This window comes from Segatella copri DSM 18205, from assembly GCF_025151535.1.
Classification (GTDB): Bacteria; Bacteroidota; Bacteroidia; order Bacteroidales; family Bacteroidaceae; genus Prevotella; species Prevotella copri.
On record NZ_CP102288.1, the window covers coordinates 3,245,677 to 3,303,347 of the forward strand.

At 45.2% G+C, this 57,671-nt stretch carries 39 protein-coding genes and 1 pseudogene (2 of these 40 only partly in view); 24 read left to right on the forward strand and 16 right to left on the reverse strand.

The features are described 5' to 3' along the window. Both NQ544_RS13665 and NQ544_RS13670 read right to left on the reverse strand, forming a co-directional pair. Nucleotides 1-85 carry the beginning of a hypothetical protein gene (locus tag NQ544_RS13665; RefSeq protein WP_006848807.1) on the reverse strand. Its footprint begins 122 nt before the window's first position, so 85 of the gene's 207 nt are visible here — the first part of the coding sequence; its start codon is at nt 83-85; its stop codon lies beyond the left edge, outside the window. Nucleotides 86-148: 63 nt separating this feature from the next. Next, nucleotides 149-202: pseudogene (locus NQ544_RS13670) on the reverse strand (hypothetical protein); the annotation flags it as partial. 161 nt (nt 203-363) lie between these two features. On the opposite strand from NQ544_RS13670, the gene NQ544_RS13675 reads away from it, so the two are divergent. The 4 genes from NQ544_RS13675 to NQ544_RS13690 all read left to right on the forward strand — a co-directional run bounded on the left by NQ544_RS13675 (nt 364) and on the right by NQ544_RS13690 (nt 7,123). Beyond that, complete coding sequence (locus NQ544_RS13675; RefSeq protein WP_040553600.1) at nt 364-3,405, forward strand: PEP/pyruvate-binding domain-containing protein; 3,042 nt, start codon at nt 364-366, stop codon at nt 3,403-3,405. A 279-nt stretch (nt 3,406-3,684) separates the two neighbouring features. Beyond that, on the forward strand, nt 3,685-4,911 hold the full coding sequence (locus tag NQ544_RS13680) for a sugar MFS transporter (RefSeq protein WP_006848805.1): 1,227 nt from the start codon (nt 3,685-3,687) through the stop codon (nt 4,909-4,911). A gap of 260 nt (nt 4,912-5,171) precedes the next feature. Then, nucleotides 5,172-6,185 (forward strand): class II fructose-bisphosphate aldolase, encoded by a 1,014-nt coding sequence (locus tag NQ544_RS13685; RefSeq protein WP_040553598.1) that lies wholly within the window; start codon nt 5,172-5,174, stop codon nt 6,183-6,185. Nucleotides 6,186-6,640: 455 nt separating this feature from the next. Then, entirely contained in the window at nt 6,641-7,123 is a 483-nt protein-coding gene (locus NQ544_RS13690; protein ID WP_006848803.1) for a hypothetical protein, read from the forward strand. 166 nt (nt 7,124-7,289) lie between these two features. On the opposite strand, the gene NQ544_RS13695 is transcribed toward NQ544_RS13690, so the two are convergent. The 8 genes from NQ544_RS13695 to NQ544_RS13730 form a co-directional block, all read right to left on the reverse strand. After that, entirely contained in the window at nt 7,290-8,096 is an 807-nt protein-coding gene (locus NQ544_RS13695) for a DUF5106 domain-containing protein (RefSeq protein ID WP_167529947.1), read from the reverse strand. A gap of 726 nt (nt 8,097-8,822) precedes the next feature. Beyond that, nucleotides 8,823-10,703, reverse strand: a complete 1,881-nt coding sequence (locus NQ544_RS13700) for a FimE-like fimbrial tip protein (RefSeq protein ID WP_006848800.1) — start codon at nt 10,701-10,703, stop codon at nt 8,823-8,825. Nucleotides 10,704-10,717: 14 nt separating this feature from the next. After that, complete coding sequence (fimD, locus tag NQ544_RS13705; RefSeq protein ID WP_006848799.1) at nt 10,718-12,610, reverse strand: fimbrial tip adhesin FimD; 1,893 nt, start codon at nt 12,608-12,610, stop codon at nt 10,718-10,720. A gap of 24 nt (nt 12,611-12,634) precedes the next feature. Continuing rightward, complete coding sequence (locus NQ544_RS13710; RefSeq protein ID WP_153134058.1) at nt 12,635-14,380, reverse strand: hypothetical protein; 1,746 nt, start codon at nt 14,378-14,380, stop codon at nt 12,635-12,637. Nucleotides 14,381-14,413: 33 nt separating this feature from the next. Beyond that, nucleotides 14,414-15,529, reverse strand: coding sequence for a FimB/Mfa2 family fimbrial subunit (locus NQ544_RS13715; protein ID WP_040553596.1), 1,116 nt, complete (start codon nt 15,527-15,529; stop codon nt 14,414-14,416). A 340-nt stretch (nt 15,530-15,869) separates the two neighbouring features. Continuing rightward, nucleotides 15,870-17,330 carry an Mfa1 family fimbria major subunit gene (locus NQ544_RS13720; protein ID WP_006848796.1) on the reverse strand — a complete coding sequence of 487 codons (1,461 nt, stop codon included), beginning with the start codon at nt 17,328-17,330 and terminating at the stop codon, nt 15,870-15,872. Between the two features lie 160 nt (nt 17,331-17,490). Further along, entirely contained in the window at nt 17,491-18,918 is a 1,428-nt protein-coding gene (locus NQ544_RS13725) for a DUF3868 domain-containing protein (protein ID WP_006848795.1), read from the reverse strand. A gap of 12 nt (nt 18,919-18,930) precedes the next feature. After that, nucleotides 18,931-19,515 carry a DUF3575 domain-containing protein gene (locus tag NQ544_RS13730; RefSeq protein ID WP_006848794.1) on the reverse strand — a complete coding sequence of 195 codons (585 nt, stop codon included), beginning with the start codon at nt 19,513-19,515 and terminating at the stop codon, nt 18,931-18,933. A 488-nt stretch (nt 19,516-20,003) separates the two neighbouring features. Here NQ544_RS13730 and NQ544_RS13735 point away from each other — a divergent pair, with 488 nt between their 5' ends. After that, a complete protein-coding gene (locus NQ544_RS13735) occupies nt 20,004-21,011 on the forward strand; it encodes a transcriptional regulator (RefSeq protein ID WP_006848793.1) in 1,008 nt (335 codons plus the stop codon). A gap of 199 nt (nt 21,012-21,210) precedes the next feature. Here the strand turns inward: NQ544_RS13735 and NQ544_RS13740 are convergent, their stop codons facing one another. Next, the gene (locus NQ544_RS13740; RefSeq protein WP_006848792.1) at nt 21,211-22,725 is read right to left on the reverse strand and encodes a bifunctional ADP-dependent NAD(P)H-hydrate dehydratase/NAD(P)H-hydrate epimerase; all 1,515 of its coding nucleotides are present in this window, start codon (nt 22,723-22,725) and stop codon (nt 21,211-21,213) included. A 166-nt stretch (nt 22,726-22,891) separates the two neighbouring features. On the opposite strand from NQ544_RS13740, the gene hpt reads away from it, so the two are divergent. From hpt to NQ544_RS13770, 6 genes are all read left to right on the forward strand, one after another. Next, nucleotides 22,892-23,431, forward strand: a complete 540-nt coding sequence (gene hpt, locus NQ544_RS13745; RefSeq protein WP_006848790.1) for a hypoxanthine phosphoribosyltransferase — start codon at nt 22,892-22,894, stop codon at nt 23,429-23,431. A gap of 10 nt (nt 23,432-23,441) precedes the next feature. Beyond that, nucleotides 23,442-23,684, forward strand: a complete 243-nt coding sequence (locus tag NQ544_RS13750) for a DUF6722 family protein (protein WP_006848789.1) — start codon at nt 23,442-23,444, stop codon at nt 23,682-23,684. Nucleotides 23,685-23,832: 148 nt separating this feature from the next. Further along, entirely contained in the window at nt 23,833-24,405 is a 573-nt protein-coding gene (locus tag NQ544_RS13755; RefSeq protein ID WP_006848788.1) for an adenylate kinase, read from the forward strand. A gap of 150 nt (nt 24,406-24,555) precedes the next feature. After that, nucleotides 24,556-25,716: a GTPase ObgE gene (gene obgE, locus NQ544_RS13760; protein WP_006848787.1), complete on the forward strand. Its 1,161-nt coding sequence runs from the start codon at nt 24,556-24,558 to the stop codon at nt 25,714-25,716. Between the two features lie 5 nt (nt 25,717-25,721). After that, nucleotides 25,722-26,561, forward strand: coding sequence for a peptidoglycan editing factor PgeF (gene pgeF / locus NQ544_RS13765; RefSeq protein ID WP_006848786.1), 840 nt, complete (start codon nt 25,722-25,724; stop codon nt 26,559-26,561). Between the two features lie 38 nt (nt 26,562-26,599). Beyond that, nucleotides 26,600-27,793 (forward strand): M23 family metallopeptidase, encoded by a 1,194-nt coding sequence (locus NQ544_RS13770; protein WP_040553592.1) that lies wholly within the window; start codon nt 26,600-26,602, stop codon nt 27,791-27,793. A 176-nt stretch (nt 27,794-27,969) separates the two neighbouring features. On the opposite strand, the gene NQ544_RS13775 is transcribed toward NQ544_RS13770, so the two are convergent. Both NQ544_RS13775 and NQ544_RS13780 read right to left on the reverse strand, forming a co-directional pair. Continuing rightward, on the reverse strand, nt 27,970-28,170 hold the full coding sequence (locus NQ544_RS13775) for a hypothetical protein (protein ID WP_006848784.1): 201 nt from the start codon (nt 28,168-28,170) through the stop codon (nt 27,970-27,972). A gap of 21 nt (nt 28,171-28,191) precedes the next feature. Further along, nucleotides 28,192-29,376 carry a phosphoribosylaminoimidazolecarboxamide formyltransferase gene (locus tag NQ544_RS13780; protein WP_006848783.1) on the reverse strand — a complete coding sequence of 395 codons (1,185 nt, stop codon included), beginning with the start codon at nt 29,374-29,376 and terminating at the stop codon, nt 28,192-28,194. A gap of 212 nt (nt 29,377-29,588) precedes the next feature. Here NQ544_RS13780 and NQ544_RS13785 point away from each other — a divergent pair, with 212 nt between their 5' ends. Beyond that, nucleotides 29,589-29,813, forward strand: coding sequence for a hypothetical protein (locus tag NQ544_RS13785; protein ID WP_006848782.1), 225 nt, complete (start codon nt 29,589-29,591; stop codon nt 29,811-29,813). Between the two features lie 152 nt (nt 29,814-29,965). Here NQ544_RS13785 and rplS read toward each other — a convergent pair whose 3' ends face one another. Next, complete coding sequence (rplS, locus tag NQ544_RS13790) at nt 29,966-30,331, reverse strand: 50S ribosomal protein L19 (RefSeq protein ID WP_006848781.1); 366 nt, start codon at nt 30,329-30,331, stop codon at nt 29,966-29,968. Between the two features lie 268 nt (nt 30,332-30,599). On the opposite strand from rplS, the gene NQ544_RS13795 reads away from it, so the two are divergent. Further along, complete coding sequence (locus tag NQ544_RS13795) at nt 30,600-31,376, forward strand: 5'-nucleotidase C-terminal domain-containing protein (protein ID WP_040553590.1); 777 nt, start codon at nt 30,600-30,602, stop codon at nt 31,374-31,376. A 78-nt stretch (nt 31,377-31,454) separates the two neighbouring features. Beyond that, nucleotides 31,455-32,288, forward strand: a complete 834-nt coding sequence (locus NQ544_RS13800) for a bifunctional metallophosphatase/5'-nucleotidase (protein WP_228023749.1) — start codon at nt 31,455-31,457, stop codon at nt 32,286-32,288. Between the two features lie 88 nt (nt 32,289-32,376). Here NQ544_RS13800 and NQ544_RS13805 read toward each other — a convergent pair whose 3' ends face one another. Both NQ544_RS13805 and NQ544_RS13810 read right to left on the reverse strand, forming a co-directional pair. Continuing rightward, a complete protein-coding gene (locus NQ544_RS13805) occupies nt 32,377-34,047 on the reverse strand; it encodes a glycoside hydrolase family 43 protein (protein WP_006848777.1) in 1,671 nt (556 codons plus the stop codon). Nucleotides 34,048-34,254: 207 nt separating this feature from the next. Then, a complete protein-coding gene (locus tag NQ544_RS13810; RefSeq protein ID WP_050758652.1) occupies nt 34,255-38,361 on the reverse strand; it encodes a hybrid sensor histidine kinase/response regulator transcription factor in 4,107 nt (1,368 codons plus the stop codon). Between the two features lie 492 nt (nt 38,362-38,853). On the opposite strand from NQ544_RS13810, the gene NQ544_RS13815 reads away from it, so the two are divergent. From NQ544_RS13815 to NQ544_RS13860, 10 genes are all read left to right on the forward strand, one after another. Beyond that, on the forward strand, nt 38,854-40,233 hold the full coding sequence (locus NQ544_RS13815) for a cellulase family glycosylhydrolase (protein WP_167529946.1): 1,380 nt from the start codon (nt 38,854-38,856) through the stop codon (nt 40,231-40,233). A 141-nt stretch (nt 40,234-40,374) separates the two neighbouring features. Then, entirely contained in the window at nt 40,375-43,500 is a 3,126-nt protein-coding gene (locus NQ544_RS13820; protein WP_050758650.1) for a SusC/RagA family TonB-linked outer membrane protein, read from the forward strand. A 19-nt stretch (nt 43,501-43,519) separates the two neighbouring features. Further along, entirely contained in the window at nt 43,520-45,484 is a 1,965-nt protein-coding gene (locus tag NQ544_RS13825; RefSeq protein ID WP_040553587.1) for a RagB/SusD family nutrient uptake outer membrane protein, read from the forward strand. A 39-nt stretch (nt 45,485-45,523) separates the two neighbouring features. Next, on the forward strand, nt 45,524-48,391 hold the full coding sequence (locus NQ544_RS13830) for a SusC/RagA family TonB-linked outer membrane protein (protein WP_040553585.1): 2,868 nt from the start codon (nt 45,524-45,526) through the stop codon (nt 48,389-48,391). Between the two features lie 22 nt (nt 48,392-48,413). Further along, nucleotides 48,414-50,219 carry a RagB/SusD family nutrient uptake outer membrane protein gene (locus NQ544_RS13835; protein ID WP_040553621.1) on the forward strand — a complete coding sequence of 602 codons (1,806 nt, stop codon included), beginning with the start codon at nt 48,414-48,416 and terminating at the stop codon, nt 50,217-50,219. Between the two features lie 21 nt (nt 50,220-50,240). Beyond that, nucleotides 50,241-51,314, forward strand: a complete 1,074-nt coding sequence (locus NQ544_RS13840) for a DUF5627 domain-containing protein (protein ID WP_040553619.1) — start codon at nt 50,241-50,243, stop codon at nt 51,312-51,314. A gap of 48 nt (nt 51,315-51,362) precedes the next feature. Then, the gene (locus NQ544_RS13845) at nt 51,363-53,570 is read left to right on the forward strand and encodes an endo-1,4-beta-xylanase (protein WP_006848767.1); all 2,208 of its coding nucleotides are present in this window, start codon (nt 51,363-51,365) and stop codon (nt 53,568-53,570) included. A gap of 213 nt (nt 53,571-53,783) precedes the next feature. Next, nucleotides 53,784-55,244 carry a TolB family protein gene (locus NQ544_RS13850; protein WP_006848766.1) on the forward strand — a complete coding sequence of 487 codons (1,461 nt, stop codon included), beginning with the start codon at nt 53,784-53,786 and terminating at the stop codon, nt 55,242-55,244. Between the two features lie 27 nt (nt 55,245-55,271). Then, entirely contained in the window at nt 55,272-56,531 is a 1,260-nt protein-coding gene (locus tag NQ544_RS13855; protein ID WP_006848765.1) for a DUF6057 family protein, read from the forward strand. A gap of 352 nt (nt 56,532-56,883) precedes the next feature. After that, nucleotides 56,884-57,671 carry the 5' portion of a hypothetical protein gene (locus NQ544_RS13860; protein WP_006848764.1) on the forward strand. It continues 151 nt past the right edge of the window, so 788 of the gene's 939 nt are visible here — the first part of the coding sequence; it begins with the start codon at nt 56,884-56,886; its stop codon lies beyond the right edge, outside the window.

The following is a 57,671-nucleotide window of genomic DNA, read 5'->3' on the forward strand; positions in this document are numbered from 1 at the left end:
ATTCATATTCGGTTTCAGCCACTTCGAAATCAATCTTAGGCCATTTTGTGTCCTCAGGCTTGTAAGGAATCGGGTTTTCCACCATTTCAACTTTTACAGACGCTACGCCTTGTGCAATCCTACCAATTTCTTTTGCTGCCTTCCATGATAGGTCGATGATTCTACCTCTTCCAAACGGCCCTCTGTCGATGACTTTTACGATAGTACTCTTGTCATTGCTAAGGTTTGTAACCCTGAGGTGCGTTCCGAAGGTATAAAACCGATCATATCTTCATATTTTATGGCACAAATATAAAAAAAATGTTGAAAGATGCAAGTAAATCTCAGAAAATCAGTATCTTTGCACAAACTTTAACTTCATTTATGGAAAATAATATACCTCAGGAGTGGAATAAATTCTACTTGAAAGACGTATCGTTTGTGAATCTGATGATGCGCCGTATCTACAATGTACTGATTGTAGCCAATCCTTACGATGCGTTCATGCTTGAAGATGATGGACGTATCGAAGAGAAGATATATAATGAATATATGGAGCTGGGTCTCCGCTATCCGCCAACCTTTACTCAAGTTTCTACTACCGAAGAGGCTGCTGCTGTGCTGCGTTCTACCGTCATTGATCTGGTGATTTGCATGCCTGGCAATGCTGATAATGATGCCTTCGACGTAGCGCGCGACATCAAGGGTAAGTTTCCCAATATCCATTGTGTTGTTCTTACGCCTTTCTCTCATGGTATTACCAAGCGTATGCAGAATGAAGACTTGAGTATCTTCGATTATGTCTTCTGCTGGCTTGGCAACACCAATCTTATTCTTTCTATCATCAAGCTGATAGAGGATAAGATGAATCTTGAACATGACATACAGGAAGCAGGCGTGCAGATGATTCTCCTGGTAGAAGATTCTATCCGTTTCTATAGTTCTATATTGCCTAATCTCTATAATTATATATTGGAGCAGAGCAAGAACTTTTCTCAGGAGGCTCTGAACCGGCATGCGGCTACCATGCGTATGCGTGGCCGTCCTAAGGTGGTCTTGGCTCGTACTTACGAGGAAGCCCAGAAACTATATGATAAGTATTCTGATAACACGTTGGGTGTAATCAGCGATGCACGTTTCCCGTTAAAGAGTGCTGCCAAAGCTTTTGGTAATGAGGTGATGCCTGAAGTAAAGCCTAAGCATCGTACGGATACTTTCGGTCGCGAGAAATGTCCTGATGCAGGTTTGCAACTCTTCCGTTATATTAGGAAGAACGATCCTTTCGTTCCGCTTATCATAGAAAGTTCTGAAAGTGAGAACCGTGCGAAGGCAGAGGCAGAAGGTTTCCGCTTTGTTGACAAGAACTCGAAGAAGATGAGCGTAGATCTTCGCCGTCTGATGGAAGAGCATATGGGCTTTGGCGATTTCATATTCCGTGATCCAGAGACTCATGAGGAGATTATGCGCATTCATAGTTTGAAGGAATTGCAGGATAACATCTTCAATATTCCTAACGATTCCATGCTCTATCATATCAGCCGCAACCATATGAGCCGTTGGCTTTGTGCTCGTGCCATCTTCCCTGTATCAGCTTTCCTGAAGCATGTTACCTGGGAGAAATTACAGGATGTAGATGCTCACCGACAGATTATCTTCGATGCCATCGTGCAGTATCGTCACATGAAAAACATCGGTGTAGTGGCTGTTTTCGACCGCATGAAGTTTGATAAGTATGCCCACTTTGCCCGTATCGGAGAAGGCTCCCTGGGCGGAAAGGGTAGAGGTCTTGCATTCCTGGACAACATCATCAAGCGCCATCCTGAGTTCAACCAGTATGAGAATGCCACCGTGCAGATTCCGAAGACCGTGGTGCTCTGTACCGATATCTTCGACGAGTTTATGATGAGCAACAATCTCTATCCGATAGCTTTGAGTGATGCTAGCGACGATGAGATTCTGAAGCACTTCCTGCATGCCCAGCTGCCCGATTCGCTGATAGCCGACTTCTTCACCTTCTTTGAGGCAACCAGGAGTCCTATCGCAATCCGTTCAAGTTCGCTGCTCGAAGATGCCCACTATCAGCCGTTTGCCGGTATTTATTCTACCTATATGATTCCGTATCTGGAAGATAAGTATCAGATGCTGCAGATGCTGGCCTGTGCCATCAAGGGTGTCTATGCTTCTGTGTTCTATCGCGACTCGAAGGCTTACATGACCGCAACGAGCAATGTCATCGATCAGGAAAAGATGGCTGTTATCTTGCAGCAGGTTGTGGGCAAAGACTATGGTACAAGGTTTTATCCTACCATGAGTGGTGTGCTCCGTTCGCTCAATTATTATCCGATAGGTGATGAAGAGGCTGAAGAGGGTATAGCCAGTCTTGCCTTGGGCTTGGGTAAATATATCGTAGATGGAGGTCAGACCCTTCGTGTTTGTCCTTACCATCCGAATCAGGTGCTCCAGACATCGGAAACCGAACTGGCTCTGCGCGACACCCAGACCCAGTTCTATGCGCTGGATATGAAGCATGTGGGCAATGATTTCAAGGTAGACGATGGCTTTAATATTCTTAAACTTCGGGTGAAGGATGCCGTAGAAGACCAGAGCCTTACCTATATCGCATCTACTTTCGATCCATACGATCAGGTCATCAATGATGGAGTCTATGAGAATGGCCGTAAACTGATAACCTTCTCAAGTGTGCTCCAGCATGGAGTGATGCCTTTGCCAGAGATTCTGCAGATGTCGATGAAGTATGGAGCAGGGGCTATGCGCAGACCAGTGGAGATAGAGTTTGCCTGCAATATCAATAATGACAGGACTTGCGAATTCTATCTTCTTCAGATTCGTCCTATCGTTGATGCCAAGGAGATGCTTGATGAAGATGTGAAGGCTATCCCTGATTCCGACTGCCTGTTGCGTTCGCACAATTCGCTGGGTCATGGCATCAGCGAAGATGTGGTTGATGTGGTTTATGTGAAGTATGATGACCACTTCTCTGCGATGAATAATTTTTATGTAGCCGATGATATAGAACGAATCAACCGTAAGTTCCTTGCTGACGGCAAGAACTATGTGCTGATAGGTCCTGGCCGTTGGGGCTCCAGCGACCATTATCTGGGTGTACCTGTAAAGTGGCCGCATATCAGCGCTGCCCGGGTTATCGTAGAGGTGGCTCTGAAGAATTACAATATCGATCCTAGTCAGGGTACTCACTTCTTCCAGAACCTCACCTCTTTTGGCGTGGGATATTTTACAGTAGATACAAATACCGGTGAAGGCGGCTTTGTAAATAAGGAAATCCTGGATGCTATGCCGGCTGTAGAGGAGACGCAATATGTCCGTCATGTACGCTTTGAGCACCCGATGAGAATTCTGATGGATGGAAAGAAGCAGGAGGGAGCCGTCTTGATTCCGAAGGAATGACGGGAAGAGTTGTCTCTGAATAGACATCAGAAACATTCTATTTCTAGTTAAAGATGTATTTACAGTAGAATAAAATCTTCGTTCATCGACGTTGAATGTCCGTTCAGCGACGTTGAACCGCCGTTCAAAGACGTTGAACCGCCGTTCAACGTCGATGAACGGAGATTTCACCTGACTGTAAAGACAATTTTATTTGATATAAACAACAAATAATCCTGGGAAAGTTTGGAATTTCCATCGAAAAGCCTTACCTTTGTTCCCAGCTAAAATGAATGCCTTATGAATATGTTAACAGAACAACAGACAGATACAAATCAGACAACCGACAGGAAATATCTTGTCCCGTTCATTCTCATTACGTCGCTCTTCTTTTTGTGGGGCTTCGCTCGTGCCATTCTGGATGTGCTCAACAAGCACTTCCAGAATGCTCTGCACATCAGTATTACTCATTCCGCCCTTATTCAGGTTACCACCTATCTGGGTTATTTCCTGATGGCAATACCTGCTGGCTTTTTTATCAACCGGTATGGTTATCGCCGTGGAGTAGTCTTCGGTCTGCTCCTCTTTGGTATTGGCGCTTTGCTCTTTATCCCGGGTGCTACGGTGGGCAGTTTCTCAGCATTCCTGGTCTGCCTTTTCATTATCGGGTGCGGTTTGGTGTTTCTGGAAACAGCCGCCAATCCCTATGTTACCGAACTGGGTGCCAAGGAAACAGCTACCAGCCGACTGAACTTATCGCAGTCGTTTAATGGATTGGGTGGCATTTTCGCCACACTTTGCATCGGTCAGTTCCTTTTCAACCAGACCGAAGAGGGCGGCAATGTGGTGGTGCCTTATACCATTCTGGGTATTCTGGTTTTGGTGATAGCTCTGGTCTTCTCACGTGTAGATTTACCGGAAATCAGACATGTGGCTACAGCAGAAGATGAGGCAGCCGGTTCTAATATCAGCAAACTCTTTTCCCATCACAAGATGTTTGTGTTTGGACTTCTGGCTTTGCTGAGCTATGAAGTGGCAGAGATTTCAATCAATTCCTACTTCATCAATTTCGTTACGGGCATGAAATGGATGGACGACCGCACAGCTTCCGTAGCCCTGACTTGTGCGCTGGCATTCTTTATGGTAGGCAGATTTCTCGGCTCCTGGATTATGCGCCGAATCAAGGCAACAACGATGTTGCTGATCTGCGCTGTGGGGTGTGTTGTCTGTATACTTTTAGTCCTGTCAAATCTGGGTAAGCTATCGCTGGTAGCCCTGCTTTGCAACTATATGTTCGAGGCCATCATGTTCCCTACCATCTTCAGTATCGCCCTTACGGGTTTGGGCAACCTTACCAAGACAGCCTCTTCGCTTCTGATGATGACGCCAATCGGAGGTTGCGGTTTCCTGTTGATGGGGCTCATCGCTGACCGTACTCATTTCACGCTTCCTTTCCTGGTACCGCTCGTAGGATTTGTCATCGTTCTGGCTTATGCGACTCGTGAATATAAACTTGCCAAGAAGTAACTGGCGGTTGGGTAGAAAGATGTAAATATAAAGATGTTAAATTGCTAACTGCGTTTAGCAAAAGCTTTGTGTTTTGTAGGGTATTGGTGCGGAATTAACTTTTTTAACTCGATTGCAACACGAAAAATCGAATTATCATTTTGTTGTCTCAAAAGAAAAAGGTAAATTTGCACTCGGTAAGGAAAGAGCCTCATAAGTTCTACACCTTATTATATATAAGAAAAAAGAATGTTTCATTAAACAATAAATTAAGTAAAATTATGGCAGTAGATTACAAGAAAATCGGTCTTGTGAACACTAAGGACATGTTCGCAAGAGCTATCAAGGGCGGTTGGGCCGTTCCTGCTTTCAACTTCAATAACTTGGAGCAGCTCCAGGCTATCATCCAGGCTTCTTCAAACTTGAAGTCACCAGTTATCCTTCAGGTATCTAAGGGTGCTCGTAAGTATGCTAACCCTACATTGCTCCGCTACATGGCAGAGGGTGCTGTAGAGTATGCAAAGGAGTTGGGTTGCAACCATCCTGAGATCGTTCTTCACCTCGATCACGGTGATAGCTTCGAGACATGTAAAGACTGTGTAGATTTCGGTTTCTCTTCTGTAATGATCGATGGTTCTGCACTTCCATACGAGGAGAACATTGCCTTGACAAAGAAGGTTGTTGATTACGCTCATCAGTTCGGTGTAACTGTAGAGGGTGAGCTCGGTGTCCTCGCTGGTGTTGAGGATGACGTAGTAGCTGAGGAGTCTCACTATACAAAGCCTGAGGAGGTTGTAGATTTCGCTACACGTACAGGTGTTGATTCATTGGCTATCTCTATCGGTACTTCTCACGGTGCTTACAAGTTCAAGCCAGAGCAGTGCACACGTGACCCTAAGACTGGTCACCTCGTTCCTCCTCCATTGGCATTCGACGTATTGGCAGCAGTTGAGGAGCAGCTTCCTGGTTTCCCTATCGTTCTCCACGGTTCTTCTTCAGTTCCTCAGGAGTATGTTGAGATCATCAACAAGTTCGGTGGTAAGTTGCCAGACGCAGTTGGTATCCCAGAGGAGCAGTTGACTAAGGCTTCTGAGAGCGCTGTTTGCAAGATCAACATCGACTCTGACTCTCGTCTTGCTTTCACAGCAGGTGTTCGTGAGACATTGGCTCTTCACCCAGAGTACTTCGACCCACGTCAGTACTGCGGTAAGGCTCGTGAGTACATGGTTGACCTCTATAGCCACAAGATCAAGGATGTTCTTCATTCTGATAACAAGTTGGCTAACCTCGACTAATCTTCGAGATTTTACAACACAAGATATGAGCGGGAATCCGAAAGGGTTCCCGCTTTTGTTTTATCCCCTTTTTTCTCGCAATCATACAATCTGTCAGCATGTAATACATATTGTGCACGATAACAAGAAAATCTTTACATGATTTAACTAAGAAAACTTGCATCCTATTGCCTTTTTTCCTATATTTGCAATGTTCAAACGAAAGAACAGGACATGTAAGAGGGGTATAAGCCCTATAGTAAATGATAACCAATAGTAAATGATAAGCAATAGTAATTGATAACCAATAGTAAATGATATCACTCCTCCCAACATATCATTTGTGTAATTGTAAAAGATGATTTAAACCGAAAGGTGTTTGTTTTTAAAAGCATCGGATGGTAATGGCCGAAAGGCTGGAATCTGAAGATGACAGGGTTAAATGATAATGAAAACAATTAGTAAATGGTATAACTATGAAGAAGTATTTTATGATGGTCATCGCTATGACTATGATGACAATAGGATTTGTAAGTTGCAGTGCATCTGACGATGAAATGGGTGAAACAGTTAGTCGCGTTACCACCGATGAGTCAGGTTTCTCTTTGCTCAGCTATTCCATGACTGCGGGCTCTGCCGTAAGCGAGGAGTCTAACAGTAAGGCTGAGAATGATGAGAAGTTGGTTTGCAAGGTTCTTCCGGGTGGTCAGCTGATGCTGACTCATAAGAATGTAATCTTCGACCAAGGTACAAATATCAAGTTTGCAACTCAGTTGGTTGGCAAGAAGTTGATCATTACCGAAACAGGTGATTATGGAAAGTCTGGTCAGTATGGTTATTATACGCTTGTTGCCAAGGTAGGAACAGTTAAGGATGGTGACTATGTGATTGTTGTAATGCGCAATGATCACGCCCGTGAGGAGTTCAAGTTGAAGTATGACTCTTCCCGAGCTAATTAAGATACATATAAATAGTAAAATTCAATTCAGATATATAATAAATGATATGAAGTTACAATTATAATGAATGGTATGTTGATGTATAATATACGAAGTTAAGACAAATGATAGTAAATGATATGTTTATTTAATAAAAGATGTCGCTTCTTTCGACCAGTCTAGTTTTTTACTTTCTGTTTTCATTTCCCCGTAATGCTTCCATGAGCTGTTCTGGTGTACAGTCTTTTAATATCACCTTATTCTCTTTATCCAACAGGTAAATGGTTGGCATGGCTTTGAGCCCGTAAATCGTGCTCAAGCGGTTATCTGCTACGATGCGGAGCAGACTGAAGCCGGCTGGTATTGTCTGTTTGTTGAGCCATGCAGATATCTTGTGGCAGTTCTCGCAGTCAGGATCGTAGAAATATAAGATAACCTTCTTTTCCCGGTAATCGCTCAACTGATGAGTCTTGCCGTCTTCCAGCATAAAACTGATGTTGGTAGCCTGTGTGCCAGGCAAGTTCTTTCTTGCCTGTTTCAGTTTAAATTCTATTCTTTCTTTCTCGGTTACATCGAAGTATGGCGATTTAGCCATGTCTTCCAGAAATAGGGCATATACCCTGTCGTTGCGCATGGGCGACTCAGGGTTCTCATAATAATGCTCGATGAGGCTTTCAAACTTCTCTTTAGATGGCTTCTGCTGGTAAGCTTTGGCTGTAAAGGCAGCAATACCCTTCTGGGCTATTTCCTGGTCGAAACGTGCCAGAATATCGATGAAGTTGACAAAGCCCTGTTCTGCCATCTCCTTGTTTGCCAGTTCCAGGGTATCGGAAAAGTTGAAGTTGTCCCAATAGTGCTCACTCAGGTATGTTGCGCGTTGCTCTACGCTGCGCAGACTGTCTGGCAGAGCAGGGTATGGGAAACTGTTCTGAGCCTTGGTTGGGGCTAAGGCTCCAACCAGCATGAAGCAACTGAGGAATATGAATCTTGCCATCATCTTTATATTGGAATTAATGATATTATTTAAGTTTCGCAAGTTCAGGAGTTAAAGAAGTTAAAGGAGTTATCGCTCCCTACGGTCGCTGAGGAGTTAAGACAATAGCCTTTTTGGCGTAGTTCTTAAGCTGCAAGACATACGTCTTAACTCCTTAACTTCCTTAACTCCTTTAACTTCCTGATATGCGAAAGTTCAGTGATATTACTAACGGGTGCAAAATTACAAAATAAAATTGAAAGTGGCAAGGTTTTTATATAAAAAAAAGCCGCGGAACTATAGAAGGTGAGATCACCTCGGCAACTACAGTTCCAACGACCAGTCTAGTTTTATTTATTGGTTCCCGCATACTATTTGTATAGTAAATGATAATTATTTTATTACCTATTTCATTGATATTTGGGGGCATTTAAATTTTGAAACGATATGCGCCCCGATACAGATATATGAACTAAACTTTTCTTAAACTTATTACTGACTCAAGTTTCGCATGTAAGCTCCATACGCCCTGAAAGGGCAGAAGCCCCTAGCCCAGGGCATCGCCCTGGGTTATTACGGACGCAAACCTGTCGCCCTGTAAGGGAAAAAGCTTTAAAACTCCAGACAAAACATAAGGCTTTTGCCCTTACAGGGCGTCTTGCTGATTGCTATTATACCCAGGGCGATGCCCTGGGCTAGGAGCTTTTGGGCCTTCAGCCCGTTCTTGAACCACATGCGAAAGTTCAGTTACTGATAGGTGAATTCAAACTTCTTGGCCTTTCCTTGGTTGAAGTTATCAGCCTTCAGCCAGAAGCATACCTTTTTGGCATTGCTGCGCACATTCCTCAACTTAAAGGTATATGTATACTTTCTTTCTTCAGCCTTATAGGTAAACCAGCTGCCTGTTTTGCATTTGCCTTCCGTTTCGGCTTGAGTATCACCTATTTCTACCTTCCAGTCTTCTGGGTAGATATCGTTGGATGCGATTTTGAAATTCACAGGCACCAGTTCGTCAGGATAATCCTTAGGAATGGTGATGGTGAAATCTCCTTCGCTGTTCAATTGGAAGTCATAACTAGCCTCACTCACACTATAGAGATGGATGTTTCTATTGAGTCCATGCACTTTGTCGATGAGGTGTATGATGCCCTCTCGCCAGGTCTTGTCTACCGTGTCCAATTTGTACTTAATGGTACCGGTACCGGTCTTTGATGCTTCGTTATAATCATAGCTGGTAACCACTGGCGCAGCTGCAGTTCCGAATGACAGGTTCTCAGTCCATAAAGCCACGAAATCCGTAGGCTTCTTGTCGGCTGCATCATCGCCCTTATAGGTGAATTCGATGAATTGTTCAGAACCGGAAGCTGCATTGGTGGTCTGATAGGTGCCCTCGTTGATGGCGAGTTCATAATTACCATCCTTCACTCCCGGAATGTATTGTTCCACTCTAATCCAAGGGTTATTGACCGGTGCACCTTTTATCGCTTCCTCAGAACTTCCTTTGCCATAGCTTTCGTCCAGTTTGTCTATGATGATTCTGTATTCATAGTTACGCTTGATGGCGTATGGCTTGTTGTTTTTATCCTGAAGGTATATGAAATAGAATTTACCATTATACCTTATAGTAACCTTAGCAGGGTCAGTTGGCAAGTTACTTTCTTCAAAGGCTGCTGTCGGATTGTACATTTGCCCATTGCTACCTTTCAGTCTCTTAGTGCTTACGGATGGTGTTATATATGTAGCATTCCATGTCCAATCTTTGCCTCCTGTAGTATCATCGAACTTCAGACTGTCTCGATTGAATGGTGCTATAGTTCCGTATTGTACACCATTGAAAACAGATATTCCGAAATCGCTGCTTTTAAGGTTCGGGTTTGCTTTTTTAGCCGCGTCGCTCCAAACGGCAGAAATCTTCGCTCTGTCTCTTATAAGATGGATGATGTAGTCTTTTTGTTTGTCGGTATTGGTAAGATACTCCTTCAGTTGATTAGGGGTGTCTCTTTTGATATATCCCCAATAGCGAGTCATCACATGTTGCAGTTCTGTATGATTTGTCTCGAAAGTTGTCATAAGCATGTTTTCATGCATTCCTACCCATTTCCATTGAACGTTATGCCCGTCTTCATCTATATCGTTAAGGGAATTATATTGTTCAGTAGCGTTAGCTACTAAGTGGATACGAGAAGTCTTGTTTGGGATTTCTGCCTTGAAATCTCTAAGTACTGAACTTCCGTCCCCATTTATGTCACCTCCTGATACAGCGGTACTGTCTTGCTCAGCTTTTTTCTCACTTGTGATCCAGTAATTACCATCATTGTCTCTATAAAACCCTTTGATGGGGTTGAACTGATCTTTAATATTTCCAAAACCAACAAATTGGCCTTCGTTGTCGAAGCAGAATAGTTTTAAATCATCTTTACTTCTAATACCTTCGTTCATGTAAACAGTACTTCTTGTAGCTGTTTGCTTCTCGAAGCTAGGTATGGCTATATTGAAGTGAGCGGTATAGTAACCATCTTCAGCCTCGTTGCTTGAAGTCTCGTTGTCTACTATACAATCGGTGCAGGCTGTCAACATAAATGTTAACAGCACTGCTATCATACCAATATGTAATCTTATTTGTTTCATATCATTAACCTTCTTTATTCTATACCTTGATCCTCTATTTTCTCGATTTCATCTGGTGTCAAGTCATGTACGCAACGAACATAGGCTCCCTTGTAATTAGCGTTACTTTGTTCTTCAGACTTATCGCCATCGAATGTCCAGTAGGATTCACCTTGTAACAGATCATCAGGAATAGCGTTATTGCCTGATTGTAAACTAATAATTTTTTTAACCTCTTCTTTTGTAGGCAAACGCCAACCGCTTAGATCAAGGTCCTCGCCTTTCCTTGTCTTAGCCTTTTCTTTGTACTGTTCACAGTATTTCTTGGCTTCGTCGTTGCTGCCTATTGATTGCAACCTACTATTGATGGTTGAGGCAATGATGAAAGCAGGTGATACCGTATTGTCATTTTTATCTGATGGCTTTGCCACGCTATAGGTGTTACTACTCTTTGTCACTGAGTGTTGAATCGTGTATAGGCGTTTATTTTGCCATTGATTCAAAGTACCCGTACTTTCTACATTGAGTGAATAGATGGCAGGGTACTTCCTTACATTCACTTTCTGAGATTTGGAGCCGTCGTTAGTCTTTACGAGGAAGTTGATGTAGCTGATGGTATATTCTGGTTTGTTACCATGAATATCTATCTTTCCTCGGTTATCGTCACCAACGCTTTTGTCAGACTGGCTGTTGATCTGACCAGCCAGGTTGTTATCCACTATCTTTTTACCATATTTATCAAAGTAATATCCTTCCTTTTCTGGTTGCTGAAAGATAGGGCAGGATGCAAACCAGTCGATGCACCAGTTATCTGTTCCCCAATCCATCGGTTCCTTGAGGTCCAGTTGGGTAGGATATACCACGAGGAAACTGGCTTTATCTCCCTTCACATAAGTTTCTTCTCCTTGCGTCCATTTCGTAATTTGCCACTTGAGATAACCAAGGTCGTCATCGTAATCAATATCTGTTTTGGTATCCAGATACTTGATGACGGCATTGACGGTATAGATATAGTTGCGGTCTAACTCCTTGTCACCCTGAGGGTCACGAACCGGTATCTTCAATTCCTTCGGAATATCAGGTTTAGAGTTGTCCTTATATTTAAAGTTGACCTTTGCTACAATCTGTGGCATTGTTTCCTGAGTTTCCCATTTGGTGGAATAACTGTAGGTGGTTACCGTGAAGACCTTATTCCCCTTCTCATCTTCTGCAGATGCTGCCGGGCTCCAGGTATTGTTGTCTGATATGATAGTTGGAGTTGCGGTTTGATCACCAGCAAAGATGGTAGTATTGGTATTGTAGTTGATGAGTTTCCACTGAACGTCAGAAATATGGTAATCCTTCACCGTAGAAGAGATGTTCAGCTTGATTTTGGCAGCCGCTCTTACCAGTTCTACCGGGATATTCTGTTCTGCCTTTTCTGTAATCTTGTATGAACCATGACTGCTCATCAGAAACAGCTTCTTGCTGTTGTCTGTAGAGTAAGGCATCCAAATATCATCATCCTTCTGGGTAGCTTTCTGAAGTTCATCCAGGCTTTTGCCTTGCAGGCTCTGACTGGCGTTGGCTGCTGCATAGAATGCATAACTTTGACCTGATTGGAGGTTCAGGCTCTCCTTCCAGTTGCCCGAACCCAGTTCCTCTGCTTTGTTCTCTGCAGGGGCGTCGAACAGACTGTCTATTCTGCGTTCGCTGGATGACGGTCCGAACATCTTAAAGTCAAGAGAAGACAGAGTTTTTTCATGAAGATTCTCTTCTTCCTTCACTCTTGTGGTCTGCAGGTCGTTGATCATGGGAGTCATGCTCAACTGTTGTGTAGCCGAACCGTTTCCCAGTTCGTCTTCAGCTGAGCATCCTGCCATGAGCCATCCTGCCGTAAGAGCCAAGATGCATTTTGCGAATCTTATGTCTATATATAACTTCTTCATGATGAATGTTATTTTCTGTTGTCTTTATAATACTTGTTCAAAGTGAATATCCTTACCGGCGAATTTGCCCTTCTTACATCCTTTATATTTGGAACCTGGATTCAGGATAAACTTATCGTTTGGATATGTCGTCAGGAATACCTGCGCCTTTACATTGTGTGGCTTTGCCAGATCCAGTCTGTTCTTTGGCACGACATAGAAGTAGAGCGTCTTCTTCTCACCACTTTTATTGATGATGAAATCATCTATATGATAAGTATATCCAATAACATTGTCTCCATCGTTTTTGTCTGAAATGTTTGGATCGTAAACCGGATCTTTATGATCATCATAGTTGCCATCCTTATTGCATTCTACGAATCCGAACATCGGGTTGTCTGTCTGGAGAATCCAAGGCTTACCTTTGGTATCGATATCCTGGAGCGTAATCATCGGTCCGCGTTTTGGGAAACCGTAATATACCTTGTAGCCCCAGTCTGTCTTTCCGCTGTCAGGGATTTCAACATTCGTAGAGGCATCGATGAAATCGAATGTTCCTCCATCCTTCCATTCCTGAATGGTAGGAGTAACGGTGAGCTTGCCCATCTGTCCGTTGAGGAAGTAACCATAAACTACCAGTTCTCTGTTTCTGATGGCATTTCCTTTAGAAGGAATATTGAAGGTCTCGTGCTTCTCGGTTGCTCCGCCATCTAATGAATAGTAGATGGTGCCTTGGATGGCTTTGTTGGTTTCACGGAGATAACAGAGATCATGAGATTTGATTCCTTCCTTATTAAGAGCATCCAGATATTCCTGGGCAGACTGATTCTTTTTGATGAAACTCTCAGGATTATCCACTTCCTTGATATCCGTGTTCTCTACACCTGCCAGTTTCAGAGTGTCTGATACGTAGGTTGTAGCCGAATTGTATTTCTGACTTGTAACGTCCTGGTTGTAACCATTCTCGTTATATGTCGCTTCGTCTGGGAAAACATAGCTGGCAGTAGGAATGGTATTGCCTTCTACCTCTATTCTTATTACCTTTACCTGACTGGTGTTGGCATCAGTACCCTTTTTGCGGGCAAAGTAAAAATGGAGTTTCGAAACTGCGCGAACCAAAGGAATCTTGATGCCTTTGTCTTTGGCTCCTTCTTCTGTATCAGCCACATGGCTGTCTACAGAGATTTGAGTGATGGCACGGGAGATAGGGAGTCCCTTTTCCTTTGAAACCTCTTTTGTTTCTGCAGTACCATCGCCATTGATACCGAAAGGTGAGGTAAAGCTGACTTCTTTCAGATCTTTGCGGGTAACAGAACTGAGGTCTTTGCCTTTCATCTGGTCCGGCATGTTGATGCTCTCAGAGTTTGCCAGGATGTAAAGGTCGATATTCTTTACTTCTTCGCCGCCAATCTTTCTCAGGAATCGGAGGTTCAGGGTATAGTTACCGTTCTTCACTTCGCTCAGCGTCTCTGCTTTATAAGAGATAGGAGTGGCTTCATCGCCGGTATTTGATTTGAACACCCACACCTTGATGTTATGGATGTCGCTCTCCTGAGTAGGATTCGCATCAGTCTCATTGTCGGCAAGAGCCTTTCCGCTAGTTTCTCCGGCTCTGGTACTGTTTCCGGTGCCGGTAGAGAAACTGAGGCTCAGATAGGCATTGTCGCTTTGAGCTGTTTCTGTATTTTCGTTCTCTGAACAGGATGCCATTGCGCCTACCATGAGCAAAGCAGCGAGTGCCATACACACTGGGCGTGTCATCTTGGTCAGAGTAGATTGATAGCGTTTCATGTTTTCTTTCTTTTACTTATACTTCTTTCTTTTTTATTTTCCCAGGTCGGCATTCTGAAGATTCAGAACCCAGTTGTTTACCTTGATTCTTGCATCCATGCTGTAGGTAGAACTTGGAGCTGGCACGTAGAATACCAGGGTGTAATGGTCCTGACGGTCCAGATACTGCTGGTCGCTCCAGTCTTTGCCGTAGCGGTCGCTGGCACAGAGTGAGAGGAACCAAGGCAGGGAGTGGTTGAAGATGACTTTGTTGATGCGCTTGTCTGTGATGACGATGCGCTTGTCATCATATTGGCTGGATCCGTCGGCAGCGCGACTCTTGTTGTCATCTTTGGTTTCGAACATACGTGATGATGACAGGTCGTAAACCAGCGCCTTTTCTACGTCTTCGCCTTCTACCTCGGTCTTGCCGCTGTGGTTTTCTACCAGTTTCTTCTCATAAGGAAGATAGGTGATTGCCTTTGGCTTTACCTTGTCGCCCTTATAGTCGAGTAGGGCAGCGGAACCTTTGATTTCTACATCGAAGTTTTCGGCTGTGAATCCTTCCTGGTCGGGTTCGAATGGAAGCATCACCACGCGGTATGTCTTGGTACACTTCATCAGACTCAATTTTCCCTGCACATCGTTTTCTCCATCAAAGTTGAGGGAGTCTTGTGCGGTATAGAGGGCGGTGAAGTGCTTGTCGTTAACGGATTCTTCTTCGTTTTTTTTGCCCATTTCCTCTTGCAGGTCGTTGATGGTAGAGATACCTGGGGTAAGTTTAGTAAAGCTAAACTCGGTCTCATCATCATCTTCGGCTCTTGTTCCCATTGCGGCAGGCTGCTTGTCACGAGCCAGGCAGACGAAGGTATACTTGCCTGCTTGCAGGTCTGTGATTTCCATCTTATGACCTGTTTCAAACTTGTCAGCCGACTCGGTATAGTTATCTACGAACTTACCGTTCTTGTCGAATACATAAACGTTGAGGTTCTTCACCTCAGCAGAGAAAGCATCTGCCTCTTTCACATTATAAGTATAGTCGAATTTGAGCGACAACTTAGCTGTAGGGCAGCTCGTGATATCATCTTTCATGCATGATGAAAGAGAAGTGAGTGCGATGGCTGAGATGCAAACCAGCTTGCAACATTTGTTGTTGAGGAAATGTGCCATATTCTTTATCTTTTATAATCTTTTACTTTTACTTATTTTATATAGAGAGTGCCGTAGGTAGCGAATATCTTTGCTTCATCAGCTCTCTGTTTCGTTGCCTTCGGCATCGTTATTATCTAAGGATGAAAAGTGCCAGTCTTTCGGGTTGGGGGTATGACGGCACGTCTTTGTATCTCCCGCCTTTTATACATGGGCGGCAATGTTAGTTATCTTTTAAGAATGTTTTCGTTCTTTTCAGAACGAACGTTTGATTGGTAAACTCTCGGAGGAGGATAGCTCCCCCGAGAGTATTGGTATATATATAAGTATTTATATTTTATCTGTCTGGTTTGACGGAATATTACTTCAAGCTAACTGACTGCTCGCTTACTACCCACTGATTAACAGTAACAGTGCACTGCAGGTAGTAGTTTGGCTTCTTGTCGTCTGGTGTAGGACCGTTTGGAACGTCTCTACCGAGGTCGTAAACGTTATCTACTTTCAATTTGTAGATGCTGTTACGGAGGATAGAGTAATAAAGGTTAGTTGATGAGAACTTGTAAGATTGGTCATCCAAAGCTACGCGGTAATACATCAAACCCTGCTCATAAACGTCGATGTTGTACTTCTCGCGGAATGTAGCCAATATATTTTCGTCTTTCAGTTTGCCATTCTCGTCCTTGATTTCCTTAATAGCCTCTGCTGGTTCAACCTTAACACCTGTATCTTTGTTAACAAATGGATATTCTACAGTAGGGTCTTTATAAATCTGCTGGAGTGATGTATAGATCTTGCCATCATAACGATAGAATGTACCATCTTCGAAGTCCTTATCTGCTGTATTCTTGACGTTTGCCTTGTAACAGAGGTACACTGCTGTAGCCTTCTTAAGGTCGCCTGTTGTGTTCTCCAAAACATAGTTTGAAGCAGCTTTACCGAAGTTATCCAAGCTACCGTTGTTGTTGAACTTATCACCATAAGTATCATAATCAAGAGTATAAGTACCAACTGGAGCCAAGAACTTAGCGTACTCGTTCTCCCACTGCTGCATTACGTTAGTCTTGGTGTTCAAGTTAGATACAGCATAGTTCTGGTATGCGATGCCCTCAACCCAATCAGCAATATTCTCTGTTGCTGGAGCATTCTCACCTGTGACTACTGTAATATTTTTTGCATCATCTGCAGAAGGAGCATCGATACGAGCAACAATACGATCCAAGTAGATGTTCTCGCATTGTGCTGGATTTGTGGCAGTCTTGTTGGCACTTGTGAATGTTACTGTAGCCTTATCACCACCCAACTTGTTCTGTTTGTCATTCTGGTTAAACATTACGAATGAACCCGCTGTTGCCAAACTAGAGTTTGTGCCAGTATATGTTGCTGTAAATGTATCTGAAATAGGGTTGCTGCTAGTCTCGTTACCTGCGAGGAAATATACCTGATATTTCTTGCCTTCAGTAACACCATTTACTGAAACCTTGATAGCCTTTGTGATACCAGTGTTCTGCTTATCAGAAGTCTTCTGCTGCCAATCAGCGTCGGTAATCTGCTTCTTGAAAATACACTTGTCGCCATCATAAAGGTAGAATGTACCTGTTGTTACCTTTGCCTCATCGTCTGTTGCTTTCTCTGTTGTACGATCAGTCTGGCTAGTTCTTGTGCCATTAGCCTTTGGAGTCTGTACATTCAATGTGATGTAGAAACCATCTACATTCTCCTGACCTGCTTTGTCATTAGCCAAATCCTCACTGTCGCTGCAGCTAGTGAAAGACAAAGCTGCGGCTGAAACCAAGCTCATTACGAGCAAATTCATTTTTTTCATAATCTTTTTACTTAATACAAAAAAAGTTATACAATATATTTAATTAATTCTTGTTCTCAAAATTAAGTTTCGCACATATTGGCACAATCCGCTGAAAACAGATCGTATTTTACATCATCTTTTATCTTATACTTATATAAATAGAAAGTAAATAGTTACTTTAAAGTGCCTGGTTAACTTTATCCAGGTTTTCCTGCGCCTCCTTCAAACCACCGGCAATAGCTTTCTCAAAGTATTGCTTGGCTGTCTGATAATCTTCCTTCATGGAAGCCAGACAACCGCGGGCATTGTTTGCCTCGGCGCTGTCGCCAGCTTTCTGGAGATATTTCTCTGCACTCACCTTGTCGCCACGTTCGATGGCTGCTGAGGCTGCATTGAGATTGGCAAGCTTATCTTCAGGGAACATTCTTACAGCTATGTCGAAAACATTGTTGAATTCGGCGCTACCCTTAGGATAAGTCTGGGCTACCAGATACATCTCCTGGAGAGAGAGCTTCTGAGGACGGGTCTTGATAACCTCTCTAGCCTTTGCTACATTGAATGCCTGAACATCATATTCTATCGTATAGTCGGTACGGCGAAGTGATGGCCATACATTCTGCAGGAGATAGCGATAAGCCTGAGGAGCCTTCTTGAGCAATGCTTTCTCTTTGGCATCTGGCTGCATGTTGCTGTTGATAATCTCAAGTGCAGCTTCCTTCTGAGGAATCTCATTCTCATTTACATACTTGATGGTTCCTGCCCAGTCTTCTGCTGTAGCTGTGGCCGCAAACAGTTTTGAAGAAATTGGATAGGTCTTCAGAATATGCTTCAAAAGCGCCTGTGTACGGTTATTCGACAACTTGTTGTTGTTGGCATATCCGCCATCAGGTGATGCATAGCCGTGGAGGGTTATCTTGGTGATGGTAACATCCGAATCGTTCTTCACGAGATCGAGTGTCTTGCGGATATTATCCAGTTCGTTGGCATTGTTGCCCATATCGTACAGGATATCCCACTTATTCACCTTGAAGTTCAAACGGGCAGAACCATTCTCCTTTCTTGCCTTTACGGCTTCTGCCTTAGGCTGTACATAAGCGTTGAAGAGATTCTTCGGAGTAGAGAATGCACGTCCTTCCGGATTCAGAATACCTTCGTCGAGAAGTTGCTGGTTGCAACCGCAGGCATCATTGCTGATGGCGAAGTTTGAGTTCTTCATCCAGTCGCTGAACGGAGCGGCGTATTCATAATGAAGCGTCTGTGCTGTCTTGTTCTTACGGAGTGCCACGATGAGTGGGTTTGCCGTAGCCGTTTTCTGGTTACGCTGATAGTAAATATATCTCTTTTTACCCATCACCTCAACACTCGGCATGAAGAGCGTATCCTTTTCGTTGAGGATCATTGGGGTATAGATGAGACCTTTGTTGCTGGCAAGCTGAATTTGGTCGAGGTTCAAGTCCATAGCCACTTTCACCTGGTTGCCAACCTTTCTGATTGCCTTATTCTGGATTTTCAGATTCTTGTAAGCCTGCTGGGTATTATCGGCTGATATAGGAAGAGCGATAAGCAAGGCTCCGAACATACTACCTATTATATTATATGTATTCATCACTGATTCTTTTTAAAAAACATACACTAAGTTGAGGGCTGCTTTTGTCGGGCCCACATAGTTGTGTGCCTTGTCATCTTCAAGTTTATCTCCGCATTGAGCACAGTTAAACTTATCTGCCTTAGAGTAGATATAGCCTACACCAAGTTCAGCTTCCAGATTCCAATGTTTCGAGAGAGTCCAAGCGTAGCCGTAAGCTACACCTGCACCGATAAACCATCCTTCATACCGATAGTCTTTCAGCTTAGAGAAATCAGTGCCCAGGAACTTGAAGTCAAGATCCATGCCACCGATGTTGTGAGATCCACCCAAGGCATGGAAGCCGATGAATGAACCCATCATTTTGTTACAGAACCAGTATCTGGCCTCTGGCTGAACGAGCCAGTGTTTCCATTTCTTGTTCTTTGAAAACGTCCAAGGATTGTAGTTTCCGGATACGTCAAGTGTCCATTTAGGAGAAAGACCGAATTCAACACCCAAGTTCATGGTTGTCGTTGCATCATACAGCAAGTTGGTCTTTACCGCAGCTTCCTGCGCTAGAGCAGGACAGATTAGGCTGCCGAGTGCTACTAACGCAATTAAAATCCTTTTCTTCATACCTCAATTAAACTTTTCTTTTTTTAAAAATACATTGAGCGATTTTGAATCACCTTTTACTTTCTTATACTCTTTTTATATTTATAATGATCACCAATACCTGAATCTACTGAGAACTCATGTTTCCTGAAGTTTACTTTCAACTGTTCTTTTTCTCCTTTCAGTTTACTTTCAACTTACTTTTTAGTTCGTCTGTATCTCATATCGTTGGATTTCAGGTGCAAAAGTAGAACGAATATTGGATACAACCAAATTTTTAAGCACTGAAAAATACTGAAAAATGCTATTTTTAGCAAAATAGTACACTGATTTATGCTTAAAATCGTTAAATTTGTACGATTTTCGGATAATTGAACAAGAATTTCTGATATTATTTGTATTTTTGCAGCCGGAATCAATAATTCCCTAAAAGAATGGCAATTTCCAAGAAAAAGAGCCGTTTGACTTACGAATGTATACATAAGATTTAAGAAAATAACCAATACGAAATGAAACTGAAGAATGACATTGTAAACCTGATTGTGAGGGTAGAGCATCATTTATGCCCTCAATATTGTGGTGTGGTAGACCGTCGACGCGTTATCGCCTTTCTACTTCTGACGATAAGCGAGCTGATTATCATACCTTATCATATTATGCTCTTTCTGCTGGTGAAAGAACCTTATGGTTTAAGCCTCTGTGGCTTGCATACATTCGTGTTCTGCATCCTGCAGTTCCTGGTCTGGAAACGGAAGATAGCTTTCGTGAAAGGTATTTCTTCTCTTTACCTTCTGATGTTCGCCAAACTGGCTCTTGATAGCGTATTTTGCATCAATTTCGGTTTTGCTAATGATGATTTGAGCGTTATCTGCAACCTGTTTGTCGTCTTTATCCTGGCTATTACAGCGTTGAGCCAAACTTTGTATAAGACTTGCACCATCATCACGGTAGGTACGATACCTATGTTGCTGATATACCTGTTCAGCACTCCGCTTATGCAAGCTCTTTTCAGTATGAAGGCTGTTTTCCTGAGTTTCATGATGCTGGTTTATGTGGCAGTATATAATATGAGTATTGTAACCAAGGGGTTGCGCCCGCCGAAACGGATGACTCGGGTTGAAAACAAGGCGTTGAATATGCTTGCCGATTTGAAGGATAATGAACCGGAAGCAGCAGAAAGCCTGATGAAGCGTCTGACTCCTGATGTCCGGCAGAAGATTATTACCCATGCTTCTGAACATCTGTTTAATGAAGAATTGAATAGAGTGGCATGGGATCAGGTTTGTGATGGTCTTACGTTCAGCGAAAAGGAAATATGCAAGCTGATTCTTCAGGGGCATACTTTAAAGGAAATTTGTGCAGAACTCAATAAGAGTGAATCAAATATCACCAGCCAGCGTTGTCATATCCGCAAAAAGTTGAATATGGACCGTCGCGATGATTTGAGGAGAACCTTGGAAGTAAGGTTCTATGATGCGCAGAAACAAGTAAAAAAGTCAGAAGCCGAGAACTCCTGACTTTTATGGATATTCTTATTCCCTGATAATTCAAGTTCAGAAGTTAAAGGAGTTAAAGGAGTTATCGCTCCCTACGGTCGCTGAGGAGTTAAGACAACAGTCTTTTTGGCGTATTTTTTTAAGCAGCAAGACATACGTCTTAACTCCTTAACTTCCTTAACTCCTTTAACTTCCTGATATGCGAAAGTTCAGTTGATCATTATTCTTCCAATCTGAGAAATGCTTTCGGAAGATACTGGATAATATCGCTGGCGATGAGGCTCTCTTTACCCAGATCTTTGGCTGCAAGATCGCCAGCCAGACCATGAAGATGCATACCCAGTCGACAGGCATCTTCCTGTTTGTATCCTCTTGCCAGAAGACCGGTGATGATACCTGTCAGCACATCACCGCTGCCTGCTGTAGCCATACCGCTGTTGCCCGTACTGCAGAAATCAATCTTTCCGTCAGGGTGGCAGAGTGCAGAATAATGTCCCTTTAATATAATGTATGCCTGGAGTCGTTCTGCCAGTTCGCTTGCCTTCATCAGTCTTTCGGTACAGCTGCTGCTCGCATTTCCGGCAAGCCGGTCGAACTCCTTCGGATGAGGTGTCATGATGATATTCTTTGGCAACTGCTGCATCCACGCCCTGTGGCTGGAAAGAATATTGAGCGCATCGGCATCAATGACGAGCGGACAGGTAGCACGGCGCAGTTGGGCGATGAGGGCGATGGCTGTTGTTTCGTTCTGTCCCAATCCGGGACCTACGCCCAGCGCATCGAACATCTCTGTATCTACCGGTTCGCTGAATATGGTTTCTTCAGCATCCATCTGCAGTACCGCTTCAGGTACCGAAATCTGCATGATTTCATAATTCCGTTTTGGGGTATGGGCTGTTACCTTGCCTGCACCGGTTCTCAGACAAGCCTTGGTGGCTAATACCGAAGCGCCGCTCATGCCGTAACTTCCCGCTATGAGCAGCGCATTACCCATGCTGCCTTTATGGGCAAAGTCGCTGCGCGATTTCAGGAGCGGACGGATGTCGTTCTCTTCGAGTATGCGGCACTGGCACTCCGTATTCTGGATGAATTCCTGGGAAAGTCGGATGTCGAGAACGCGCAGTCTGCCCAGGTACTGCTGGTTATCCGCCATCAGCATCGACAGTTTCTTCTGCTGCAGGGTAAGGGTCAGACTGGCACGGATGATGTTGGCATGGATATTATAGGAATTGTCCTCGGTCATCAGTCCCGAAGGGATATCGATGCTTACAACCTTGGCAGGACTCTGGTTGATATATTTCACCATCGCGGCGAATCCGCCAGCCAATGGTTTGTTGAGTCCGCTTCCAAAGAGTCCGTCCACCACCAGCGTTTCTGCATTGAGCTTAGGAGGGTCCAGATTGGTGGTAATCTCAGTAAATTTCACTCTCTTTGCATCCAGCAGACGCTTCTTGTTGGCAAGACAGTCTGCCGACAGTTTATTCTGCACATTAAAGAGGTATACACTTACATCATATCCATCCTCGCTGAGCATTCTCGCCACAGCAAGCGCATCGCCGCCGTTATTACCCGGACCGGCGAAGACAACTACTGGAGTGCGGTTAGACCATTCCTCTTCTATGGCGCGTTTCAGCGCTTTGGCTGCACGTTCCATCAGGTTGAGCGAACTGATAGGTTCGTGCTCAATGGTGTATTTATCCAACTCATGAATCTGAGCGCTTGTGAAAATCTTCATATTATCTGATAATCTTAGTATTATCTGCGCGAACTGTCGTGATAATTTGTCAACTCATGCAGATAAACGGTTATTTTCATGCAAAAGTACAAAAAATAGTTGATGAAAGCACGAAGTTTCATGTTTTTTTCGTAATTTTGCAGAAAATATTATTATAGAACAGACTATGAGCATAGTAAAGATCAAGGATAAGAGCTTCAAGACATCGATTCCTGAGGCTGAGATTCTGAAGAAAGTACAGGTCGTAGCAGACCGTCTGAACAAGGACTATGAAGGCAAGACCCCTGTGTTCTTGGCAGTATTGAACGGCGCATTTATCTTTGCAGCCGACTTGATGCGAATGATTACCGTGCCAAGCGAGATTTCATTCGTGAAGTATGCTTCTTACGAGGGTACCTTCTCTACGGGCAGCATGAAGACCCTGATGGGTTTGAACCAGGATTTGGCAGGCCGCCACGTGGTTATCGTAGAGGACATCGTAGATTCCGGTTTCACCATGGCTCACATGATTGAAGACCTGAAGAAGATGAACCCAGCTAGCGTTGAGGTTTGTTCCCTCCTCGTGAAACCAGGCAACTTGAAGGTTGATCTTGATATCAACTATGCTGTTATGAAAATCCCTAACGATTTCATCGTGGGATATGGATTGGATTATGACCAAGAAGGCAGAAACCTCCGCGACATCTACACTATTGTAGAAGAATAGGAGGTGAAGCATGTGGGAGAAACTGAGTGATTATTTTCTTGATATCTCCAAATATCTTATAACAGCTACGTTTATTACGACTTTTGTTGGAGATATGGGGGAAGAACTGCATTGGCTTATTTATCTGGTCAGTTTTATCTTGGCAACGGGACTTTTCGGGTTCGCTCTGTATTTTGATAAGAAAGGTAAGAAAGAAAAAGAAGCAAAGCGTAAAAAATATAATAAGTTTAATAATAAAAATAGGAGGATGTAAGTATGAACACTTTAATTTTTTTAGGCATGTTTGCCGTTTTCTTTGGTGTTACTATAGCTATACTTTTGTCTCCTTGGGGACAGAAATGGATGAATGAATATTAGTTTCTGACACAACATAAATATTTTATATATATATTAAGGTAAAAATGAAAAATATCGTAATTTTCGGCGCTCCAGGTGCAGGTAAGGGCACACAGAGCGACAAGATGATCGAGAAGTATGGTCTCGGTCACATTTCTACAGGTGATGTACTTCGTAACGAAATCAAGAACGGTACAGAACTTGGTAAGACAGCTAAGGGTTATATCGACAATGGTCAGTTGATTCCAGACGAGTTGATGATTGACATCCTCGCAAACGTATACGATAGCTTCGGTAAGGATCACGCTGGTGTAATCTTCGACGGTTTCCCACGTACCACTCCACAGGCTGAGGCTCTGAAGAAGATGCTTTCTGAGCGTGGTCATAAGATTGCTGCAATGATTGAGTTGGCTGTTCCTGAGGATGAGCTGATGGCTCGCCTGATTAACCGCGGTAAGGAAAGCGGCCGTTCTGATGATAACGAGGAGACTATCAAGAAGCGTCTCAATGTTTATCATACACAGACCGCTCCGCTCATCGACTGGTATGAGAAGGAAGGCATTCATCACCACATCGAGGGTCTCGGTACTGTAGATGAGATCTTCGCTCGTGTTTGCAATGTAATCGACAATCTCTAATTAGTATTTAGTATAATGTTAAGTGTTAAATGTTAAATGTTAAGTTGGGCGTACGCCTTTCGGGGAAAACCTAGCCTGATGTTGAAACGGAATATTCCTTTCGGGATAATTTAACACTTAACATTTAACATTTAACATTACAATATAAAAATGGCTGAATCCAATTTCGTAGACTACGTAAAGATACAATGCCGCTCTGGTAAGGGTGGCAAGGGCTCCATGCACCTGCGCCACGTAAAGTACCAGCCTAACGGCGGTCCTGACGGTGGCGACGGCGGACGTGGAGGAAGCATCTATCTCCGCGGCAACCATAACTACTGGACGTTGCTGCACCTCAAGTATCAGCGCCACTTCTTTGCCGAGCATGGTGGAAATGGTGGCCGTGATAAGTGTCATGGAACCGATGGCAAGGATATTTATATCGATGTGCCTTGCGGTACCGTGGTATATAATGCCGAAACAGGCAAGTTTGTATGCGATGTGGCTTATGACGGGCAGGAAGTTCTGCTCCTCAAGGGCGGTCGTGGCGGATTGGGCAACTTCCAGTTCCGTACCTCTACCAACCAGGCTCCTCGTTATGCACAGCCGGGCGAACCTATGCAGGAGATGACCATCATCATGGAACTCAAGCTCCTTGCCGATGTAGGTCTGGTAGGTTTCCCTAATGCCGGTAAGTCAACTTTGCTGAGTGCCGTATCAAGTGCCCGTCCTAAGATTGCAAACTATCCGTTTACTACGCTCGAACCATCGCTGGGTATCGTAGATTATCGCGATCACCAGAGTTTTGTCATGGCTGATATTCCTGGCATCATCGAGGGAGCGAGCGAAGGAAAAGGTTTGGGCTTGCGATTCCTCCGCCATATTGAGCGCAACTCTCTGCTGCTCTTCATGGTTCCGGGCGATACTGACGACATCAAGAAAGAATATGAAGTATTGCTGGGCGAACTGAAGAACTTCAATCCGGAGATGCTCGACAAGCATCGCGTGCTGGCTATCACCAAGTGCGATCTGCTCGACGAAGAACTGATTGAAATGCTCAAGGAAACCTTGCCTACCGATCTTCCGGTGGTCTTCATCTCGTCTGTTACCGGACAGGGTATCCAGGAACTGAAGGACGTGCTCTGGAAGGAACTCAATTCAGAGAGCAACAAGCTTCAGGAGATTACTGCCGAAGATACGCTTGTTCACCGTGACAAGGATATGTCTCGCTTCCAGCAGGAACTGGCTGCAGAGGGCGAGGATGTAGTAGAATATATTGATGAGGATGAAATCGAGGATGTTGACGACCTCGATGATTTCGAATACGAATAAATGTTATGATCAAAGAATATCAGGTAGCCGCTGGTGTCAAGGCTTTCTCTACTACCCGCAAGGGAGGAGTGAGCCAGGGCAACTATGGCGAATTTAATATCAATGAGTTTTGCGGTGACAATGCAGAACATGTGGCTGAAAACCGCAAGCGTCTTGCCACAGAGTTGGGTATTGATACAGCCCATATCATCATGCCCCATCAGGTGCATGGAGTAGAGGTGCGCAATATTGCCGGTGAGTTTCTCACCATGCCTGAGAATATCCGCAAGATGGTGCTCGAAGGTGTAGATGCCGTGATGACTGACCAGAAAGGTGTATGTATCGGTGTTTCTACTGCCGATTGCATCCCTGTGCTTCTTTATGATGAGGAGCATCATGCTGTGGCAGCCATCCATGCCGGCTGGCGTGGCACGCTGGCTCGCATCGTGCATAAAACCATTCAGGAGATGGCGTTTACCTATCATACTGACCCGAAGAAGTTGAAGGCTGTGATAGGTCCGGGCATTTCGCTCGACCATTTCGAGGTGGGCGATGAAGTTTACGAGGCGTTCGAGCAGGCAGCTTTCCCTATGGAAGAGATTGCCGAACAGCGTCCTAATGCCGCCTTCTCGGTTGATCCTGCTGAGCGTGAGCGTCTGGCTGCTGAGGGTAATATCATGCAGCCGCTGAAATGGCATCTCAATCTTCCGCTCTGCAACAGACAGATTCTTCTGCATTGTGGAGTGGCCGAAGAGAATATCCAGGATTGTGGCATCTGTACCTTTGCCCATAGCGATGAGTACTTCTCTGCCAGAAAGCTGGGTATCGAGAGTGGCAGAATCTATACAGGCATCTTGTTGAAGTAAAAGCCTGGTAGCAGGTAAGTATCAGATTAATGAAAAGAATGAAAAAAGGATTGCGGCTATTGGCTGTGGCAGGACTCATGGTGTTCTCGCTGAGCAGCTTTATGCCCGCTAAAAATGTATTCACGGCAGCCGAACAGCAGCAGGTGAGTATTGCAACACCCGGTCTCTTTGCCCAGAGTCAGGCTTTTAATGTAGACTTTGAGATATTCCGTGCTAAGGAATATTCCTTCCCGCTTCCTGTGGGCAAAGCAACCCTTCTGAACAATCATGTGTTGCGTATCTCTACCTCTAAAGGCGATGCTGTCAAGGCGATGCTCGAAGGTTATGTGCGACTTTCCAGAAAGTCGGAATCAATGGGTAATGTCATCGTGGTGCGCCACGATTGCGGTCTGGAAACCGTTTATGCCAACAATGCCGAGAACCTGGTTAAGGTAGGACAGCATGTGGATGCCGGACAGACGATTGCCATTGTAGGCTCTAAGGAGGGTGAAACTTATTGCGACTTCTCTATCATGGTGAATGGCGGTAGGTTGAATCCGGAAACTTTCATAGAGTTGAAATCGCATAAGTTGCGCCGCCAGACCGTGCAGTTCCGCAAGCATGGTGCCCGTGTCATCGCTTCGGTTATCGGTGGCAAGGATTCTTCTGTAGGAAGAAATGCTGAGGCTGACAAGGAGGCATCTGGCAAGAAAAAGGGTAGAATAGGAGATGGAATGACGCTCGATCCTGATGAGGTTTATGATCCGTTTACCATTACCAATACTTTCGAGCTTGATTTGGAGAAGATAGAAAAGACAGCATGGGCTTATCCTTTGCCGGGTGCCAAGGTAATCAGTCCTTATGGTGGCAAGCGCCGCCATTCGGGTGTGGATCTCAAGACGCGCCCGAATGATGAGATTGTGGCTGCCTTTGACGGTACGGTTGTTGCATCAGGACCCTACTATGGTTACGGCAACTGCATCCGTATCAAGCATGCTTATGGTTTCGAGACGCTCTACAGCCATCAGAGTAGGAACAAGGTGAAGAAAGGCGATAAGGTAAAGGCTGGTCAGGTAATCGGTTTGACGGGCCGTACCGGTAGGGCAACCACAGAGCACCTCCATTTCGAGGTTAGCTTTGATGGTAGACGACTGGACCCAGCCATCATTTATGACCACGGCAAGCATCAATTGAAGCCTGTAGCCCTCCATCTAACGAAGGGCAAGGGCGTTAAGAGTGTAAAGAAGCAGTAACTAAGAAGAACAGCCCACTGGCAATACGCTTGCTAGTGGGCTGTCTTACTGATACCAGTATCCTGTCTTTCGCTTGCCAGCACTCTATTCATGTTTTCCATTATCAGAAAACAGTTCGCCCGTGCGCTGTTATCATACAGCACTCGGGCGAAACATATATTTATGATAGAGAAGTATTATTTCTTCTTCTGGGATTTACGATTGGCTCTCTGCTGGCGATACTTTGCCTTCTGACGGGCAGAGCCACTACCGTGAGCACCCGTTATGTACTTTTTCTTCTTGGCTTTGGTCTTCACCTTGTCGTCGTCATCCTTCTTAGGACCACCGCCGCCTTTGAAGACCATACCGCCCATGATAATATCGTCAATGTCACTCATATACCTTAATTATATAATAAATTAGTGATGGAAGAGGCGAACGTGAGTAAACGCCATGGCGATGCCGTACTTGTCGCAGGTATCAATAACATTATCGTCACGGATACTACCGCCTGCTTCTGCTATGTATTCAACACCACTCTTGTGAGCACGCTCAATATTGTCGCCGAATGGGAAGAAAGCATCACTACCTACAGATACACCCTTGTTCTGGGCAATCCAAGCCTTCTTCTCCTCGCGGGTCAATGGCTCAGGCTTCTCCGTAAAGAACTGCTCCCAAACGCCGTCCTGCAATACATCCTCCCACTCATCAGAGATATAGACATTGATGGTATTGTCGCGGTCGGCACGACGGATCTTCTCCTTGAAAGGCAGGTTCATCACCTTAGGACACTGGCGCAACCACCACTCATCAGCCTTAGAACCAGCCAGACGGGTACAGTGGATACGGCTCTGCTGACCGGCACCGATACCGATAGCCTGACCATCCTTTACGTAGCATACAGAGTTACTCTGAGTATACTTCAGGGTGATGAGCGAGATAATCAGATCGCGCTTAGCCTCAGGAGTGAAAGTCTTGTTCTTGGTAGGAACATCCTCGAAGAGAGCAGGATCATCAAGCTTCACCTCGTTGCGTCCCTGTTCGAAGGTAACACCGAACACCTGCTTGCGCTCGATAGGAGCTGGCACATAGTCAGGATCAATCTTGATAACGCAGTAGGTACCCTTGCGCTTTTCCTTCAGAACCTCGATAGCCTCAGGAGTATAGCCAGGAGCAATGACACCATCGCTCACCTCACGCTTGATGAGGAGGGCTGTAGCCTCGTCGCATACATCGCTCAGCGCAACAAAGTCGCCATAAGAGCACATGCGGTCAGCGCCACGGGCACGAGCATAGGCACAAGCCAATGGAGAGAGCTCAAACTTGACATCATCAACGAAGTAAATCTTCTTCAATGTGTCGCTCAGAGGCAAGCCGATAGCTGCACCGGCAGGAGAAACGTGTTTGAAACTAGCGGCAGCAGGCATTCCTGTAGCAGCCTTGAGCTCCTTGACCAATTGCCAGGAATTGAAGGCATCCAGGAAGTTGATGTAGCCAGGACGGCCGTTGATCACTTCGATAGGAAGCTCCCTTCCGTCATCCATATAGATGCGAGAAGGTTTCTGATTTGGATTACATCCGTACTTAAGTGCTAATTCTTTCATCTTCTAAGAAATGTATTTTGGAATTTGGCGCAAAGTTACAAAAAATGATTGAGATATTGGACTTCTGTTTCGTAAAAAGCCCTAAAAAACAGCATTTTTATGATATAAAGCATTTTTTTTACCTCAAAACATAAAAAAGTCGGGAAAAATGTACTCTGTTTCATTCTTTTTCAGTACTTTTGCTCCCAGTTAGTAAATATGAGAGGATTGTTATGAAACAGGATTTGAAAGTCCTTGCTGAACACATAGAAAAGAAGGTTGGCAAGGCACATGTTTTCTACAAAATGTGGGATGTTTTGAAAGGGAAGGAGAAGCCTTCCCGCCAGACTTTGGACAAGCTGGCGCTGCTTGCCGGATTCCAGAGTTGGGATGATTTCCAAGGTGCTTTACACGGCACGGAGGATGGGCTCGTGAATTATGATGCGGGCGAAAAATAAAAGAATGGAGCATGGTTGGTTTAGTAGGCTGCCATGATTAATTTAATGGTAAAGATAGTTGTTTTTCGGTTAAGATTATTAACATAAAAAGGGAACCCGGTCGTGAGACTAGATTCCCTTTATTTTTTTCTGATTAGGTCTCCTAAGAAAAATTATTCTTCACCCTTAGCTACAGTCTTCTTCTCAGCGATACGAGCCTTCTTACCAGTAAGCTTACGCAAGTAATACAACTTAGCGCGACGAACCTTACCACGCTTGTTCACCTCGATAGAATCGATAGCTGGTGACTCGATAGGGAAGATACGCTCAACACCTACAGTACCAGACATCTTGCGAACTGTGAAACGCTTCTTGTCACCATGACCAGAGATCTTGATAACAACACCACGATAGAGCTGGATACGCTCCTTAGTACCCTCGACGATTTTGTAAGCGACTGTGATAGTATCACCTGCCTTGAACTCAGGGAACTTCTTGCCGGTTGCAAATGCTTCTTCAGCAACTTTAATCAAATCCATTTTTTGTATAAAATTAAAAATTGTTTGTCGTTCCAACGCAACATGGACTTGGACAACACTTCTGCCCAGACAACAGCGGTTACGCCGAAAAGCGGGTGCAAAGTTACTACTTTTTCTTGTATCTCGCAAATTTTCAGACACTTTCTTTCTTTTTTCTCGCAGATTTAACTATTTTTCTTTCTGGTCAGCGTCTTTTCCCACAGATTTCACGGATTTCACAGATTTATTTTGTATTTTTGCACTCCAAAACATTAAGATAACAATAAATATGAAGAAAAAGAATGGTATGAAGGTGGCACTTGCATCAACGGTCATGCTGCTGATGGCAAGTCCGGCTTTCGCCCAAAAATACAAGGTGGCAAAGGTGGAGAGAACCCGGATATTGGTTGATCAGAAATGGGATGCACAGCCTGATGCTGAGGCTGCCAGGTTTATCGCTCCTTATAAGAGTAAGGTAGACAGTATCATGGGTCCTGTTGTAGGTCATATTGCTCATGATATGACCTGTCACCGTCCGGAGAGTGAACTCAGTAACTTGCTCTGTGACATCCTTGTATGGGGTGGCAAGCAGTTTGAAGAACAGCCTGTTTTCGCTGTTTACAATATGGGTGGCATCCGTTCTAATCTTGCCAAGGGTAAGGTTACTGTAGGCGATGTGAACGATATGGCTCCTTTCGAGAACAAAATCTGTTTCCTGACCCTGAAGGGCGATAAGGTTCTGGAGCTTTTCCAGCAGATAGCTCATCGTGGCGGCGAAGGCTTGAGCCATGCTGTAAGAATGGTTATCACCAAGGATGGCAAGCTGAAGAGCGTTACACTGAACGGTGAACCAGTTGTTCCGGAGAAGAGTTACCGCGTTGCAACCCTCGATTATCTTGCCGAAGGTAATGACCAGCTCGTTGCCTTCAAGAGCGGAACCGATGTCTTTGCTCCTAAGCAGATAGAGAACAATGTGCGCTACATCATCATGAATTATTTCCGTGAGATGCAGGCACAGGGCAAGATGGTGGAATCTAAGATTGAAGGCCGCTGCGTGGTAGAATAGTTGATAGTTAATAGTTTATAGTTGATCATTCTGATGAAACATACATTATTATATATAGGTCTGGTTCTGGCATCCTTCATGATGCAGCCGGCAGCCGTTCAGGCTAAAACTAGGAAAGAGGCAAAGGTGGTAAAGCAACTCGTAGTGCTCCATACCAACGATACGCATTCATGCGTGATGCCCATCAATCCGAATCTCGCAGATACTGCAACAGCCAACCGTGGCGGTTTCCTCCGTAGGGTAGCGATAATCAGTCAGGAACGTAAGGCGAATCCCGACTTGCTGCTCTTTGACAGTGGCGATTTCTCACAGGGTTCACCTTATTATTCTCTCTTCAAGGGAGATGTGGAAGTAGGACTGATGAACGAGATGAAATATGATGCTGCTACCATCGGAAACCATGAGTTCGATTTCGGCATCGACAACATGGTGCGCATCTTCAAGATGGCGAAGTTTCCTATCGTCTGCTCCAACTATGATTTCACCGGTACCGAACTGGCAAATGTCGTAAAGCCTTATACCATTATCAAGCGCAAGGGACTGAAGATTGGCGTTTTCGGCTTGTGTCCGGAACTTGCCGGCTTGGTAACCGAAGCCAACTATGGCTGCATCAAGTATCTCGATCCTATCGCCAAGGCAAATGAAATGACAGAGATATTGAAGAAGAAAGAGAAGTGTGATGTCATCATCTGTATCTCCCACCTGGGCTGGAAGATAGATGGCATTGACGATTCCGAGGTAGCCCCAGCCACCCGCGACATCGACCTGATACTGGGCGGTCATAGCCATACCTACTTCAAGCAGTTGGAGTATCTGAACAATCTCGATGGCAAACCGGTGCCAATCGACCAGAACGGCAAGAGCGCCATCTGGGTAGGAAAAATGACATTGGATATTGTGAAGAATAAATAAAAGAAGAAGGTTGATACCAGGCAAAACGCGAGGTATCAACCTTTTCTTTAATTATCTATTCCTAAAATGTTCATCTTTGCTCAAATCCTTATTCCTTGTTGGAAGAAGCATAGAGACCGATGCAGGCACCGAGGAAGCCACCGCTCTTCTGGGTGCTCAGGTTAGAGGCATCTACACCCTTGGCAAGAAGCTGCCAGCTGCCGCCTTCTTCAGCATAATAGAAATCATAATATCTGTCATGACCTTCTACCTTCAGCTTCAGCTTACCTCCCTTGATAGGAGCAGAGGCGATAGTAACATTGTTCTTCTCGGCACGGGTCAGGGTAATCATCAGCTTGCCATTCTTCATGGTCTTACCCAATACGAAGTTGTGGTCTTCCTTCTGGAGAAGTGCCAAGCCTGCGATATCCTTGTCGTTGCGAGGAGTAAAGTTGATTTCTGTCTCAGCTGTGAAGGTGCCGTGCTGCTGACGTGCCCAGATGGCAGACATCGGTTCACGCTTGTAGATATTGCCTGGCAGGAGATTGAACTTCAATTTGCCGTTTTCTACCTTGTAACAGTCAACGAAGTCGCGGAGGAACATCCAGCGTGGATTCAACTCTTTCAGACCCGCCTTATTGTTATCTGCTTCGAAGTTATCCACATAAGAGAAGTTGCCTGAGAACTCATTCTTTGCGGCAGGCTTCAAACCAGCCTTCTCTCCAACGGTAGAGATAGGAGTATTCTTGGCAAGAATCTCTGGCCATCCATTCTTCCAGGTTACAGGCAGGAGATAAGTATCGCGACCTGTATTGTACATATCTTCTTCGTATGGACGGCAAGCCAGGAATACAGCCCACCAGTTACCCTTGCCATCTTCTACGATGTCGGCATGACCGGCACTTGATACTGGGTCCTTGCGGTTAGGGTCGAGACCGGTTCGCTGGGTAAGAATAGGGTTGTTAGGGCATTCCTCCCATGGTCCCATCGGATTCTTGGCACGCAGGATAACCTCGCTGTGCCATCCGCCTGTACCACCTTCTGCACACATCAGATAATAGAACTTGCCCTTCTTGAAGAGGTGAGGACCCTCAATCCAGATAGGACGCGCCTCTACATGGGTTCCGCCACGCAGAATCTCCTTGAAGTCTCCCTTGATGCTGTCGCCCTTCACGTCGAATTCGAAGCAGCGGATAGCACGCTGACCCTCATAGTCGGCACCGCCAACTACCGGACCGTTATGCACGATATATCCCTTTCCGTTGTCATCGAAGAAGAAGCTAGGGTCGATGCCGTCAATCTTCTTCAGATAGATAGGCTCGCTCCAGCCTTTGGAAGGATCTTTTGATTTCACAAAGAAGTTGCCGGCTCCCACATTGGTGGTAATCATATAGAAGGTCTTGTTCTTCTTGTTATAGCTGATGGCTGGTGCGAAGATACCGGCTGATACCTGCTGGCCCTTCAATGGAACCTGTGATGTGCGGTCGAGGACATGACCGGCAGGCTGCCAGTTGACCAGGTCTTTACTGGTTGAGAGAGGCACACCTGGGAAGAAGGTAAACGAAGAGTTTACCAGATAGTAGGTGTCGCCTACGCGACAGAGTGATGGGTCTGGATAGAAACCAGCCAGTACCGGGTTGTAATACTGGTGAGTCTTGTCGATTTCAACATTGAAGCGAGCGTCATTGCCCGCATACTTGAAATAGTCAAACTCAGCTGTCTGCGCCTGTGCAGCGGCTGCAAGCGTCAGGGAAAGCGATAAGATTGCAATTTTCTTCATTTTATTATTGGGTTTAAAATTACAGAATGAGTATCTGAACTCATGGCTGAAACATGTATTCAGAATTCTGCTGCAAAGTTACCGCTTTCCTTTTAAATATACCCCCACAGAATGTTACCAACACTTTGCGAGGCGTATCATAAACATCTCTATTTGTAACAAATACTTTATTTTGGGAAACATCTGGCCTTTTCTGCAGTGAAAAGGCTAGATTTTCCGGTGTGCCTGCATATAATCGCGAGGCGAAGAGCCATAAAAGTTCTTGAACATGGTGCTGAAGCTGGCTGGGTTGGAGAAACCGCAGCTAAACATGATGTCTGATATCGTCTTGTTAGAGTGGCTCAGCAACTTTTCGGCATATTGCAGACGGGTATTGCGGATGAAGGCATGTGGTGTCTGGTTGGTCAGTTCCTTCATTCGGCGGTGCAGATGCACACGGCTCAGTCCTACTTCGCGGGCAATCATATCCACACTCAGGTCCTCATTACCGATGTTATCATTGATTACCTTCATCACCTGTTCCATCAGCTGGTCTTTTGGCGACAGGTCTTTTTCTATCGCAATCTGCCTGTCGCTCTGTCTCTCGTTGCCTATAAACTTGTTTTTCAAAGTACGGCGCACGTTGAGCAGGTTGATGATGGTGCGGCGCAGAATGTCCATATTGAACGGCTTCACCACATAGGCATCGGCACCCGACTGCAAACCGGTCAGCTGGTCTTCCTCTCTGCTCATCGCTGTGAGCAGAATCACCGGAATGTGGTTGGTGTTCACATTGTTCTTGATCTTGGTACAGAGCGTATTGCCGTCCATTTCTGGCATCATGATGTCTGAGATAACGAGGCTTGGCTTCTGCTTGATAATCTCCGGCAGCGCCTCCTTTCCGTTGCAGAAGGTAAGGATATTGTAGGTTTCCTGTAGTTGGGTCTTCAGGAAATTACGTATTGCCTCATCGTCTTCTACCACAGCGATGGTGCTCTTTGCCTTGCTCTTGAAATCTTCTTCGGCGTCATTGGCTGTATCGGCAGCATTCTCTTCGTTTCCTTCCTCCATGTTTTCTTCCAGTTCCTTGATGTCTTCAGCAGTCTGTGGCTCCGGTGCATCTATCATTTCTTCCGGTTTCAGATGCTCGTTGCCCAGAGGCAGCGTGATGAGAAACTGGCTTCCTTCCTTCCAGTCGGCTTCATCAAGTGTCTTGTTGTGGGCGGCTGTAATGGTTCCGTAGTGCAGTTCCACGAGCGAGCGTGTCAGGTCGAGACCGATTCCCGTACCTACATTCCGGTCATTAGAAGTAGTGGTACTCTGATAGAAGCGCTGGAAAATCGTTTCGAGCTTTTCCTCCTGAATGCCCTTGCCGCTGTCCTTGATGGCGATGCGGACATGATGAGGCGAGTGGGAGAGGGTGATACGGATTCTGCCGCCTGCAGGAGTAAACTTGAAGGCGTTTGACAGGACATTCATCAATACCTTGTCAAAGTTGTCGCGGTCTATCCATACCGGGAGAGTTTCGTCTTCGTGCTCAAAGGTGAATTGGATGCTCTTGGCTATCGCCTGCTGGCAGAAGAGTTTGTATTCATCGCCAATAAAGGCAACCATATCGGTTTCGCTCATGTGCATCACCATCTGTCCCTTGTCAATCTTTCTCAGGTCCATCATCTGGTTAATCAGGTGCAGGATTCGTTCCGAGTTCTTGCGCATCATATCGTAGATGCCCTGTCGGTGAGCGTCTTTATCTTCCTTAATCAGCGTGAACAGCGGAGTGAGGATAAGGGTCAATGGGGTACGGATTTCGTGGCTGATGTTCATGAAGAACTTCAGTTTTGCTTCGCCCATCTCTTCCGCATGGATATGCTGCTGCAATATGAGCTGGTCTTCCATCTTGCGTTTGCGGTGCTTGATATAGCGCAGACAGAGCCCCAGGAAGGCAAGCAGATAGCAGAGTCTTGCCCAGATGCTGGCGTACCAGGCTGGGTGAACGATGATGGAGAACTCCTTGACAGGGGTTTCGTATCCGTTGCAGATGGCCTTGACACGGAACTTGTAGGTACCTGCAGGCATGTGTGAGAATGACTGCTCGTTCATGCCAGACTGTATGGTTCGCCAATCCTCACCATTGATGCTGTAGGCGTAACTGATCTGCTCTACATTATTATATGTAAGAGTAGACAGTTGGATGGTGAAGGTGTTGTCTTCATGAGATAAGGAGAACTTGTCGCTGTTGTAGGCGGCTTTGTCGGTGATAGTATAGATGCCCGATTCCATATCCGGGTATACAGGTTGGTTGCCCAAAAAAAGTCCTGATATGGTAACTTTTGCCTGCCAAGGATGCTGTTTTACCTTGTCCGTATCAAACCAGTTGATACCGCCGGTTCCGCCCATCACCAGCATCTTTCCTCCCCAGAGCGTGCAGGCTGCTGCATCGCTGAACTCATTGCTCTGCAAGCCATTGTCTGAGTAGTACTTGTTGATGGTACCTTTTTCTGTATCTACCTGGTTTAAGCCACAGGTAGTTCCTATCCAGATTCTACCCTTGTAATCTTCTATGATGCTGGCTACGCTGTTGTCTGAAAGTCCAAGTTCTGTGTTATAGATCTTCGGATGAGCATATCCCTGCTTCGGATCATAGCAGATTGCGCCGTCTTCAGTGCCAAACCATACGCGGTTCTTGCTGTCAGTATAAACGCAATGAGAGAAACTGCCCTTGTTCAGACAGTTGACGCCACCGAAAGTGGAAGTCCAGCTGTTTTTTTGCCGGTCATAGCAAGCCAGACCCACAGAAGTGGCTACGAAAACCCGCTTACCATCTTTTGAGATGCTAAGTTTCACGAGGTAATCATTAGGAATACTGTTCTTTTTCAGGTTGTTGTCGGCACCATCTTGTTTTTTCCATTGCTTGATGCTTCCATCTGGAGAAAGGCGGAAAAGTCCTTTGCCCATGGTAGCAAACCATATATTGCCCTGCGGGTCTTCCTGGATATCGAAGATGCCCGCCTGGTTGCCAATGCCTAGGCTGAATGGATGGAAAGATCCCCCCGCATCTATAAATCCGATGCCGTTACTATAGGTTCCTACCCATGTTTTGCCCTTCTGGTCTTTGCAGAGTGCCAGTACCGTGGTGTTGCTTAATAAATGGTCGTTGATACTACCGGTTTTTATGTCAAAGAGGTAAAGACCATCCTTGTCGGTGCCCACCCAGACTTGATCGCCCTGGTTGGCACACAGACTTGTGATGCAGTTTTCACCTATCACGTTGCGGCTGTCCAAACGGTAGCCCATATAGTTGAAATCGCATTGAGCCTGCGACTGCATGAATACGCCCTTCTGGAGCATACTCACCCAGATGTTTCCCGTAAAATCTTCTATAATGCTGGTAATCTTGCTCTTGGCAATATTTACTTCATGGCAGAACAGAGGATTATTTTGCAAGAATCCTGTTACAGGATTATACACGAAGATACCCATACCATCGCAACCGATAAACAAGCGCTGGTCGCGGCTGATATAGATGTTGTCAATAGGAAGATTGCCTATGCCGGCTATCTTGGTGAAGATGGTTGAACCTGCCTTGAGTAGGTAAACACCATCATTCTTGGTAGCAAGATAAATGTTGCCCTTGTCGTCTTGCCTGATATCTTGTGTGTTAAGTTGCTCTGTTCCCATGATGCGTGAAACAAGCTTGCCGTTCTTTTCTTTCCGTAACAGCTTTCCGTTTTCCAGGATAATCCAGAGCCTTTCTTGTTTGTCTTCCAGAATCTTATGTATGTATTTCAGGTTCTCCACTTCTCCTTTCACGGTGTAACAGGCGTTTGCATCTATTTTCTTGGTCATGATGCCGTAACCGGAGGTAACGACAGCAATATCGCCATTGTGCAAACGGCTTACCTGGGTAACGTAAGTGTTTATAGGCTTATTTCTTGAATCGAGCATAGGTACGTTGCAGTACCTATTACCATTAAGTATAAGTAGCGACTTGTTTGTTCCCAGCACAATACGCCCCTTTTCATCCTGTGTTATGCAGTTGATATAGTTGCTGTTGAGCCCGTTACTGTTGCCGTAGGTTTTTTTGATGACCATAAAGTTATAGCCATCATAGATATTCAAGCCGTTACGGGTGGCAATCCAAATGAAACCATTTGAATCCTGGAACACCTGAGTGGCAAGGTTGCTCGAAAGCTGGTTGTCTGAATTGAAAAGTTTTCCTCGCTGCGCCATCATGTTCTGTGCAGTGAGACAGAAGATAAACATCAGTAAAAGACCGATGTATCTCATTGTTCTGAGGTTTGATTTCATGGAAATCATCATGATTCTTGGTTTCATTGTCTTTTGGCTTTTTTATATTCGTTTGCAAAAATACAAAATTTATGGGGAAAAAGTGCACGGAAATATATGTTTTTTATAGATTTGTGCTAAAAAGATGTTAAAATGTTACGTAGAGTAAAGATAATGTTACATGTGGTACGAGAGGAAAACTATTGGTTACTTATTATAAAGTATATATGATAGATTAGGAGTATCTTTGCATTGGTTTTTAAAGTTGTATATGTCGGAACATTTAGGTTAGTTAGGTTTATACATAATAGTTAGTAGAATAGGTTTAGAATTTCTAAAAGATTTTGATATTATGGTTTTTCTATAGAATCATGATTAATTGGTTTTCGGGAATGGTGCGTAGTGATTACGCGCCATTCTATTTGAAAAGACCAGCATCCTTTTCTGTAAACTGGAACCTGACAATCCTTCATAATATAATAAGTTGACTGACAATAAATGATAAATCTAAAAATAATTATAACAATGAACAGAAAGAAAATGTTAATATCACTCGCTATGGCTATGCTGTCAATGGCGGGACTGGCTGCCGATAATCTGCCGGCACTCCGTGTGCAGGGTAAGAACCTGGTGGATGCCAATGGTAAGATTGTTGTCTTGCATGGTGTAATGGATACGCCAAACCGCTACTTCAACGGCAATCGTTGGGGCAAGGGCGGATACAATGTCGACGAAATCGAACCTTGCCTCAATTATTTCGAGAAGATGTTTACCGCCATCACTGATAAGGAGCAGGGAGCTTATTGCACCGTCTTCCGTCTGCACATGGACCCATGCTGGACTAACTGGGGTGCGCCAGCAGGAACGGGTGAAAACAATATCCAGTATTTTAGTGATTATCGATACGAGACATTCTTGAGCAGACTTTATGTCAAGCTTGTGGAGAAAGCCTTGGCTCATGGACTATATGTAATCGTTCGCCCTCCTGGCGTTTGTCCAAAGGATATCAAGGTGGGAGATGCATATCAGGCATATCTTAAGAAGGTGTGGAATCTCTTCGCTTCCAATGCCACCATCCAGAAGAATGCAGGACAGGTGAGCATCGAGCTAGCCAATGAGCCTATTAATGTGTTGCTGGCAGATGGCTCTCAATCAGACAAGGCTCTCCATGATTTCTTCCAGCCTGTGGTAGATGAGATTCGTGCCACTGGCTTCAAGGGTATTATCTGGGTGCCAGGTTCTGGCTATCAGAGCCAGTACCAGGATTACGCCAAGTATCCTATCACCGATAGCGAGAACAACTTCTCTTATGCAGTACATGTTTATTCCGGATGGTATGGAAATATGACCGATAAGAATTGCAATCATGATACTTTCATTCGCAACTTCAAAAGTCAGGTGCCGATGGTAGAAACGAAACCTATCATGGTAACGGAGATAGACTGGAGTCCGGAAGATCCGGACAAGGCGAGCGAAGGTCACTACAATGAGTGGGGACAGTGGACACAACCTAACCTGGGAAGCTGGGCAACAGCATCTACCTCGAAATGGGGATTGGCATGGAAGGCAGTTCACGACCACTTTGGCAATATCGGTATGACCCTTACCCATCCGCAGGAATATTACGATATTGATGAGTACTTGAAGAGCGGAATTGTGCAGCCGGGTTTCCAGAATGCCAAGAAACACGGACTGTTCGAAGACTGTTGCGGCTATGCCTGTATGAACTGGTATAAAGAGTGGTATTTGAAACAAAATCCAACAGGAATTAAACAATTAGAAACCCAGGCAGACGTGGTTTCCACCTTATATTATAATATAGAAGGAAAAGAAGTTGAAAAGCCAACTGCTGGTGTTTATATAATAAAACAACTGTTAAGTAATGGAAAAATACGTTCTCGCAAGATTTTTCTAAAATGATAAACTTTCTGTTACACCACGCAAAGTATGTTTCGAAAGAAATCCATACCTTTGCCGCCGTGAATAAACAATTTAGTACACGCCTAAATTTTTAAAGCATAAATCAAAAATGAATAGAACATGATTGAACAAGTGTTAACAATGAAACGGACAGCAGCCTTATGCTTGGTCGGAGCTTTCTGCAGCCTGAATGCTCAGGCTCAGAAGATCCAGGTCAAGGGTAATCTTGTTGACGGTACAGGTGAGCCTCTGATAGGTGCCACTGTAAAAGTGAAAGGTAATGCCAGCGTCGGTACGGTCACCGACTTTGATGGTAATTTCAGTATCAGTGTTCCTTCAGAGAATTCTATCCTCGTATTTACATACGTAGGTATGAAGACCAAGGAAGTAAAGATTGGTACGAAGAGAGAGTTCAAACTTACTCTTGAAGACGACAACGCCATCGGCGAAGTTGTAGTTGTTGGTTATGGTCAGCAGAAGAAGGCTTCTGTCGTAGGTTCTATTGCGCAGACCACAGGTGAGGTGCTGGAACGTGCTGCCGGTGTCAGCGACATTGGTGCTGCCTTAACTGGTAACCTTCCTGGTGTGGTAACTGTTCAGGGCAATGGTATGCCTGGTGAGGAGGAGCCACAGATCATCATTCGTGGTGCTAGTTCTTGGAACAACAGCGACCCTCTCGTCCTAGTCGATGGTATCGAGCGTCCTATGAGTAGTGTAGACATTGGTTCTGTAGAGAGCATCTCTGTATTGAAGGATGCATCTGCCACTGCCGTTTATGGTGTGAAGGGTGCCAATGGTGTCATCTTGATTACTACCAAGCGCGGTAAGGAAGGCAAGGCTAAGATTGATGTGGGCTTCAATGCTACATTGAAGGCTCCTTCTAAGTTGCCTAACAAGTATGATTCATACGATGCCTTGATGTTCCGCAACAGGGCAGTGGAGCATGAGTTGGGTGTTTCTCCTGAATCTTGGTCTTACATCCGTCCTCAATCATTTATTGAGAACTATCGTAACCAGACTACGGATGAGCAGCGCGAGCGTTATGCTAACGTGGATTGGCAGGATGCCCTCTTCAAGAAGAGCGCCATGTCATATAATGCCAATGTCAATGTGAGCGGTGGTACAAGCTTCGTGAAGTATTTTGCTTCTGCCGATTTTGTACACGAGGGTGACCTCTTCCGTGAGTATGATAACGGACGTAACTATAACTCTGGCTATGGATACAATCGTATCAATGTGCGCAGTAACTTGGACTTCTCTATCACTAAAACTACTACATTAAAGGTAAATGTATCTGGTTCTAATGGTGTGCGCAAGGCTCCTTGGAGCAACATGAGCAATAGCGAGTGGCAGATAGGACAGCAGTGGGCTGGTGCTTATAACATCGCTCCAGATGTATTCTTGCCTCAGTATAGCGATGGCTCTTGGGGTTATTATCCAAATGCGTCTAACGTAAGTAACTCTGCTCAGAACCTCGCCATCGGTGGTACAGCGCAGGCTACTACTACTCGTATCAATACCGACTTTACCTTGGAGCAGAAACTCGACTTCATCACCAAGGGCTTGAACTTGCGTGGTACCGTTTCTTGGGACAACGTATTTGTTGAGACGAGCCGTGGTATCAATGACTTGAACAATACAGCTCAGACCAAGTATATTGATCCAGAGACTGGCAATATAACATATGGTCAGGTATATGAGTCAAACAATAAGTTCGACTGGAAACAGGGCGTTAACTGGAGTACTTCAGGTGGTTCGGTTGATAACAACCAGACTGTTCGCAATCTTTACTATCAGTTGCAGCTCAACTGGGCTCGCAAGTTCGGACAGCATGATGTTACAGCCATGGGCTTGTTCTCTCGTCAGGAGAATGCACGTGGTAGTGTGATGCCTACTTACCGTGAGGACTGGGCGTTCCGTGCTACTTATAGCTATGCTGGTCGTTACAACATCGAGTATAACGGTGCTTACAACGGATCAGAAAAGTTTAGCAAGGACAATCGCTTCGCCTTCTTCAATTCTGGAGCTATCGGTTGGACCATCACTGAGGAGAACTTCATGAAGAATCTTCGTGACAAGCACATCATTGATATGTTGAAGTTCCGTGCATCTTACGGTGAGATTGGTGATGATAACCTGGGCGATCCATTCGACTCTTCTCGTCGTTGGCTCTACATGAACCAGTGGGCATACGGAGGCAACACAGTGATGGATCTTGACCATACCAACAGTATCTACACATGGTATCGCCAGAATACATTGGGTAATAAAGATGTGAAGTGGGAGACTGTGAAGAAGACCAACTTCGGTGTCGACTATGGTTTCTTGGGTGGTTTGATTACCGGTTCGCTCGATTTCTTCTGCGACCGTCGTAACGACATTTTGATCTTTGGTGATAACCGCTCCATCCCATCTTACTTTGGTACTACAGCTCCTACTATCAATAAGGGTAAGGTTCGTACCAGTGGTTACGAGTTGGAGTTGAAGCTCAACAAGAAATTTGCCAATGGCATCCGCCTCTGGGGTAACATCAATATGACCCATGCCAAGAACAAGGTGCTCTTGAAGGATGACGCTCAGCTCACTCCTAACTATCAGAAGGAGGCAGGCTACTCTATGGGTCAGTATCACTCATACATTGATCGTGGCTTTATCAACGACATCGATGACTTGATAGGTTCTCCAGCTCATGAGTCTAACGACAACCACCGCTTGGTAGGCGATTACTACATCGTAGACTTCAACGGTGATGGTGTGGTAGATAGCAAGGACTCAGCTCCAGTAGGTTATAGCTCAAATCCTCAGAATACATACAATGCCACTATCGGTATCGAGTATAAGGGCTTCTCTGCTTTCGCTCAGTTCTATGGTGTAACCAATGTAACTCGTGACGTAACCTTGACAAGCTTTGGCAATAAGTTGGACAATGTTTATGACACTGGTACTTGGTGGGACAAGAATGAGTCTTCTCCAGAATCTATCATTCCTCGTTGGGGTGCTACCCAGTCTGATTACAGCAATGGTACTCAGTTCCTCTATGATGGTTCATACATCCGTCTGAAGAACGTAGAGATTGCTTATACTTGGACCAAGGGATGGATCAAGGCTCTCGGTATGAACTACCTCAAGGTATACTTGAATGGTAACAACCTCTGGCTTTGGACTCGTATGCCTGATGACCGTGAGGCTAACCTCGGTGGTGGCGGTTTCCTTGGAGCATATCCTACAGTACGCCGCTTCAACTTAGGTGTTAAATTCTCATTGTAATATTAAAATGAACATTCAAATGAAAAATAAGATAAAGAATTTTTTGTTGATGGGATGCGTCTCGCTGGCTCTCGGCACCTCGCTCAACTCTTGCCAGGACTATCTTGACAAGGAGGCAGATTCTACAGTCTCAGAAAATGACGCATTTGTAAACTTCCGTAACTTTCAGGGTTACGTAGAGGAGATTTACAACTGTATCCCTGATAAGGAAAAATGTAACTGGTGTCCTTCTTGGAACTGGGGTGATGATGAAATCTTCAACCCAGAGGCTGATAACCGTATGACACACCAGGTAGACTTGGGCAACTTCCGTGCTTGGCAGACCACTGGTAACTGGCTTTACAAGGATGGCAGCAACCCTACATCTACAGATAAGTTCAACCACTCACTTTGGCCACATGCTTGGTATTGCATTCGTAAGGCTAACCAGGGCTTGGCTAATCTCGATAAGTTGGTAGCTAGCAAGGCAGAGAAAGACCTCATTGCTGGTCAGCTTTACTTCTTCCGTGCATGGTGGCACACTGAGTTGATGCAGTACTTTGGTGGTTTGCCATACATTGATACCTATTTGGATCTCAATTCAGAGCTCAATTTGCCTCGTCTCTCTTATCAGGAGTGTGCAGAGAAGGCTGCTGCTGATTATCGCAAGGCTGCCGATCTGTTGCCTATCAACTGGGACAATGAGTATGATGGTGCTGCCACACAGGGCAAGAACGACCTTCGTATCAACAAGATCATGGCACTCGGTTATCTGGGCAAGACTTATCTCTGGGCTGCCAGCCCATTGATGAAGAATGGCGCACAGGCAGGAGCTAGCAAGAATGGTAAGACATACGACTATGATGAGGAGTTTGCCAAGAAGGCAGCTGAGGTCTTCGGTGAGTTGCTCACATTGGTTGAGGGGGGCCAGACACAGTATGGGTTGGCTGAGTTCAAATATAAGGACGTCTACAATCATGAGCGTTCTGCCGATGCTAACTCTTGCTTCTCTGATATCTTCTATACCAAGAAGCAGAACTGGAAAATGCCTGGGTCTATTGAGGCTATCTTCCGTGGTCCATCTGCAGACTTCAACGGCTCTAACTGGAATACCTCTAAGGTGTTTGGTCCTAAGGTTGACAAAGTGGTTGGACATGACAATGTGATTCACCAACCTACAGCTAACTTGATAGCTGCTTACGGTATGGCTAATGGTGAGCCCGCTTACATCGTAGAGAATGGCAAGTTGGTTCCTAACATAGCAGGTGGTTTCGATCCTACTCATCCATATAAGAACCGTGACCCACGCTTCTATCACGACATCGTGTTTGATGGCTTCAAGTATCTGAATGGTACTCCTGGTCAGTGGGCTAACTTGCAGTACTGCCAGTTGTATACAGGTGGCAATATGCGTCCAGTGGCTAATGGCAGCCGTACAGGTTACTTCATCCAGAAGTTGGTGCCTCATACATGTAATGAGGTGGATCGCGACTACGATTGGGGTTCAGCATTCCACTGTTACTTGCCATATATGCGTCTGGCTGACATCTATCTGATGTATGCTGAGGCTTGTGCTGCGTTTGGTGGTGCTTCTGGCAAGGCTACTAACTTTAGCAAGACTGCTGAGGATGCCATCAATACCCTTCGTGATCGTTGTGGCGCTGGTCATGTGGCTCCAGAGTATGTAGCTGATGCACATAAGTTCATGGACGAGGTTCGCCGTGAGCGTGAGGTGGAACTTGCTTTCGAGGGCTTCCGTTTCAACGACTTGCAGCGCTGGTTGCTCCTGACCGAGGCTCCTTACAATGTAAAGTACTCTGATGAGTTTGACCGTGTGGAGGGTGCCGATTTCTACAAGAATAATGACCCAGCTGATGCTAAGGTGGATAACTTCCGCCAGGAAGCGATCTTGACTCGTCACTTCACAGCCAAGCACTATTGGTTCCCATTGCCTATCAAGGATGTTTATCTCTATCAAGAGCTTAGTCAGAATCCTGGTTGGTAAAATAACATTATATAGTAATACTAAAATATGAATGATAGTATGAATTCAAAATTCAAATCATATAATTCAAAGTTCCTGTTGGCAGGTCTTGTGTCATTGGCTCCTATGGCTGCCGATGCCAAAACTGCTGCTGAGAACGAAACCGATACCGTTGCTGCCGACAAGGAGATGGTCAATGTGGCTTATCGCAAGGTAGCCAAGGGTGACATCTTGGGCGGCGTTTCGGTAGTCGATGTAGAGGGATTGATGAAGAAAAACTACCACACTTATAGCCTTGACAACATGCAGGGCTACGTGGGTGGTTGGAATGGCAACTCTCTCTGGGGTATGGATGCTGACAATGCAGGTTACTTGGTATTGGTAGATGGTGTGCCTCGTGAGGCAACCAACGTGATGCCTAGCGAGATTGACCAGATTACATTCCTCAAGGGTGCGCAAGCTGTAGTGCTCTATGGTAGCAAGGCAGCTAAGGGTGCTGTGCTCATCACTACCAAGCGTGGTCATAATGACGGCTTGAAGGTTGAGGTGCAGGCTAACGCTGGTCTCAATGTGGCTAAGTCATTCCCTGAGTATCTGAGCTCTGCTGAGTATATGACTCTCTACAACGAGGCTCGTGCCAATGACGGTTTGACTCCTCTCTACTCTGCTGAGGATATCTACAATCATGGCTTGGGCGCCAACCCATATCGTTATCCTAATCTCGATATGTACTCTTCTGACTATCTTCGCAAGATGAATAGTCGCTACGAGGCTACTGCTGAGATTAGTGGTGGTGGTAAGCGTGCTCACTTCTATAGCAACATCAACTATTATCGCCAGGGCGACTTCCTGAAGTTTGGTGAGGCTAAGAACAATAACACTCAGCGTTTCAGTGTACGTGGTAATGTAGATGTCAACATCACAGATGACATCAAGGCTTGGGTCAACTCCAATGCCACATTCTATGATTCACATTCTGCTATTGGTGATTATTGGAATGCAGCTGCTACTTGGCGTCCTAACTTCCCACAGAATGCTAGTCCATTGATCTCTACAGACATGATAGCTCCTAATGCCAAGGCTGCTTGGGACTTGATGAGTGTGGCTAAGCTGGTGGATGGCAAGTACTTCTTGGCTGGTACACAGGCTAACTCTTCTAACATCTTCGCAGATTACTATGCTGCTGGTAAGAGCAAGTATACTAGCCGCCAGTTCCAGTTTGATACAGGTGTTAACATCAATCTGCACAAGTTGTTGCAGGGCTTGTCTTTCGAGACTCGTTTCGCAGTAGACTATGCTACCTCTTACACCACATCTTTCAATAATAGCTATGCCATCTATATCCCAACATGGTCAAACATCGACGGCAAGGATATGATCGTAGCTTTGAAGAAGGAAGGTGAGGATAAGAAGTCTGGTGTACAGAACATCGCTAATAGTGTGGACAATCAGACCATGCTCTTCTCTGCTCAGTTCAATTACGCCAATACATTTAATAAGGTACATAACCTCTCTGCGATGTTGATTGCCTCTGGCTTCCAGCAGTCGAAGTCTGGACAGTATCATAAGAACTCAAGTGCTAATCTTGCCTTGGATGCATCTTATGATTACGCCAAGACTTATTATGCAGACTTCGGCTTGGCAGCTATCCACTCTGCACAGTTGGCTCCAGGTCATCGTGTAGGCTTCTCTCCTTCACTTTCATTGGGTTGGAGACTCAAGAACGAGAACTTCTTGAAGAACAGCAAGGTGGTAGACGATATGATGATCAGTGTATCTGGTAGCATCATCAACGAGGATATTGACTTGGCAGTAAATGACAACAGATACTATCTCTATGACACCAACTGGCAGACAGCTGATGGTTATGGATGGTATGATGGTTCTGCTGGCAAGTACACATTCTCTAAGCGTTCTGCCAACAAGGATCTCGACTTCATCAAGCGTAAGGAACTTTCTGTCAACTTCAAGACTTCCTTGTGGCAGCAGATGGTAACATTGGATGCTAGCTTCTTCGTTAACTCGATGGAGGGTTATCTGATTTCTACTCCAACGTTCTATCCTTCTCACTTTAAGCCAGGCTATCCTGATGCTTCATTCATGCCTGTGCTCAACTTTAACAATAATCGCCGCATCGGTTTCGACTTCGCAGCTAACTTCAATAAGAAGGTGGGTGATGTAGACTTGCAGCTCGGCGTAACAGGTACTTATTATAACACCAAGGCTACCAAGCGTGATGAGATGAACGCATGGGATTACCAAAACCGTGAGGGCAAGGCTCTCGATGGTATCTGGGGTTATAAGTTTGCTGGCTTCTTCCAGAGTGAGGAAGAAATCAAGAACTCTCCAGACCAGAGCCGCTTGGGTAGTGACGTGAAGCCTGGCGATATGAAGTATGTGGATGTAAACGGTGATGGCAAGATCGACTCTTACGACCAGGTGTTCCTGGGCAAGGGTGGTTGGTATGGCTCTCCATTCACATTGGGTGTAAACCTCACTGCTAAGTGGAACAACTTCACATTCTTCGCCCTCGGTACTGGCAACTTCGGTGCTTATGGCTTGAAGAACAATTCTTACTGGTGGGTAAAGGGTGACGGCAAGTACTCAGCTGTGGTTCGCAATCGCTGGACTGAGGCAACCAAGGAGACTGCTACTTATCCACGTCTTACCACACTCTCAGGTAGCAACAACTATCAGACATCAGACTTCTGGATGTACAGCACAGACGCTTTCCGCTTGGCTAAGGTACAGATTACATACGACCTGCCTAGCACGCTCTTCCAGAAGACTTGGCTTAAGGGCTTGTCTGCTTATGTAAGCGGTGCCAACTTGCTCACTATCTCTAAGAACCGTGAGGTATTGGAGATGAACATAGGTAGTGCTCCTCAGACACGCTATTATAATATAGGTGTGAAGGCTACATTCTAATCATTATTAAATGTATACAGAAATGAAAATTAATAAGTTATTTATATTAGCTGCATTGTCACTCTCGTTGGTGTCTTGCTCAGATCTCTTTGAGCCTGCACAGGAAAACAACCGTAGCTTGGACGAGATTTACGAAGAGCCTACTTATGCTCAGGGACTTCTCGGCTATGCTTATGCCGTGCTTCCTTATAATACCAAAAGTGTAACTGATGTGGCAACCGATGATGCTGTAAGCAATGATTTGTCTAACAGCTACCTGAAAATGGCTACTGGTTCTTGGGCTGCCAATAATGACCCTATGAGCAAGTGGACTAGCTGTCGTGCTAGCATCCAGTACTTGAACATCTTCCTTCAGGAAGTGGACAAGGTAGACTGGGCTAAGGACAAGGGTGCGCAGCAGATGTTCTGTGAGAGCCGTAAGGGTGAGGCTTATGCCTTGAGAGCTCTCAATATGTATTATCTCTTGATGAACCATGGTGGTTGGACTGAGGATGGTCAGCTCCTGGGTGTGCCAAACTTGACAAAGCCAGAGGATACTTCTTCTGATTTCAATCAGCCACGTGCCACATTCCAAGCTTGCTTGGATCAAATCTATAGCGACTTGGACCAGGCTGAGCAGTTGCTGCCTTTGGACTACAATGATTTGACTAAGTCAGATCCTGTGCCAGAAAAATACACTGCTATGGGTGTGAACAACTATCAGGACTATAACCGTGTATTGGGTTCTCTGATGCGTGGTCGTGTGAGCGGTCGTATCGCCAAGGCTATCCGTGCACAGGTTTCTCTCCTTGCTGCCAGCCCTGCTTTTAATAAGGGTACCAATGTGGATTATAAGCGTGCTGCTGATGATGCAGCCAGCTTGCTCGATTTGATAGGTGGCGTAAGCGGCTTGTCTGAAACAGGTAATTCTTGGTATGCTCAGACTAATGAGATTAATAATTTGCAGTCTGGTGCATGCCCTAAGGAGATTATCTGGCGTGGTAATAAGACTAATGGTGCAGATGATTGGGACCTCGGTTTGAACCAGGAGGCTGATAACTTCCCTCCATCTCTCTATGGTAAGGGACGTATCAATCCTACCCAGAATTTGGTAGATGCTTTCCCTGCTGCCAATGGTTATCCTATCACAGATGAGCGCAGTGAGTATGATGACTTGGATCCTTATAGTAATCGTGATCCACGCTTGAATCTCTACATTATCTATAATGGCAGCAAGTATAAGGGTGCAACCATCAATACCGACATCACCACTGCCAACAATGACAATGGACTGAATAAGATTGGTAACTCTACACGTACTGGTTACTATATGAAGAAGCTTCTTCGTGAGGATTGTAATCCTAATCCAAATGCCAAGAACGCACAGTATCACTATCCTGTGTATATCCGCTATACCGAGATCTTCTTGGATTATGCTGAGGCTGCCAATGAGGCTTGGGGACCTAAGGGCAATGGCACACATGCTTATTCTGCATACGATGTGATCAAGGCTATCCGTCATCGTGCAGGCATCACAGATGATTCTTATCTTGATGAGTGCGCTAACGACCAGGTTAAGATGCGTGAGTTGATTCGCAATGAGCGTCGTATTGAGCTCTGCTTCGAGAACAAGCGCTTCAATGACCTCCGCCGCTGGAAGGCTCCTATCAATGAGGCTGTTCATGGCGTGGAGATTTCTACAGAGGCTGGTATTCCACAGTTCAAGGATATCACAGTAGAGGAAAGAAAATACGACGACTATATGTATTACGGTCCTGTGCCACAGACTGAAATCCTCAAGTGGGATCAGCTGAAGCAGAATGCAGGATGGAAAATTACAAACGACTAACATTTTATAATGATGAAAACTATGAAGATGAATAAATATTTCTCAATGGCTGCACTCGGAGCTTTGGCTCTGACTTTCGGCTCTTGTGAGAACGGCACGCCTGAGTTTGACGACTACGAGGGTGGCACATCAGTCTACTTCGCCCGCCAAAACGTGGAGCGTATATTGGTGTTGGGCAATGACGAGACTCGTGACAATACCAAGGACAACGAGCATATTTTCAACATCGTGTCTACCATGGGTGGTGCTTACAATGGTAAGGACATCACACTGGATGTGGCTGTAGATAATTCGCTTTGTGACAACCTCTATTTCTCTGATGGCGTATCTCCTGTAAAGCCTATGCCTGCAGAGTATTACACCTTGGCAGGTAACACCATCTCTTATGGTGGCAACTTGCAGGGAAGATTACAGGTGAAGCTCAACGATGCTTTCTTCGCTGATCCTGCCTCTGTAAAGAATACTTATGTCATCCCTCTGATCATCAAAGATCAGAAGGGTGCTGGCAAGATCTTGACGGGTACTCCTTTCCAGGAGGGTGAAACTCCTGCGCTGACCAATAGCGATGCGTGGAAGATATTGCCTCAGAACTATGTGCTCTATTGTGTGAAATACATGAACCCTTGGGCTGGATTCTATCTGCGCCGTGGTACAGATAAGATTACTGAGAATGGTCAGACCACAGAAGAGAAGCGTGAGGGTGCAACTATTGAGAAGGACGAGGTTTGCCAGATTACTACCAAGAGCCTTACAGAGGCTATCTATCCTCTCACAGTCAAGAGAGTTGTGGGCAAGGATGCTGAGGGTAAGGATATCCTCAAGTCTTATACTTGCAACTTGAAGCTTACCTTTGCTAACGATGGTACTTGCACTGTTTCTTCCGAGACAGAGGGCGTAACTGCTACAGGTACAGGTAAGTTTGTGGAGAAGGGCGCTAAGCTGGCTTGGGGCAACAAGGATCGTGACATCCTGACTCTCCAGTATACCGTAGACTTCGGTGCTGTCAAGGTAGAGACAACCGACCAGTTTGTAGCTCAAACTCGTGGTAATACCAATGGTATAGTAACTTTCGATACTCAGTATATCGTAAAGTAAGCTGCGGTAATTATCAATTAAGTATCATCTAATAATAGGTAGATTATTATGAAATTGAAAAATATTAATTTTGGTTTAGGCTTGGTAGCTCTCTTGGCTTTGTCATCATGTGCTGATGACAAGTTCTCGGAGTACAGAACTGATATGACCAAGAACTTGAAGGAATATCAGTATCTTAACAACTACGAGCCTTTGAAGAAATATGTCGAAGACATGAAGGCTTCTGGCAAGTGCAATCCCGACTTTAAGTTGGGTATTGCACTGGCTGCGCCCGACTTCAACAAACAGGAGCTTGTATATTGCTTGGCTGGTAGCAACTTCGAGGAGATGACAGCAGGCAACGCCATGAAGTATGCTTCTTGTGTAAAAGATGATGGAACCTTTGACTTTAATACTGTTAAGGATTTCGTTACAAATGCAAAGGATGCAGGTTTGACCATCTATGGTCATACGCTTGCTTGGCATTCTCAGCAGAACAAGACGTATCTTAGTAAACTTATTGCAGATAAGGAAATTCAGGTAGATCCTAGTCAGAAGGAAGAGAAGACAGATTATCAGCTTGATTGCTCTACACTGACAAAATATGATTGGTTTGATCCTTCTGCTTCTTCTGTAACTACAGAGTGGAACAAAGATGGTGCTGTGGTCATAACCAATCCGGAGCCGATTGAACCTTTCTATAAACTCCAATATTGGTTGGTCAATGGAATCTCTTTGGATGAGGGAAAGGATTATAAACTGACCATAGAATGTAAGGCTGAAGGCGCATCTGATGCCAACATCCATTTTAAGTTAGGTGATTGGAATGTTGCTGAGCAACAATTCACGATTCCTGTAGGTAAAGGATATCAGAAAGTTGTTTTGTCTGTATCTCCAAAAATGGCAAATAATGGCATTATGTTCCAACATGGAGACTTTGCTGGTAAGATTTATTGGAAGTCTATCACAATTTCACACATGGAAACTCCTGTTATGGAAATCCCTTCAACTGTGGCTAAGCTTGATTTTGAAGGAGAGGAGTCTCTAGGTGGTTGGGGTATGGATCATACTCCTGAGAATGTGAATGGAGTTTGCCAAGTTGGTAATGATGCAGCTAAAAGCGCAGACTGGAATGCTCAGGTTAATTTTGAGCCTGGATTTATATTCGAAAATGGTACAACTTATCATTTGAAGATGAAAATCAAAGGTTCTGTAGCTGGTCAATTTGGTGCTCTATTTCAGAATCCTGACGGTTATAAGCCTTGCGGTAATTTCCAGAACATTTCTGTTACTAAGGATTGGAAGGAAGTGGATGTCACAGCTAAGTGTAATGGTGATGGTGCTTCTCGCTTGCTCTTAAATATCGGATTGTATGCCGGTACACTCTATATTGATGACTTTGAGGTTTATATCACGAAGTCTGCTAATTCCATTCCTCTTACGGATGAAGAGAAGAAATCTCTTCTTACTGATGCAATGGGCAAGTGGATTGATGGTATGATGGAGGCTACTGATGGTTATGTTACATCATGGGATGTTGTGAACGAGGCCCTTTCTGGTGACGATAAAGATGGTGATGGCAAGTACGACTTGCAGCATGCTGCTACAGCTTCTGCTGACGACAAGAAGAACTGCTTCTACTGGCAGGATTACCTGGGTGACATTGATTATGTTCGCACTGCTGTAGCTGCAGCTCGCAAGAGTTTTGCCGCCCATAATGGTGACCCTGACAAATTGAAACTCTTCATCAATGATTATAACTTGGAGAGCGATTGGGACGAAAATGCCAAGCTGGAGAGTTTGAAGAAGTGGATCGATGATTGGGAGGCTGATGGTGTTACCAAGATTGATGGTATCGCATCTCAGATGCATATCACTTGCTATGCTGATCCTAACACTCAGAAAAGTAAGAAAGATCATATCGTCAAGATGTTGGAGTTGATGGCTGAAAGTGGCAAGCTTTGCAAGATTTCTGAACTTGATATGGGTTATGTTGATGCCGCTGGCAATAAATTAACTTATGATCAGATGACTGAGGAACAACACAAGGAAATGCGTGACCTCTACACCTTCGTTCTCCAGAAGTACTTCGAGATTATCCCTATTGATCAGCAGTATGGTATCACTCAGTGGTGTGCTACAGATTCTCCTAAGGATTCAGGTTGGCGTCCTGGTGAGCCTACTGGTCTCTGGGATCTCAACTATCTTCGCAAGCATACCTATGCAGGTTTCGCTGCAGGTCTTGGTGCTCCAGAATATTGGAACGATGCCAAGTAAATACTCTAAAAGACATTAGTTTTAGGTTTATCATACAAAGATTAACCGAAAAAAGATGTTAGTCGTTAAGGTTGGCTGTGTTGTGATGACACGGTCAACCTTTTTGCGTTTTCGTGCCAAAATCTTTCATTTGGCTGCATAATTTCAATCCAGATAAAGTATTTGTTACATGATGCAAAGGGTGTTTCAGGGGAAAGATGTATCTTTGTATCCATGAAAAAGATATATTATTTGCTGATGGGCTGCCTGCTGCTGGCGGGTTGCTCGCAAAAGCCACATGACATAACGATGGTGAGCCAGTTGCCTGCCATCTATCCCGACTACGTGGGCGTTACTGTGCCCGCCAATATCGCTCCGCTCAACTTCTGCATGGAAGATGAGGGATATACGGCTATGTCGGTACAGATAAAGGGATCCAGGAAGGGAGCGATGGAGACATCGGGAGAGGATGCGGAGTTTGACATCGAACAATGGCATCAACTGCTACGTGATAATCGAGGCGGAAAACTGACCATTATTGTTGTCGCCAAGAAGGACGGACAGTGGAGACAATTCAAGCCTTTTGACATCTTCGTGGATAAGCAGAGGATGAAGGAGTGGGGCGTCACTTATCGCATGGTGGCTCCTGGCTATGAGCTCTATGGTATGCAGGGACTCTTCCAGCGTTGCCTCTCCAACTTTGATGAGTTTGCCATCTATCGCACCACCGAGGTGCCGGGCAGTTGTGTGAATTGTCATACCGCCAATGCCACCAATCCCGATGAGTTTACGCTGCATATCCGTGGCGAGAAGGGTGCTACCCTGATTCGCCATCAGGGCAAGGACGACTGGATGAAGTCGAAGAATCTGGAGGTGGGTGGTCCGATGGTGTTCCCTTGTTGGCATCCATCGGGCAGGTTTATCGCCTTCAGCACCAATGATACGCAGCAGTATTTTCATTCTCAGGCTAAGAAGCGCATCGAGTATTTCGATATGAGCTCTGACATCTTCATCTACAATCCCGAGACGCATGAGGCGATGGTGGATGCTCGCTTTGCCACCAAGGAGAATCTGGAGAACTGCCCTGTGTTTTCGCCAGACGGTAAGTGGCTCTATTATATCACCGCGCCTTTCAGAGATCCGAAGCAGCATTTCCGTGAGAGCCGATATAGCCTCTGCCGTGTGGGCTTCGATGCCAAGACGGGCAAGCTGAGCGAAATGGTGGATACGCTCATCAGTGCAGTGGCTTTGGGCAAGAGCATCACTTGGCCTCGTCCGTCATACGATGGCAGATATCTGATGTTTACCACGCTGGATTATGGCTACTTCTCTATCTGGCATCCGGAGGCTGACCTATGGCTGCTAGATTTGAAGACTGGCAAGGCTTATGCCCTGGACGCTGCCAACAGTGATGACTCTGACAGTTTCCACAACTGGAGCAAGAGTGGCGGATGGTATCTCTTTACCAGTAGGCGAGAGGACGGCCTGTATACTCGCATCTATCTGGCTAGCGTGGACAGGCAGGGCCATTCTACCAAGCCTTTCCTCCTTCCGCAACGCCGACCTAGGGAGGACAATCTGCGCCGCATGTATTCATATAATACGCCCGACTTCACGCTGCGCAAGGTGGAGATAGAGGATATGCCTGGGCATATCAACAATCCTAAACGCATGGAATGGCGGGCGGCTAAGTGATGCTATATATAACAAGGTATAAGGAAAATGAAAGATACGAAGAATAATGATAGAAGCCGATGGATGATGGCGGTTGGCTTCATGGCTGCCCTGTACATCTTCTGGCGATATGCCTATCCCTGCGAATTGGCTTATCATGAGCAGATGCAGCTCTTCTTATGGAATGGGGATTATCTGATGGATAGACTGACAGAACCAGGTGGCGTGGCTCGCTATCTGGCTGAGATGCTGGTGCAGTGCTATAACAATCTGCCGCTGGGCGCCTTGCTCCTAGCGCTACTCATGGGCGGCTTGCAACGGATCACCTGGCTCTTGATGAGAAGGATGGGCTGTAAGGACGGTATGAGATGTTATCTCCTGTCGTTTCTGCCGCCTATTGTGATGTGGGCGATCATGGGCGATAAGGATGTGATGACTACTGTGCCTATGGCTTTGCTGCTTACTGAGGCTATGTTGCTGCTGATGCCTAGTAACATCTTCTCGGCTTGGAGACCTGCCATTATTTATCTGCTGCTATTGCTCACTTTGGGCTATTGGCTAGTGGGACCGATGGCGATATGGGCAGCAATGTGCTTGGTGGCTTATGCCTTGTGCAGGCAGAAGGATAAGCAGAACTGGGCGATGGGCTTGGTGGCTGTGCTGGTGGTAGGCTTGTTTGTGCAGTTGGATAGTGCCAGAATGCTGCCTTATCCCAAGGCTCGTGTGTTTCGTGGCATTGATTATCTGCGCGATCCTACGGCGTTCTTCCCTCATGAGTGGTATACTTCTGATGTGTATGAGCAGATGGAGTATAGCATGTTGGTGCGCCGACAGGATTGGCATGCCATCTTGGACAAGGCAGCTAAGAAGGCTCCGATGGCTACGGCGAGCGAGGCGGCTGTGAAGTTGGCGCAATGGAAGACGGGGGCATTGAGTGATGAGGGGATGCGCCAGTTTATGGCTTCGTATGGCAAGCTGGATCACCCCATCAATATCTGCATGAAGAGTGACCTCTTCTTCCATCTTGGTTTGGTGAATGCTTCTCGCCGATATGCCTTCGAGTTTAAGCAGCTCATTGCCAATGGCAATCAGAGTGGCAGAATGCTGAAGCGTCTTGCCGAGACCGAACTGGTGAGTGGCCATGAGCAGTTGGCGCGCAAGTATCTCTACATCTTGTATGATGCCACCTTCTATCGCCAATGGGCGGAGGATGTGCTTCCTCTCACCCGCAGTGTCAAGCTTTTGGATGCTCATCCCCTCTATGGCCCGCTATCCCATAGCTTCCCAGAGAAGGACGTGATGTATTAGGCTCATCTGTATATTTTTCCTCTGATATTTTTCCTCTGACCAAACATTTGGGGAATCTGGAATATTTTGGGTAAAAACATTTGGGGAATCTGGAACATTTTGGGCAAAAACATTTGGGGAATCTGGAATATTTGTTTATTTGACTTTTCCTGATTTCCTCTTCAAATAGGTTTGATGGGGTATCATTTTCGTTATAATGTTGGCTATCAAACCTATTTGGTACTTCTTACAAAGTATTTGTTACTCCCCGCAAAGTCTTTTTCAGCCTTTTCTGTTATTTTTGCAAGCGGAAATGAGAAACATTTCAATTTTATAACTGGATTTATTAACTTAATAACAAATTGTAAAGCTTATGAAAAAGTTATTTACTTTGATTGTAGCAGCTTTCATGGCTGTAAGTGTGAATGCTCAGACAGAGACTCCTCTTGTTTTGGGTGGTGGCTGGAATGCAGGTTTTGCCTACGATGCTGATGTTTATGATTTCACTATCTCCAAGATGTATGGAGCAGCAGAGTTTGCTTGCAATGTCAACTCTGCAGATTATCCTAAGTATATCCTCGAGTTCGAAGATCCGCTTCCTGCCAACTGCCAAGTAAACTATACTTGGAAGGCTTCTGCTGATGCAGAAGGTGAGGCTACTCCTGCTTATGGTCGTGCTGTGGGCGATGGAACTACCAAGAAGTATGAATTGGTATTCGACCCGGAGCATCCTTACATCGTGGGTGTAAGCGTACAGCATACCGATGATGAAGAGGTGAACCTGAAGGTGAAGAAGCTGACTCTGGTGGGTGCCGACAATTCTGAAAAGCAGGTCTATGCCTCCTTCACCGATTGGGCTGGTACTGATAACACAGTTGCTAATAAGTATAAGGGTATAGTTTCTTTCGATAAACTGTGGCAGCAGCTTGCTATCAATGGCTTGGCTGGCAAGAGTAATGTTACAGTCAAGGTGAAATTGGCTGAGCCAACCCCAAATGTTCAGATGTGTGTAGATTACGAGGATAAGACATCTGAGTGGCCTTCATTCGGAGGCAGCGATGAGGTTACTTTCACCACCAAGGAAGGTGCTGTCATCAAGAACGTGGGTATCCAGTATACCGACCAAGAAAATAATCCAGCAAAGGTTTCTGTGCTCGGTGC

Bases quoted from the DNA above. Each gene is read 5' to 3' on its own strand.
- NQ544_RS13675 (WP_040553600.1), top strand. From the start codon at position 364: ATGGAAAATAATATACCTCAGGAGTGGAATAAATTCTACTTGAAAGAC.
- NQ544_RS13680 (WP_006848805.1), top strand. From the start codon at position 3,685: ATGAATATGTTAACAGAACAACAGACAGATACAAATCAGACAACCGAC.
- NQ544_RS13685 (WP_040553598.1), top strand. From the start codon at position 5,172: ATGGCAGTAGATTACAAGAAAATCGGTCTTGTGAACACTAAGGACATG.
- NQ544_RS13690 (WP_006848803.1), top strand. From the start codon at position 6,641: ATGAAGAAGTATTTTATGATGGTCATCGCTATGACTATGATGACAATA.
- NQ544_RS13695 (WP_167529947.1), bottom strand. From the start codon at position 8,096: ATGGCAAGATTCATATTCCTCAGTTGCTTCATGCTGGTTGGAGCCTTA.
- NQ544_RS13700 (WP_006848800.1), bottom strand. From the start codon at position 10,703: ATGAAACAAATAAGATTACATATTGGTATGATAGCAGTGCTGTTAACA.
- fimD (WP_006848799.1), bottom strand. From the start codon at position 12,610: ATGAAGAAGTTATATATAGACATAAGATTCGCAAAATGCATCTTGGCT.
- NQ544_RS13710 (WP_153134058.1), bottom strand. From the start codon at position 14,380: ATGAAACGCTATCAATCTACTCTGACCAAGATGACACGCCCAGTGTGT.
- NQ544_RS13715 (WP_040553596.1), bottom strand. From the start codon at position 15,529: ATGGCACATTTCCTCAACAACAAATGTTGCAAGCTGGTTTGCATCTCA.
- NQ544_RS13720 (WP_006848796.1), bottom strand. From the start codon at position 17,330: ATGAAAAAAATGAATTTGCTCGTAATGAGCTTGGTTTCAGCCGCAGCT.
- NQ544_RS13725 (WP_006848795.1), bottom strand. From the start codon at position 18,918: ATGAATACATATAATATAATAGGTAGTATGTTCGGAGCCTTGCTTATC.
- NQ544_RS13730 (WP_006848794.1), bottom strand. From the start codon at position 19,515: ATGAAGAAAAGGATTTTAATTGCGTTAGTAGCACTCGGCAGCCTAATC.
- NQ544_RS13735 (WP_006848793.1), top strand. From the start codon at position 20,004: ATGAAACTGAAGAATGACATTGTAAACCTGATTGTGAGGGTAGAGCAT.
- NQ544_RS13740 (WP_006848792.1), bottom strand. From the start codon at position 22,725: ATGAAGATTTTCACAAGCGCTCAGATTCATGAGTTGGATAAATACACC.
- hpt (WP_006848790.1), top strand. From the start codon at position 22,892: ATGAGCATAGTAAAGATCAAGGATAAGAGCTTCAAGACATCGATTCCT.
- NQ544_RS13750 (WP_006848789.1), top strand. From the start codon at position 23,442: ATGTGGGAGAAACTGAGTGATTATTTTCTTGATATCTCCAAATATCTT.
- NQ544_RS13755 (WP_006848788.1), top strand. From the start codon at position 23,833: ATGAAAAATATCGTAATTTTCGGCGCTCCAGGTGCAGGTAAGGGCACA.
- obgE (WP_006848787.1), top strand. From the start codon at position 24,556: ATGGCTGAATCCAATTTCGTAGACTACGTAAAGATACAATGCCGCTCT.
- pgeF (WP_006848786.1), top strand. From the start codon at position 25,722: ATGATCAAAGAATATCAGGTAGCCGCTGGTGTCAAGGCTTTCTCTACT.
- NQ544_RS13770 (WP_040553592.1), top strand. From the start codon at position 26,600: ATGAAAAAAGGATTGCGGCTATTGGCTGTGGCAGGACTCATGGTGTTC.
- NQ544_RS13775 (WP_006848784.1), bottom strand. From the start codon at position 28,170: ATGAGTGACATTGACGATATTATCATGGGCGGTATGGTCTTCAAAGGC.
- NQ544_RS13780 (WP_006848783.1), bottom strand. From the start codon at position 29,376: ATGAAAGAATTAGCACTTAAGTACGGATGTAATCCAAATCAGAAACCT.
- NQ544_RS13785 (WP_006848782.1), top strand. From the start codon at position 29,589: ATGAAACAGGATTTGAAAGTCCTTGCTGAACACATAGAAAAGAAGGTT.
- rplS (WP_006848781.1), bottom strand. From the start codon at position 30,331: ATGGATTTGATTAAAGTTGCTGAAGAAGCATTTGCAACCGGCAAGAAG.
- NQ544_RS13795 (WP_040553590.1), top strand. From the start codon at position 30,600: ATGAAGAAAAAGAATGGTATGAAGGTGGCACTTGCATCAACGGTCATG.
- NQ544_RS13800 (WP_228023749.1), top strand. From the start codon at position 31,455: ATGATGCAGCCGGCAGCCGTTCAGGCTAAAACTAGGAAAGAGGCAAAG.
- NQ544_RS13805 (WP_006848777.1), bottom strand. From the start codon at position 34,047: ATGAAGAAAATTGCAATCTTATCGCTTTCCCTGACGCTTGCAGCCGCT.
- NQ544_RS13810 (WP_050758652.1), bottom strand. From the start codon at position 38,361: ATGAAACCAAGAATCATGATGATTTCCATGAAATCAAACCTCAGAACA.
- NQ544_RS13815 (WP_167529946.1), top strand. From the start codon at position 38,854: ATGTTAATATCACTCGCTATGGCTATGCTGTCAATGGCGGGACTGGCT.
- NQ544_RS13820 (WP_050758650.1), top strand. From the start codon at position 40,375: ATGAAACGGACAGCAGCCTTATGCTTGGTCGGAGCTTTCTGCAGCCTG.
- NQ544_RS13825 (WP_040553587.1), top strand. From the start codon at position 43,520: ATGAAAAATAAGATAAAGAATTTTTTGTTGATGGGATGCGTCTCGCTG.
- NQ544_RS13830 (WP_040553585.1), top strand. From the start codon at position 45,524: ATGAATTCAAAATTCAAATCATATAATTCAAAGTTCCTGTTGGCAGGT.
- NQ544_RS13835 (WP_040553621.1), top strand. From the start codon at position 48,414: ATGAAAATTAATAAGTTATTTATATTAGCTGCATTGTCACTCTCGTTG.
- NQ544_RS13840 (WP_040553619.1), top strand. From the start codon at position 50,241: ATGAAGATGAATAAATATTTCTCAATGGCTGCACTCGGAGCTTTGGCT.
- NQ544_RS13845 (WP_006848767.1), top strand. From the start codon at position 51,363: ATGAAATTGAAAAATATTAATTTTGGTTTAGGCTTGGTAGCTCTCTTG.
- NQ544_RS13850 (WP_006848766.1), top strand. From the start codon at position 53,784: ATGAAAAAGATATATTATTTGCTGATGGGCTGCCTGCTGCTGGCGGGT.
- NQ544_RS13855 (WP_006848765.1), top strand. From the start codon at position 55,272: ATGAAAGATACGAAGAATAATGATAGAAGCCGATGGATGATGGCGGTT.